General features: G+C 48.1%; 53 protein-coding genes and 3 tRNA genes (1 of these 56 running past the window's edge). 34 read left to right on the top strand and 22 right to left on the bottom strand.

All coding sequences use genetic code 11. The features are described from left to right. A protein-coding gene (locus AC5JLB_RS20505; RefSeq protein WP_495875671.1) for an Npun_R2479 family HD domain-containing metalloprotein crosses the window boundary here: on the bottom strand, positions 1 to 428 show its 5' portion. Its footprint begins 409 nt before the window's first position; only the first 428 of its 837 coding nucleotides appear in the window; the start codon lies at positions 426 to 428; its stop codon lies off the left edge, out of view. Between the two features lie 333 nt (positions 429 to 761). On the opposite strand from AC5JLB_RS20505, the gene AC5JLB_RS20500 reads away from it, so the two are divergent. The 3 genes from AC5JLB_RS20500 (at position 762) to AC5JLB_RS20490 (ending at position 5561) form a co-directional block, all read left to right on the top strand. Continuing rightward, a complete protein-coding gene (locus AC5JLB_RS20500) occupies positions 762 to 2249 on the top strand; it encodes an efflux RND transporter periplasmic adaptor subunit (protein ID WP_495875670.1) in 1488 nt (495 codons plus the stop codon). 73 nt (positions 2250 to 2322) lie between these two features. Continuing rightward, on the top strand, positions 2323 to 5409 hold the full coding sequence (locus AC5JLB_RS20495; protein ID WP_495875669.1) for an efflux RND transporter permease subunit: 3087 nt from the start codon (positions 2323 to 2325) through the stop codon (positions 5407 to 5409). A gap of 81 nt (positions 5410 to 5490) precedes the next feature. Further along, a tRNA-Gly gene (locus AC5JLB_RS20490) sits at positions 5491 to 5561 on the top strand. A 119-nt stretch (positions 5562 to 5680) separates the two neighbouring features. Here AC5JLB_RS20490 and AC5JLB_RS20485 read toward each other — a convergent pair. The 4 genes from AC5JLB_RS20485 to AC5JLB_RS20470 form a co-directional block, all read right to left on the bottom strand. Further along, positions 5681 to 6841 carry a DUF4114 domain-containing protein gene (locus AC5JLB_RS20485; protein WP_495875668.1) on the bottom strand — a complete coding sequence of 387 codons (1161 nt, stop codon included), beginning with the start codon at positions 6839 to 6841 and terminating at the stop codon, positions 5681 to 5683. 726 nt (positions 6842 to 7567) lie between these two features. Then, positions 7568 to 8059 (bottom strand): hypothetical protein, encoded by a 492-nt coding sequence (locus AC5JLB_RS20480; RefSeq protein WP_495875667.1) that lies wholly within the window; start codon positions 8057 to 8059, stop codon positions 7568 to 7570. Between the two features lie 99 nt (positions 8060 to 8158). Beyond that, complete coding sequence (locus tag AC5JLB_RS20475; protein ID WP_495875666.1) at positions 8159 to 8890, bottom strand: glutathione peroxidase; 732 nt, start codon at positions 8888 to 8890, stop codon at positions 8159 to 8161. Between the two features lie 168 nt (positions 8891 to 9058). Further along, entirely contained in the window at positions 9059 to 10003 is a 945-nt protein-coding gene (locus tag AC5JLB_RS20470; RefSeq protein WP_495875665.1) for a ParA family protein, read from the bottom strand. Positions 10004 to 10314: 311 nt separating this feature from the next. Between AC5JLB_RS20470 and AC5JLB_RS20465 the strand changes: the two genes are divergently transcribed. The 4 genes from AC5JLB_RS20465 to AC5JLB_RS20450 all read left to right on the top strand — a co-directional run bounded on the left by AC5JLB_RS20465 (position 10315) and on the right by AC5JLB_RS20450 (position 15249). Next, positions 10315 to 10518, top strand: coding sequence for a type II toxin-antitoxin system HicB family antitoxin (locus tag AC5JLB_RS20465; protein WP_495875664.1), 204 nt, complete (start codon positions 10315 to 10317; stop codon positions 10516 to 10518). A 607-nt stretch (positions 10519 to 11125) separates the two neighbouring features. Then, positions 11126 to 12646 carry an AAA family ATPase gene (locus AC5JLB_RS20460; RefSeq protein ID WP_495875663.1) on the top strand — a complete coding sequence of 507 codons (1521 nt, stop codon included), beginning with the start codon at positions 11126 to 11128 and terminating at the stop codon, positions 12644 to 12646. A gap of 3 nt (positions 12647 to 12649) precedes the next feature. Then, entirely contained in the window at positions 12650 to 13555 is a 906-nt protein-coding gene (locus AC5JLB_RS20455) for an SAP domain-containing protein (protein WP_495875662.1), read from the top strand. 77 nt (positions 13556 to 13632) lie between these two features. Further along, the gene (locus AC5JLB_RS20450; protein WP_495875661.1) at positions 13633 to 15249 is read left to right on the top strand and encodes a B12-binding domain-containing radical SAM protein; all 1617 of its coding nucleotides are present in this window, start codon (positions 13633 to 13635) and stop codon (positions 15247 to 15249) included. Positions 15250 to 15307: 58 nt separating this feature from the next. Here AC5JLB_RS20450 and mreD read toward each other — a convergent pair whose 3' ends face one another. The 3 genes from mreD to AC5JLB_RS20435 form a co-directional block, all read right to left on the bottom strand. Beyond that, on the bottom strand, positions 15308 to 15865 hold the full coding sequence (gene mreD, locus AC5JLB_RS20445) for a rod shape-determining protein MreD (protein WP_495875660.1): 558 nt from the start codon (positions 15863 to 15865) through the stop codon (positions 15308 to 15310). Continuing rightward, the gene (mreC, locus tag AC5JLB_RS20440) at positions 15862 to 16698 is read right to left on the bottom strand and encodes a rod shape-determining protein MreC (RefSeq protein WP_495875659.1); all 837 of its coding nucleotides are present in this window, start codon (positions 16696 to 16698) and stop codon (positions 15862 to 15864) included. Before mreC ends, mreD begins: the two co-directional genes overlap by 4 nt. 116 nt (positions 16699 to 16814) lie before the next feature. Next, a complete protein-coding gene (locus AC5JLB_RS20435; RefSeq protein WP_495875658.1) occupies positions 16815 to 17819 on the bottom strand; it encodes a rod shape-determining protein in 1005 nt (334 codons plus the stop codon). Positions 17820 to 18222: 403 nt separating this feature from the next. Between AC5JLB_RS20435 and AC5JLB_RS20430 the strand changes: the two genes are divergently transcribed. Then, positions 18223 to 18591: a single-stranded DNA-binding protein gene (locus tag AC5JLB_RS20430; RefSeq protein ID WP_495875657.1), complete on the top strand. Its 369-nt coding sequence runs from the start codon at positions 18223 to 18225 to the stop codon at positions 18589 to 18591. 80 nt (positions 18592 to 18671) lie between these two features. Here the strand turns inward: AC5JLB_RS20430 and AC5JLB_RS20425 are convergent, their stop codons facing one another. Then, on the bottom strand, positions 18672 to 19448 hold the full coding sequence (locus AC5JLB_RS20425; protein ID WP_495875656.1) for an SIMPL domain-containing protein: 777 nt from the start codon (positions 19446 to 19448) through the stop codon (positions 18672 to 18674). A 189-nt stretch (positions 19449 to 19637) separates the two neighbouring features. Here AC5JLB_RS20425 and AC5JLB_RS20420 point away from each other — a divergent pair, with 189 nt between their 5' ends. Continuing rightward, positions 19638 to 20303, top strand: coding sequence for an SRPBCC family protein (locus tag AC5JLB_RS20420; protein WP_495875655.1), 666 nt, complete (start codon positions 19638 to 19640; stop codon positions 20301 to 20303). A gap of 8 nt (positions 20304 to 20311) precedes the next feature. Here AC5JLB_RS20420 and AC5JLB_RS20415 read toward each other — a convergent pair whose 3' ends face one another. Further along, on the bottom strand, positions 20312 to 21322 hold the full coding sequence (locus AC5JLB_RS20415) for a hypothetical protein (protein WP_495875654.1): 1011 nt from the start codon (positions 21320 to 21322) through the stop codon (positions 20312 to 20314). Positions 21323 to 21437: 115 nt separating this feature from the next. Between AC5JLB_RS20415 and AC5JLB_RS20410 the strand changes: the two genes are divergently transcribed. From AC5JLB_RS20410 to AC5JLB_RS20380, 7 genes are all read left to right on the top strand, one after another. Then, complete coding sequence (locus AC5JLB_RS20410; RefSeq protein ID WP_495875653.1) at positions 21438 to 21998, top strand: YIP1 family protein; 561 nt, start codon at positions 21438 to 21440, stop codon at positions 21996 to 21998. Between the two features lie 121 nt (positions 21999 to 22119). Then, positions 22120 to 24459 carry a zinc metalloprotease HtpX gene (locus tag AC5JLB_RS20405; RefSeq protein ID WP_495875652.1) on the top strand — a complete coding sequence of 780 codons (2340 nt, stop codon included), beginning with the start codon at positions 22120 to 22122 and terminating at the stop codon, positions 24457 to 24459. Positions 24460 to 25137: 678 nt separating this feature from the next. After that, on the top strand, positions 25138 to 25611 hold the full coding sequence (locus tag AC5JLB_RS20400; protein WP_495875651.1) for an RNA recognition motif domain-containing protein: 474 nt from the start codon (positions 25138 to 25140) through the stop codon (positions 25609 to 25611). A gap of 228 nt (positions 25612 to 25839) precedes the next feature. Next, positions 25840 to 27189, top strand: a complete 1350-nt coding sequence (locus tag AC5JLB_RS20395) for a hypothetical protein (protein WP_495875650.1) — start codon at positions 25840 to 25842, stop codon at positions 27187 to 27189. A gap of 54 nt (positions 27190 to 27243) precedes the next feature. Next, the gene (locus AC5JLB_RS20390) at positions 27244 to 27462 is read left to right on the top strand and encodes an NAD(P)H-quinone oxidoreductase subunit O (RefSeq protein ID WP_495875649.1); all 219 of its coding nucleotides are present in this window, start codon (positions 27244 to 27246) and stop codon (positions 27460 to 27462) included. Between the two features lie 176 nt (positions 27463 to 27638). Then, positions 27639 to 28592: a malate dehydrogenase gene (mdh, locus tag AC5JLB_RS20385; protein ID WP_495875648.1), complete on the top strand. Its 954-nt coding sequence runs from the start codon at positions 27639 to 27641 to the stop codon at positions 28590 to 28592. A gap of 96 nt (positions 28593 to 28688) precedes the next feature. Next, on the top strand, positions 28689 to 29366 hold the full coding sequence (locus tag AC5JLB_RS20380; RefSeq protein WP_495875647.1) for a hypothetical protein: 678 nt from the start codon (positions 28689 to 28691) through the stop codon (positions 29364 to 29366). A 183-nt stretch (positions 29367 to 29549) separates the two neighbouring features. On the opposite strand, the gene AC5JLB_RS20375 is transcribed toward AC5JLB_RS20380, so the two are convergent. Next, positions 29550 to 29633 (bottom strand) — tRNA-Leu (locus AC5JLB_RS20375). 189 nt (positions 29634 to 29822) lie between these two features. Here AC5JLB_RS20375 and murA point away from each other — a divergent pair. The 5 genes from murA to AC5JLB_RS20350 all read left to right on the top strand — a co-directional run bounded on the left by murA (position 29823) and on the right by AC5JLB_RS20350 (position 32987). Beyond that, the gene (gene murA, locus AC5JLB_RS20370; RefSeq protein ID WP_495875646.1) at positions 29823 to 31235 is read left to right on the top strand and encodes a UDP-N-acetylglucosamine 1-carboxyvinyltransferase; all 1413 of its coding nucleotides are present in this window, start codon (positions 29823 to 29825) and stop codon (positions 31233 to 31235) included. Positions 31236 to 31445: 210 nt separating this feature from the next. Then, positions 31446 to 32318, top strand: a complete 873-nt coding sequence (locus AC5JLB_RS20365) for a M48 family metallopeptidase (protein WP_495875645.1) — start codon at positions 31446 to 31448, stop codon at positions 32316 to 32318. Then, a tRNA-Leu gene (locus AC5JLB_RS20360) sits at positions 32297 to 32378 on the top strand. Before AC5JLB_RS20365 ends, AC5JLB_RS20360 begins: the two co-directional genes overlap by 22 nt. Positions 32379 to 32401: 23 nt before the next feature. After that, positions 32402 to 32596: a hypothetical protein gene (locus AC5JLB_RS20355; RefSeq protein WP_495875644.1), complete on the top strand. Its 195-nt coding sequence runs from the start codon at positions 32402 to 32404 to the stop codon at positions 32594 to 32596. 61 nt (positions 32597 to 32657) lie between these two features. Next, the gene (locus tag AC5JLB_RS20350) at positions 32658 to 32987 is read left to right on the top strand and encodes a Dethiobiotin synthetase (RefSeq protein WP_495875643.1); all 330 of its coding nucleotides are present in this window, start codon (positions 32658 to 32660) and stop codon (positions 32985 to 32987) included. A gap of 195 nt (positions 32988 to 33182) precedes the next feature. On the opposite strand, the gene AC5JLB_RS20345 is transcribed toward AC5JLB_RS20350, so the two are convergent. From AC5JLB_RS20345 to AC5JLB_RS20320, 6 genes are all read right to left on the bottom strand, one after another. Beyond that, positions 33183 to 33593: a YggT family protein gene (locus AC5JLB_RS20345; protein ID WP_495875642.1), complete on the bottom strand. Its 411-nt coding sequence runs from the start codon at positions 33591 to 33593 to the stop codon at positions 33183 to 33185. A gap of 309 nt (positions 33594 to 33902) precedes the next feature. Beyond that, the gene (locus AC5JLB_RS20340) at positions 33903 to 34106 is read right to left on the bottom strand and encodes a rod-capping linker protein CpcD domain-containing protein (RefSeq protein WP_495875641.1); all 204 of its coding nucleotides are present in this window, start codon (positions 34104 to 34106) and stop codon (positions 33903 to 33905) included. Positions 34107 to 34471: 365 nt separating this feature from the next. Then, the gene (gene apcB, locus AC5JLB_RS20335; protein WP_495691722.1) at positions 34472 to 34957 is read right to left on the bottom strand and encodes an allophycocyanin subunit beta; all 486 of its coding nucleotides are present in this window, start codon (positions 34955 to 34957) and stop codon (positions 34472 to 34474) included. A 68-nt stretch (positions 34958 to 35025) separates the two neighbouring features. Continuing rightward, the gene (gene apcA, locus AC5JLB_RS20330; RefSeq protein ID WP_162424136.1) at positions 35026 to 35511 is read right to left on the bottom strand and encodes an allophycocyanin subunit alpha; all 486 of its coding nucleotides are present in this window, start codon (positions 35509 to 35511) and stop codon (positions 35026 to 35028) included. Between the two features lie 391 nt (positions 35512 to 35902). Next, positions 35903 to 36985 (bottom strand): glycosyl transferase, encoded by a 1083-nt coding sequence (locus AC5JLB_RS20325; RefSeq protein WP_495875640.1) that lies wholly within the window; start codon positions 36983 to 36985, stop codon positions 35903 to 35905. Positions 36986 to 37094: 109 nt separating this feature from the next. Continuing rightward, the gene (locus AC5JLB_RS20320) at positions 37095 to 38282 is read right to left on the bottom strand and encodes an aminotransferase class V-fold PLP-dependent enzyme (protein ID WP_495875639.1); all 1188 of its coding nucleotides are present in this window, start codon (positions 38280 to 38282) and stop codon (positions 37095 to 37097) included. 123 nt (positions 38283 to 38405) lie between these two features. On the opposite strand from AC5JLB_RS20320, the gene AC5JLB_RS20315 reads away from it, so the two are divergent. Continuing rightward, positions 38406 to 39902 (top strand): TM0106 family RecB-like putative nuclease, encoded by a 1497-nt coding sequence (locus tag AC5JLB_RS20315; RefSeq protein WP_495875638.1) that lies wholly within the window; start codon positions 38406 to 38408, stop codon positions 39900 to 39902. A gap of 13 nt (positions 39903 to 39915) precedes the next feature. Here AC5JLB_RS20315 and AC5JLB_RS20310 read toward each other — a convergent pair whose 3' ends face one another. Both AC5JLB_RS20310 and cutA read right to left on the bottom strand, forming a co-directional pair. Beyond that, positions 39916 to 40404, bottom strand: coding sequence for a GNAT family N-acetyltransferase (locus tag AC5JLB_RS20310; RefSeq protein ID WP_495875637.1), 489 nt, complete (start codon positions 40402 to 40404; stop codon positions 39916 to 39918). Continuing rightward, the gene (gene cutA, locus AC5JLB_RS20305; protein WP_495875636.1) at positions 40401 to 40730 is read right to left on the bottom strand and encodes a divalent-cation tolerance protein CutA; all 330 of its coding nucleotides are present in this window, start codon (positions 40728 to 40730) and stop codon (positions 40401 to 40403) included. The genes AC5JLB_RS20310 and cutA overlap by 4 nt, the downstream gene beginning before the upstream one ends. Before the next feature lie 68 nt (positions 40731 to 40798). Between cutA and AC5JLB_RS20300 the strand changes: the two genes are divergently transcribed. From AC5JLB_RS20300 to AC5JLB_RS20250, 11 genes are all read left to right on the top strand, one after another. Beyond that, positions 40799 to 41476, top strand: coding sequence for a DUF2834 domain-containing protein (locus tag AC5JLB_RS20300; RefSeq protein WP_495875635.1), 678 nt, complete (start codon positions 40799 to 40801; stop codon positions 41474 to 41476). Further along, entirely contained in the window at positions 41477 to 42286 is an 810-nt protein-coding gene (locus AC5JLB_RS20295) for a 4'-phosphopantetheinyl transferase family protein (RefSeq protein WP_495875634.1), read from the top strand. It abuts the gene before it with no gap. Positions 42287 to 42496: 210 nt separating this feature from the next. Continuing rightward, positions 42497 to 44158, top strand: a complete 1662-nt coding sequence (locus tag AC5JLB_RS20290) for an alpha-amylase family glycosyl hydrolase (RefSeq protein WP_495875633.1) — start codon at positions 42497 to 42499, stop codon at positions 44156 to 44158. 22 nt (positions 44159 to 44180) lie between these two features. Continuing rightward, complete coding sequence (locus tag AC5JLB_RS20285) at positions 44181 to 44885, top strand: hypothetical protein (RefSeq protein ID WP_495875632.1); 705 nt, start codon at positions 44181 to 44183, stop codon at positions 44883 to 44885. Positions 44886 to 44939: 54 nt separating this feature from the next. Continuing rightward, a complete protein-coding gene (gene rpsO / locus AC5JLB_RS20280; protein WP_495875631.1) occupies positions 44940 to 45263 on the top strand; it encodes a 30S ribosomal protein S15 in 324 nt (107 codons plus the stop codon). Positions 45264 to 45273: 10 nt separating this feature from the next. Next, entirely contained in the window at positions 45274 to 45798 is a 525-nt protein-coding gene (locus AC5JLB_RS20275; RefSeq protein WP_495875630.1) for a PAM68 family protein, read from the top strand. Between the two features lie 575 nt (positions 45799 to 46373). Beyond that, positions 46374 to 47441, top strand: coding sequence for a glycosyltransferase (locus tag AC5JLB_RS20270; protein WP_495875629.1), 1068 nt, complete (start codon positions 46374 to 46376; stop codon positions 47439 to 47441). A gap of 238 nt (positions 47442 to 47679) precedes the next feature. Then, the gene (gene rfbB / locus AC5JLB_RS20265) at positions 47680 to 48774 is read left to right on the top strand and encodes a dTDP-glucose 4,6-dehydratase (protein WP_495875628.1); all 1095 of its coding nucleotides are present in this window, start codon (positions 47680 to 47682) and stop codon (positions 48772 to 48774) included. Positions 48775 to 48801: 27 nt separating this feature from the next. Further along, the gene (gene rfbA / locus AC5JLB_RS20260) at positions 48802 to 49743 is read left to right on the top strand and encodes a glucose-1-phosphate thymidylyltransferase RfbA (RefSeq protein WP_495875627.1); all 942 of its coding nucleotides are present in this window, start codon (positions 48802 to 48804) and stop codon (positions 49741 to 49743) included. A gap of 6 nt (positions 49744 to 49749) precedes the next feature. Continuing rightward, complete coding sequence (gene rfbC, locus AC5JLB_RS20255) at positions 49750 to 50295, top strand: dTDP-4-dehydrorhamnose 3,5-epimerase (protein ID WP_495875626.1); 546 nt, start codon at positions 49750 to 49752, stop codon at positions 50293 to 50295. A 48-nt stretch (positions 50296 to 50343) separates the two neighbouring features. Continuing rightward, positions 50344 to 51531 carry a hypothetical protein gene (locus tag AC5JLB_RS20250; protein ID WP_495875625.1) on the top strand — a complete coding sequence of 396 codons (1188 nt, stop codon included), beginning with the start codon at positions 50344 to 50346 and terminating at the stop codon, positions 51529 to 51531. A gap of 140 nt (positions 51532 to 51671) precedes the next feature. On the opposite strand, the gene AC5JLB_RS20245 is transcribed toward AC5JLB_RS20250, so the two are convergent. After that, entirely contained in the window at positions 51672 to 52733 is a 1062-nt protein-coding gene (locus tag AC5JLB_RS20245) for a glycosyltransferase (protein WP_495875624.1), read from the bottom strand. A 557-nt stretch (positions 52734 to 53290) separates the two neighbouring features. Here AC5JLB_RS20245 and aroF point away from each other — a divergent pair. Further along, entirely contained in the window at positions 53291 to 54346 is a 1056-nt protein-coding gene (gene aroF, locus AC5JLB_RS20240; RefSeq protein ID WP_495875623.1) for a 3-deoxy-7-phosphoheptulonate synthase, read from the top strand. Here the strand turns inward: aroF and AC5JLB_RS20235 are convergent. Both AC5JLB_RS20235 and prfC read right to left on the bottom strand, forming a co-directional pair. After that, the gene (locus AC5JLB_RS20235) at positions 54343 to 55587 is read right to left on the bottom strand and encodes a hypothetical protein (RefSeq protein ID WP_495875622.1); all 1245 of its coding nucleotides are present in this window, start codon (positions 55585 to 55587) and stop codon (positions 54343 to 54345) included. The two genes, aroF and AC5JLB_RS20235, sit on opposite strands and share 4 nt — an antisense overlap. Before the next feature lie 245 nt (positions 55588 to 55832). Then, positions 55833 to 57461, bottom strand: a complete 1629-nt coding sequence (gene prfC, locus AC5JLB_RS20230; RefSeq protein ID WP_495875621.1) for a peptide chain release factor 3 — start codon at positions 57459 to 57461, stop codon at positions 55833 to 55835. Positions 57462 to 57671: the final 210 nt, after the last annotated feature.

Raw genomic sequence — 57671 nt, 5'->3', positions numbered from 1 at the left:
AACAGCTTGGCGCGATCGACATGGTAGGGCGTCAGAGCAGCGTCCGAAGATCCGGGAGGCAGCGACACCATTTTGCGATCGCGTCCGGTGGCATACATTCCCTTTTGATCGTGCCGACATACTCCTTTGACATAGCCAATGTCATGACAAACCAGCGCAATCACAAAGTGCAGCCAATCTTCACATGACACTCCTCCTTCCCGAATATGTCGTCCTCGAAGGATTTCTTGCCCGACCAGCGTTACTAGGATGGAATGTTCTACGTTGTGATAGAGGGCATCGCTGTTGGCAATATTTTCCATTGCCATCGATCCAACCCAGCCAATAATGTCTTCATAATCAGACTTCCAGCCACCATATGTACGGTGATAGCCTTCTTTGAGTTTGCAGACAAAATCGTCGATTAGGAGCTCGGTTGCGTTAAACATGGGGGCGCTTAAGAGTTGCAATGCAGGCAATTTGACTTATTTTTCCCCAAATTTTCAAAAATTCTTGCTCACACAGATCCTTGCTCAAAATAGGGGAAAGATACAGTGAAGCGTCCGTATTCGTTGCCGAGCCATCTGTAGTGCTTGTGTGAGAGACAATAGATTCCTCTTTTGTTTCCCTCACTGTGTTTGACAAGAATGTTGCACAACAATACTTCGCATACGTCATAATTAGTTAAAGAAATATCAAGAACTCGTGAAGACTAAGTTCACGATTGTGGTTCCAGATTTGTACTTAGAATCGTCATCTAATTCCGATGAGGAAAGAAAAACGTGGCATTCAACACCTTCTCACCGACTGATCCCCCTGAATCGCAACCGTCTCCTCCAGAAATTGAACATTCAGATTCAGATTCAGGCATCGCTCTACCTGAGCGATCTGACGCTCCTGCGCGGGGGTGGCTTTCGGGTGGACGGGGAGTGCTACTAGGGCTGGGATTGGGTATGGCGATCGCAGCAGGCAGCATGGCAGTCGCATCGCGCTCAAATAAACAACCTGCAGCTCCTGCACCTATGCAGGCCACTGTGGCAGGGCAAACGGTGAGCATTGAACCCGCTCAATTGACCTCTGTTTCTCAGACCTTCCCCACTCAGGGAACAGTCCAAGCACGAGATTGGGTGTCTGTGATTCCAAAAGCGGCAGGGGTGCAGATTCAGGAAATTCGCGTCCAGGAAGGACAGCGAGTGGAAGCGGGACAAGTGATCGCCGTTTTAGACAATTCGGTGCAGCAAGAGCGCCTGAATCAGGCAAATGCTCAAGTGTCGTCGGCGCAAGCGCAATATCAATCCGCTGAAACTCAGCTGGAAGGGGCACGGGCGCAGTTGCAAACTGCACAGGCGCAACTGACCTCTGCTAAGGTTGGCGTTGAGCAAAAGCGGGCGCAACTCCGGCAGCAGCAAGCGGCGGTGGCGGAAGCAGAAAGCAATCTCCGTCGCTATCAGAGTCTGGCTAATCAAGGCGTTGTGTCTCGTCAAGAAGCAGAGTCTCGCAGCACGAGTGCGGTGACAGCTCGCGAGAACGTCAATGTAGCGCAAAGCAGCATTAATAGCGCTCAAGCCGATGTGGGACGGGCACAAGCAGAGGTAAGCAAAGCTCAAGCAGGCGTGAGTCAAGCTCAAGCAGGCGTGAGTCAAGCTCAAGCAGGCGTGAAAAATGCGATCGCACAACTTCAAGAGCAGCAGACCCAACTGAATCAAGCCTCGGTCGTTCAAGCCCCAGCCAGCGGCATCATCGCGAAGAAGACGGTAAGCGTGGGCGATCAGACGGGAAAAGATCCCCTGTTTGCGATCATTCAAGACGGAGCAACAGAGCTACAAGCCAAGGTTCCCGAAAATCTGTTGTCGAAAGTCCGGGAGGGCGAGATCGCTCAAGTCACGTCGGATGCCGATCCGCAACTCAAAGTGCAGGGTCAGGTGCGGGAAATTGATCCGACCGTAGATGAAAAAACTCGTCAAGCGACGGTGAAGATTAACTTGCCTCCAAATGCATCCATTAGACCCGGCATCTTTCTCAAAGCAGCGATCGCGTATGACACGGCGGAAGTTCTAACCGTTCCGACAGAAGCGGTGCTGTCGCAGTCCGACGGTCAAAAGACTGTCTACGTGTTAGACGGAGAGGTTGCCCGCGCCCGTCCCGTGCAGGTGGGCGAGCCATCTGAAGGACGCTTGGTTGTGAAAGAAGGACTAAAACCTGGCGAACAGGTGATTACGGCGGGGGCAGGGTTCTTAAAAGATGGCGATCGCGTCACGGTTGTGAAATAAGTGGCGATAGAAATGGCGCACTCGCGCCGACTTGTTGTTCAATCTTCAATTCTGCTTCCTGCTTTAGGAGCTTATGTCATTTAATATTTCTGCTTGGTCTATTCGGAAACCGATTCCGACCCTAGTGCTGTTCATTGTCTTGACGTTGGGAGGAATCGTCTGCTATCCCATGTTGGGGATTGATGAGAACCCCAACGTTGACATTCCCACCGTAACGGTCACCGTGACTCAACCCGGAGCCGACCCAACTGAATTGGAATCTCAAGTGACCAAAAAGGTTGAAGATGCTGTGGCGGGACTGGGCAATATTGACCAGGTTACTTCAACCGTCAATGATGGCATTTCCCGGACTGCCGTTGCGTTTGTTCTAGGCACAAACAGCGATCGCGCCACCAATGATGTCCGCAATGCCGTGGCTCAGGTGCGACAAAACTTGCCGCAAGACATCAACGATCCGATCGTTCAGCGCGTCGATTTTTCGGGCGGGCCGATCGCAACCTATAGCGTCTTTTCTGAAACGCGGTCGGTTGCAGAACTAAGTAACCTCGTCGATCAAACGCTCAGTCGAGCCATTCTAGCGGTTCCTGGTGTTTCTCAAGTGAATCGAATTGGTGGTATTGATCGAGAAATTCGCGTCAACCTTAATCCAGATCGGCTGCAAGCACTGGGCATCACGGCGACTCAAGTCAATGACCAGATGCGTGCCTTTAACGCCAACTTACCCGGCGGACGAGGACAAGTCGGTGGCAGCGAACAATCGATTCGGACGTTGGGTAGTGCACCTGACGTGGAAAGTTTGCGACAGTATCAGATTGCCTTGCCCAAAGGCGGCTTTACGCCCTTGTCGAGTTTGGGAACTGTAACCGATGGCGCAGGCGATGTCCGCAAAATGGCACGGTTGGACAATAAGCCAACGGTGGCATTTAATGTTTTACGCAGTACTGGAACCGTTCTTGTCACTGTGGTAGACGGCGTTGAAGCCGCGATCGCAGACTTTCAGAAGACACTACCTTCAGATATCAAGGTCGAACTGATTAACAGTGCTCGCGCCGACTATACGCGGGAATCGTATTTCGCCTCAATTGAAGCAATCGTGCTGGGTGCAGTTTTGGCGATCGTCACGATCTGGGTTTTCTTACGGGATTGGAGAGCAACGCTGATCACTGCTGTGGCTCTGCCGCTCTCTCTGATTCCGACCTTCATTGTGTTTAAGATGTTGGGCTACACGCTCAACTTCATGACACTGCTGGCGCTAGCGCTGGTTGTGGGAATTTTGGTGGATGATGCGATCGTTGAAATTGAGAACATCGAACGGCACCAAGCGATGGGCAAGTCAGCGTATCATGCGGCGATCGATGCGTCCGACGAAATTGGTCTAGCGGTAGTCGCAACGACTATGAGTATCGTGGCAGTCTTCGCTCCGGTTTCGCTCATGAGCGGCATTAGTGGTCAATTTTTCCGACCCTTTGGGGTGGCGGTGGCAGGTTCAGTTCTCTTCTCGCTGCTAGTCGCCCGGACAGTAACCCCGCTAATGGCAGCGTATCTGTTGAAAGACAAACCTCATCATGAGCAAGACTTGAGTAAAGATCGGCTCTCGTTCCAATATCGTCGCTTGCTAACGTGGTCACTCAAGCATCGGGTGATCACGATTGGGCTATCAGTAGCGTTCTTGATCGGTAGCTTCATGCTGGTTCCATTCATTCCAACGGGTCTATTCACCAATGGTGATGTGGGACTATCAATTATCAACATGCAACTGCCGCCCGGTTCGACGATCGAAACGACCGATCGCGCCACTCAACAGCTAACGGCGATGCTACTGGAAAATCCAAATGTGGCTAGCGTACAAACCGACGAGTCGGTCGCCAAAGCGACGCTCTACGCCAAGCTGAAGCCAAAAGGCGAAGGGCGAAATATTTCACAACAAGAATTTGAGAAGGACTTCCGAGCCAAGTTTAGAGAAATTCCTGGAACCAGACTGAGTTTTGATAGTGGCGGAGTGGGTGGTTCGGCCAAAGACTTGTCGATTGTGCTGAAAAGTGAAGATGCGGCGGCGCTGACCAAAACAGCTCAAGAGCTAGAAAAACAGATGCAGCAGGTTCCAGGACTCGTCGAAATTGCGTCAAGTGCCAGTTTAGTCAAACCTGAAATCTTGATTAAACCTGATCCGGCGCGGGCAGCCGATCAAGGCGTGAGTGTTGCTACAATCGCCCGAACCGCAAGTTTAGGAACAATTGGTGACAACGATTCGAGCTTGGCAAAATTTGATTTATCCGATCGTCAAATTCCAATTCGGGTTCAACTTGATCCAAAGTATCGAGACGACATCAATACAATTCGCAATCTGCAAGTTCAAACTCAGGCAGGAGATTTGGTGCCACTGCAAACGGTGGCAGAAGTTAGCTTTGGCAGTGGGCCGTCTCAAATCGATCGCTACAATCGCTCCCGTAAGATTGCAGTGGAGGCAAATCTCCAAGGTGTAGCTCTAGGAAACGCTCTGACTACGGTGCACGAACTCCCGGCGCTGAAGAATCTGCCGCCGACGGTGCAGGAAGAGCGATTTGGCAATGCCAAAATTCAGAGCGAACTGTTTACCAATGTGGGACTCGCTTTGGGAGCCGCCGCTCTGTTCATCTATGCCGTGCTGGTGCTGCTATTTGGCGATTTTCTCCACCCCCTCACGATTATGGTGGCGTTGCCGTTCTCTTTGGGCGGAGCTTTGCTGGGGCTACTCGTGACTCACAAAGAAATGGGACTATTTGCCCTAATTGGCATTGTGCTGCTGATGGGATTGGTAACAAAGAACTCGATTCTGCTGGTAGACTATGCGCTACTGAATCAAAAAGAAGGCAAGCCGCTCTACAAAGCCGTGCTAGATTCTGGAGTCGCCCGGTTACGTCCGATTTTGATGACTACGATCGCTATGATTACGGGAATGCTACCGATCGCAGCAGGCATCGGGGCAGGATCAGAGCAACGCGCTCCGATGGCGATCGCGGTGATTGGCGGCCTGATGACATCCACCCTGCTAACATTGATCGTCGTGCCAGTGATCTTTACCTATATCGATGCGCTGCAAGGATTCATCTTTGGACGATTATTGAAAGGTGCAACCAAGCGGCGATCGCAAGATCCATTACAACAAGCGGCTAAACACTAAAGAAGAGAGCAGGAAGTTTTATAAGCGGTTGTAAACTCTCTGCTCTGTTCTATCTAAAAGTCGCTATAATGCTTGTCACATGCGGGTATAGTTTAGTGGCAAAATGAGACCTTCCCAAGGTTTAGTTGCGGGTTCGATTCCCGCTACCCGCTTCATCAAATAAGTCTTCTGATAACCAAGCCTCCTGATACTGTCATCAGGAGGCTTCTTGCATATCCGGTAATCGTAGAGAACCTATTCCACAGCGATTACCGACTATAGCTGAACGCTCTTAAACGTTCTCAAAGGTGATGGTTATGACGGCATCATTAAAGTCGAGATCGCCACCAGCATACAGATCCTCAATACTAAAGCTAGTGCTTCCGGCAGCAGTTGTACCTGCTCCAATGAAGTGATCAAACTGATCCGCGTTTGCAGCGACGAAGTTGGAGTAGATATTGGGATTTTTGCCATTGAGAGCGTCATCCACTGTTGCATCCGCAATCAGATAGGTCGCGTAGACTCCACCTCCCGTCAGATCTGCCGCTACATCTCCCGCTCTCGCACTAAAGGTAACGCCGTCTGCCTGCGATCGCCGCACGATCGCCAAGCCATAGCCTGCATCTCCTGGCTTATAGGACGTTCCATTACTTGGATCGATCACTGTTCCAAGCGCGTCTTCAATGCGGTACAAGCCCACCGTATTGTTGTAGTCAGCCGTGATGCTCTGGGTATTGATCAAGCTTCTAACCTGACCCGTGCGATCGCGTAGATCAAGCACTTGATCTTGGGGTGCAGCAGGCAAATCGATGGTTGGAGTCTCAAATGTCGCGGTTAAAATCGCATCGTTAAAGTCGAGATCGCCGCCGCCAAATAGATCTTCCACCACGATTTTGCCATCTTCGGTTGTGCGCCAATGGTCAAACCCACCATCTGAGTTAGCGGCCGTGAAGTTGAAGTAAGTGTTTACGTCACTCCTTTGCAGAACGCTCTCGGCGGTATTGTTGGAAATCAGGTAGGGCGCATAGAGCGCTCCCCCTTGAAGCGCAACCGGGACATCTCCTGATCTTGGATCAAACGTAATGCCATCACCAGCGGTTTGCGATCGCCGTACGGCTGCCTGACTATATCCAGCGTCTCCAGGCGCATAAGACGTCCCACTGCTCGGATCGATAACTGTACCTAGAGTATCCTCCACTCGGTAAATACCAACGGTGTTGTTGTAATCTGCGGTAATGCTCGTGGTATTAAAGAGTCCTCGAACAAGTCCCGTCAAGGAGCGCAGGTCAAACACCTGGTCTTGAGGAGCGGCAGGAAGGCTTGCGCTTGATGCACCGCCGGGAGGCGGCGGGGTAAGGGGCGTGGGAGTTGTATCTAATACGGTAGTCTGATTTTGAAAAATGTCGGTGGTTAGACTCGATGACGAGCTAGAAATGGATTCACCCATAACCATGGTGATAACTCCCTGAGAAATGTACAACAGTCTTTGGCTTCTATGTGCAATATCTAAGATCGGTCGCTCATTGCACTTGCAGTGCGACCGAATTCACCCTTAATAGATAGTAAATCAAACGAAAACTCAAATAGTTTTGTACAACGTCAAAAGTACTGAATTAGGAAGTAAAAATTGCTGCACAACCTGCTTTTTTGATACGTAAAACTTCATCAAAAAAGCGCTAAAAACACTTAAGAATCATAATGAAAATAGGCAATACGCAGCGATGAATTGAATCCAAACACCTTTGTTTCTTTAAGCACAAAAATAATTAATTATAAAAATTTTAACTGAGTTAATGAATACAGATTAATTCTGCATAATATTCACATTTCACTCCAATGAGTGATGTTTACGCTCAAAGCAAAGTTGCAGTCAATATTCAGTTTTTGCCACTTATCGGAACGCTTAGAACCATTGTTTTGGTTCTCTTGAGACACACTACAGTGTTACATGTAGCTATTTAGAAATCTATAATTAATCAATCTAAGACTGTTTAGTGATAAGGCAAATCAAGCAAAAAATACTCACTATCGAACCATTCGGTAAGGGCATAAAGTGTCCTTACGACCTGTCGCACTAATGAATAAAATTGGTATTAAATCAGCGATCGCTTCAAAATGGCAAACGTATCTAAACTTATACGAGAAGTGAAGCCGAGAAAAATAGCGTTACTGCGATCGCTTAGGAATTACCGTTATTTTTCGGTCGATTCAAAACTCTACACTTCTCTTGAGCTGCTTCAAACGCTTCGAGATAAGCTTTACCACCCAACATGACATCGCCATAGTACTCATAAGGCATGGAGCCATAGATCGGGAGCGGATCATCTTCAGGATAATCTTCCTTTGCTTCCTCGATCGCAGCTTTCAACTTCTTGGCAGTTAGCTGCTGTGCCGCAAAATAATAAAGTTCTTCTGGCTTGCGATTTAAGGAAGAAAAACTTGGATCAATAATGCGTGTCGTTTCTGTACCGTCCTGAGACTCGCTAAGTTCTAACCAGCTATGCTCAATGGGTTGATGAGGCGCACCTGAGAACACCAAAAAACCTTGAACATATTGTGCTCCTTCAACGAGCGCAATCGCCTTTGCAGTATTCTCAAAACTGACTTTCGCTTTGCTTTTGAGACGATTTGCAATCTCAATTGATCGCTCAGCATCCAACAACTTGTCCATTACAGAAAATTATTTTTGGCACTATCCTATCCATTGTAGGGATGAATCCGTAATTCGTAATCAGAATTGCCCAATTACGAATTACGAACGAGTGAACCATTACGCGGCAAAGTACGAGGTCACGGCTTCCGATCCACCAATCAATCTGCCATCGATGAACACTTGAGGAACGGTGGTTGCGCCTGTCATCGCTCTTAGCGATCGTAAGGTGATGTTTTGACCCAGCACAATTTCTTCGTAATCTAAACCGTTCTCGCTCAGCGTCTGCTTCGCTTTAGCACAGAACGGACAGCCTACTTTCGTAAACAGCGATACGGTTTTGGGCTTTTCTGCCTGAGCATTGATGTAGTTCAACATCGTGTCTGCATCAGATACTTTGAATGGATCGCCGGGTTCATCCGGTTCGATAAACATCTTTTCAATCGTGCCATCTTTCACCAGCATCGAGTAGCGCCACGATCTCTTACCAAATCCTAGATCTGTCTTGTCAACGAGCATTCCCATGCCTTCGGTAAAGTCGCCATTCCCATCGGGGAGTAGCCGAATGTGATCAGCACGCTGATCTTTTGCCCATTCATTCATCACAAATGTATCATTAACAGAAATGCAAACAATCTCATCAACGCCATTGCCTTTAAACACTTTTGCAAGATCGTTGTATCCAGGAACATGAGTTGAAGAACATGTTGGCGTGAATGCTCCAGGCAATGCGAAAACGACTACAGTTTTACCAGCAAAAATATCGTCAGTGGTGATGTCAACCCACTGGTTATTTTCACGGGCGCGAAAGGTAACGCTAGGAACTTTTTGCCCTTCTCGATTGGCAAGCATAAATGAGTCTCCTGTTAATTGAATCCCTTTAAGCGTACTCGTTCCGAGTACGAGTTGTCAACTAAGAACTTTCCAGCGCTTACAAAGCAACTTCTTGAACATCGTGTGCTAATTGCACAGACTTCAGCACTCTTCATGACATTCTCTGAAATAGTAAACGCTTCTTGATTAATCGTCTAATGCTGCAAACGCATACTTATTCTCAGGTCGCTCAACTTTAGTAGCGGCTGTCAGTTTCTGAAGAAATTCTTCTGCTAACGTTGAAAATGCTTTTGCCCCTGCCGTTCCTGGGTTGCTCAACACAACAGGCGTAAAGGCATCAACTGCCCTTGCAACATTGACATCTACCGGAATGCGCGTCTTGAATAATTTTGCTTCGCTGAAATCTTCATTGAGACGCTTCATCACTTGCCCATGATAGCGGCTTGAGAACATGTTGCCAGAGAGCGTAAACGCAATGCCTAGAAGCTCGATCGCTAAGGGTCCTGCTTCCGTGCGATGAAGCTCTCTTAACTTTGAAATCCGGCGTTCTAAAAGCTGGATTCCGATGAGCGATAGCGGCTCTGGGCGAGCTGGAATAAAATAGAAATCACTGGCTAACAATCCGCTTCGAGTAATGAGGTTATATCCAGGAGCGCAATCTAAAATGATCAGGTCGTAGTCTTTGGAGATCGGTTGCAAGATCTTACGAATTAGATTCTTCTCAAAGTCGTTCCACACTTGCTCAAAGTCGGTGGCTCCTGTCTGAACGGCAGTTCGATGCAACATATCCGAGACGAGAAACTCATCGTACAGTTCAATGTCTCCCGGCAACAAATCTAAGCCTTTGACGTTAGAGATATAGGCACGAATCGCTTCAGGTACAACCGTTGGCAATTCTTTGTCAGATAAAATTGCTCGTTTAACTAAGTTTCTTAAGGTACGTTTGTCGCCACGAACTTTAGCAAAATCAGCCGGCGTCATGAGGCTAAGCGTTGCGCTGATTTGAGTATCTAGATCAACAATGAGAACGCGCTTTTGGTGATGCTTGGCAAGGCAAGTAGCAAGATTGACCGTCAGCGTGGTTTTGCCAACACCGCCTTTCATGTTTGCCGTTGCAATGATGTGAGCCATGCGTTGCGCCTCCTCAGTGGTGATGCCTGTCCGAACGAGACTATATCATCTGGCACATCATAATATGAATTTGCAACCCAAGGTGAGAAAGGCGTTTGAATTAAATAGTGCTTTTTGGAAGATAAACAGTTTGGTTACTGCACTGAGCGATCGCGTATTTTCGCGATCGAATAACTCTTTTGGTTACTAATGGCAGACATTAGAATTACTAAAGTGCCCGCACCCCATTTTGCTTGGTAAATGAACGCAACTGGGCGATCAACTACTCATTCGATACACTAAACAATCCATACCACTCAACTCATCAACCCATGAAACTCAAAGTCATCATTCACGACGCTGAAGAAGGCGGATATTGGGCAGAGGTTCCAGCGATTCTCGGTTGTGCCACTCAAAGCGAAACCTTTGAGGAGCTATTGCAGAATTTATACGAAGAGATCGAAGGGTGTCTCTCGGTTGATATGGCTTCTATTGAAACAACTGCAACCGATCGAATCCTGGAAATTGCCGTATAAAATCGATGTTCGGCAAAGAGTTGGCAAAACGCTTAGAGCGCGAAGGCTAGATATTGCTAAGAATTCAAGGCAGTCACCATATTTACGGCAAACTAGAAAATCTAGTCAGGCTCTCTGTTCAATTCATGGCAACAGATCTATAAAGGCTGGCTTGCTCAGGCATTTGCTCAAGACAACTGGCTTACTAGAATCCGGTCGAGGAGAAGATTTACCCGAAAAATCTTCTGATGCTGAAGATCGAGATACCGAGGAACTATCTGAGTAATCCAGCGCTGATGTGAATAATGCTCAAAGCACCTGCTGAATTTGTTAGCGATGTGCTAAGTCTTGATTATCGCCAAATACGGATCGTACACCCTTAGTTGTAACTACTTAGCGATCGCTACTCGCTTTGTGAGTAAACGATAAAGCTTTCTCTATAGGATTAAAGCTTTTCCGAACAACCAACCCTCTCCTGTAGAACCACTGAACCTTCAACGTCAATCAAACAAGACAATAGCGAAAGTGTTGCGCTTGGTATCGCTCTAAATCATTTCTTTAAAGTGGCATTTTCGCTGATCTCCGCTCTCACGCAATGCGTCTCTAATACACTCCTACTTTGCCCGCTATGCCCGTTTCAGCAAATTCTGCTCGCTTCCAGTTTCTAGAATCTATTACCCTTGATAGCAGCGAGTCAGATGTCGAACACAAAGTCATCATTCCGCTTCTACAAACTCTCGGCTATCACGCTGCGGATTGGAAAACGCAGGTGACGATCGGTAAAGTCAAGCTAGATTTCTTGGTGCTGTCGCAGCATTCAACGCTTCACGCATTGCCGTATTTAGTGATTGAAGCAAAATCTCCTAGAAAAGATCTCTCTCGAAATCTTTGGCAGTTAAAGAGCTATCTGCGAGAAACGGGCGCAGCGTTGGGATTATTAACGAACGGTTATCAGTTTCATTTGCTGTATCACTATGATGGAGAAATTAGCGCGATCGCATCCTATTCTCAAAAAACGCTGATCGAAAATTTTTCACTGCTCTCCAATCTCTGTGGTAAAGAAACCTGCCTGAAATTTGGTGATGCGATTCATCAAAGTCAGCAGCAGGTTCACTCTAATTTTCTAAGTCATATTGCAACTGCCTTTGGGAACCAAGATATGTTTGAACTATTTAAAAGAAGAAATCCTTCTGGCGCAACGATTAGCGCAGATCGCAACTTCAATGAGACCGCGTCTCCAACCTCTTCAGCCACGATAGAGAAAGCATCTCAATCTAAAGATTCTGTAGAGAGAAAGGGTATGGTTATCACCGTCTTCAATAACAAAGGCGGCGTTGGTAAAACAACAATGACGATTAACCTTGCTGCTGCCTTGAGCAAGTTAGGTAAACGTGTTCTCTTGATTGATGTTGACGCGCAAGCAAATTTGACAATGGGGTTAGGAATTGATCCTTTGTCAGACGTTGAGGATCAGGGCAAGAAAGATATTGTCCATCTGTTAACAGAGTCGAGAACGCTTCTGCCTAGTACAGTCATTTCTAAAACATGGGGGGATGTTGAATTAGATATTGTTCCCTCTAATATCCGCCTCATTGATGAAGAAGCTTTTCTAATTCAGGCTGTAGACGGTGAATACGCTTTAAGAAAGAAATTAAGAGATTATCGAAACAACTATGACTATATATTTATTGATCCACCTCCATCTTTCGGTAAATTCAACGAAATTGCTTTGATGGCAGCTTCAGCTATTTTGATCCCTACTCAATTAGCTCCATATCCAATTCGGGCACTGGAATACGTGATTGGAAGAGCGCTAGAAGTGCAACGAGATAATCCTCTACCCATCTTGGGAATTGCCGTTAGTATGTACGATAAAAAAGTGAAAATCTTACATCGGCAGATGGCTGAAAAAATCAAAGAGATTGTAGAGGGATTTCCTACTTATGAAAACATTGATTTGTTTCCTGAAGAAACGTGGATACCTCAACTTAAAATTGTGTCCTCTATACCTGAAAAAGGTTATCCGCTCTGCTATGCAGAGTTTGATTCTTCTTTAACCAGAGCAGATAAAGAAACGGCTCAAGATGCGTTTAATTGCTACTTAAAAATGGCTCAACACTTAGTACTACTAACGGAACAGGGTAATTAGTTTATGGATTTTGCTAGACGACAACAACAGATTATTGATAGGTTACGTCCCAAACCAGTTCATCATGGTCAACTAGAAACCATACTGATTGCTGTTCCAAACTTAAGTCCTGAAGATATTGCACCTGAGCGATCGCAAGTTCTGAGAGATAGTCTTGTTCAAGAAGGTAGCAATCTGGTTCCTCTGATTGTACGTCGTACTGAAGCGTATGCTGATGAAGAGTATGAAGTCATCTATGGAGCAGATTGGTGTCTAGTTGCAAGAGAACTAGACATTCAGAGGCTATGGGTTTGGGTATTTGATCTTAATGATGAGCAGGCTGCTGTTACTAGGTTAGAGATGGAGTTGTTGCTAGGTAATTCGGCAACTTCTACTTCTGCATCGCCGCCCGACGAGATTCAGCAAATCAGTGCTTTGATACAACGATCGGAGCAGTCGCTTGAGAGGAAGATAAGCCAACACTTTAACAGTTTGTTCCAGCACTTAGAGCAGTCCTTACCTCCATTTGATGAAATTCAGCAGATAAGTATTTTGATACGAGAATTAGAGCAGTCGCTTGAGAGGAAGATGAGCCAACAACTTGATGATTTGCTGAAACACTTAGAGCAGTCCTTTGAAACAAAGATTAGTCAGCAGATGAATGTCTTGTTTGAGCGTCTAGAGCAGTCGCTTGAGCAGAAGATTAGTCATCAGATTGCTGAAGCGATGAATAGCGCGATCGTAGAACTCAAGCAATCTACTTCCTCACACCGGAAACCAGCAACATTAAGCGGCAGTCCATACAGCAAGATGAAAGTTGCTGAGCTTAAACAGCTTGCTAGAGAACGTCAGTTAGAAGTACCTTCACGTCCACTTAAGCAAGAACTCATTGACTTACTTATTAAAGCGGATGAACAAACAAGCGGTTGATTGAAATGTTAGGCTGAAGCAAGAATAGATTAAGTCATTGACTCAACTATTTCTGAGTTTATTCTCTTGTGACACAATTGGCGACCTCCCTCCCTCTCTCGGCTGAACGGTTATTGTTTACACCTGCGACTCCTCAAGCAGATGCAATACCGCTCATTTTTGCGTTTCCTAATGAATATATCGTTGGCATCACTAGCTTAGGCTTTCAAGTGGTTTGGGCAACATTAGCATCGCGACCTGATTTAGAAGTCAGTCGCTTATTTACGGATGGTCATGAGCCGTTACCCACACAGCCTGAAATTCTCGGCTTCTCGATGTCGTGGGAACTGGATTATGTCAATATTCTAGGACTGTTAGAGTCATTAGACGTTCCGATTCGGAGCCAGAATCGCACGTCCGATCATCCCCTCGTATTTGGAGGCGGTCCCGTCCTCACAGCCAATCCCGAACCGTATGCAGACTTCTTTGATGTATTTCTGCTCGGCGATGGTGAAATCTTGCTCAATGCTTTCATCACTGCATATCAAGAGGTTCGCCACGCTGATCGCGACACCCAACTCCGACATCTTGCCCAAGTTCCAGGCATCTACGTTCCGAGTTTGTATGAAGTGACGTATGCAAGTTCAGAGGGCGCGATCGCGGCCATTCATCCCATCGACAGCACGATCCCTGCACGAGTCGAAAAGCAAACCTATCGCGGCAATACCTTATCGACCTCTACCGTAGTGACCGAGAAAGCTGCATGGGAAAACATCTTTATGGTGGAAGTTGTCCGCAGTTGCCCTGAAATGTGCCGCTTCTGCCTCGCCAGCTATCTGACGCTGCCATTTCGGATTGCCGATGTAGAAGACTCGCTCATGCCCGCGATCGCACGAGGATTAGAAGTCACCAATCGACTCGGACTCCTCGGAGCTTCGGTGACTCAACATCCCGAATTTGGGACGCTGCTAGACTACCTCAACGCCCCAAAATATGACGATGTACGAATTAGTCTTGCCTCAGTTCGTACCAACACTGTGACAGAGAAATTAGCGAAAACGCTAGTCAAACACGATTCAAAATCGATCACCATTGCGGTGGAAAGCGGCAGCGATCGCTTACGCCAAATCGTCAATAAAAAACTGACCACTGACGAAATTATTCAAGCTGGAATCAATGCAAAGGCAGGCGGTTTAAGCAGCGTCAAACTATATGGAATGGTTGGCATTCCGGGTGAAGAATCTGAAGATCTCGACCACACAGTTAAGATGATGCGAGATTTGAAGAAAGCCGCTCCTGGGCTACGGCTCACGCTTGGATGTAGCACCTTTGTGCCGAAAGCACATACCCCGTTTCAATGGTTTGGCGTCAACCCAAAAGCCGAAAAACGGCTCCAGTTCTTGCAGAAAAACTTGAGATCGCAAGGCATTGATTTTCGCCCTGAAAGCTACAACTGGTCAGTCATTCAGGCATTATTATCTCGCGGCGATCGCCGCCTTTCTCGCTTGCTCGAACTCACTCGACACTATGGAGATTCTTTAGGCAGTTATCGCCGTGCCTTTAAAGAATTGCGGGGCCACCTTCCTGATTTAGAGTTTTATGTCCACCAGAATTGGTCGCTGGATCAAGTCTTGCCTTGGAGCCATCTGCAAGGTGCATTACCTCCAGCCACCCTAGAGAAACATTTACAAGGTGCAATTGCTCTGTTTCCTTAGCCTCCGCAGGAACTAGCCGTGGCGCAGCCCGTTGGGTAGAGCCGTTAGGCCGTTAGATTTAAATAGAGTCAGACTGCCCCATCGATTCCCACCAGCGATTCAGCGGAAAATAAACAACGGGTGCCCACAAACTGCTGAGAATGGCTGAGCTGAGGGCAACAAACTGATGATACGTCCAGATTTCTAGCAGCGATCGCCCGCCCTCAAAACTAAACTGAATCGCGGTTATTGTCTCCGCCACCACCGCCATGCCAAACACAATCAGCGCTACCGAAATAAAGTCTTCCTGTACATAGCGCTGTTTTTGCAGCCGAGCCGTAATCGCACCAACGATCGCTAAACTAATTGCATGAGTGGGAAATGGAGCCGTCATCGCATCTTGTAGCAAACCGAGAACCAGCCCTGCGATCGCGCCCTGCCAGAGCGTACGCTTCACACTCCACGCCACCACCCAAATTAATAGCCAATTCGGACTAATGCCGGCCAATTCCATTCCAGGCAATCGAGCTGGCAAAATCAGCAAACACAGAAACACAGAACCAGCCGTAACTCCCCAATTGATAAATGGGCGAGAAGCAGGATACTGCTCGATAAAGTGATCTAACGCCTGACTCATGGTGCTGTAGGGGAGGGGGTAGAAGACTCTTCTGGGGTAGGAGAAAAGGCAGGCACATCGCTAGGCGCAGGAGCAGGCAATGACTCTGTTTCACCGGGTAACTTCGGATAAACGATCGCCCATTCTAGAGCGCTGATTGGCGCTGACAGTTCGATTACCGCTTCTGGCGCTGGACTTTTTGCCGTATCAACAGATTCAATGCGCCCAACCGGAAGCCCAGACGGAAATCGACCGCTGAGCGAAGAAGTCGTTACTACATCACCGCGACGTACATCCGGATTCTTCTCATAAAATTCGATCACCGCCCGATTTCCCAAATTTCCCCGCATCGATCCCATCGCTCGACTGCGGCTAATCATGACGCCAACACGACTAGTTGGGTCGCTGAGCAACAGCACGCGGCTGGTACGAGCGGTCACACTTGTCACACGGCCCACAACCCCACCTGGACTCCGAACAACGCTTCCCGTCTCAACCCCATCTTGAGCGCCTCGCCCCAAGCTGACCTGCTGCCACCAATGATCTGCACTCCGCCCAATCACTGGAGCCGTAATGCCTTTCGCCTTAGCAGACTGCGCAAATCCGAGAAGCTCCTCTAGACGCTGATTTTTGCTCTCAAGCTCAATTAGTCGCTCCTGGAGTTCTAGCATCTCAGGATTAGAGGATTGGGCAGGAGGAGCAGGTTTTGACAAAAAGGGGCGAGTCAACCACTGATAGGTTTCTAGCACCACCCCTCCGTGGGTTTGCCGAATCAACAATGCCGTTCCTATAGCAACACTTGTCAGAGTGGCTTGGATGCCATACCGATCCCACCAACGGCGCAGTGCAAACATGCGAATTTCTCGTTCTTTGGCTGGTTAACGTTCACAAAAGTATAGCTCTGAATTGTCAGAGCCTTAGCACAATTTCCTCAGTTCCAGCATGGAGATCGGGAAAGTGTAGCAGATTTTTATCGGGGTGGACGAGTGCTGAACACTCGCTCTAGCTGCTTAAAGTTTTCCAAGACGCGACCTGTACCCAAAACGACGCAGCTTAATGGATCAGCCGCGACGTGAACCACGATTCCAGTTTCATGACTGATGAGGGTATCAATGCCTTTGAGCAATGCGCCGCCCCCGGCCAGCATGATACCGCGATCGATGATGTCTGCCGCTAATTCGGGAGGCGTCCGTTCTAGCGTCCGCTTCACCGCATCGATAATCACGGATAGCGGCTCTGACATACTTTCGCGAATCTCAGGACTTTTGATCGTGACGGTTCGAGGTAAGCCAGACAGGAGGTGCAAGCCTCGCACTTCCATTAGAGAATCGTCATCAAACGAACCAGGGTAGGCTGATCCGACTTGAATCTTGATTTCTTCTGCCGTCCGTTCCCCAATAACCAGGTTGTGGACTTTCTTCATGTATTGAACGATCGCATCAGTCAGTTCATCCCCAGCGACGCGAACCGATTCGCTCAGAACCGTGCCTTGCAAACTGAGAACGGCAACTTCAGTCGTGCCGCCACCGATGTCGATAATCATGTTTCCAGTCGGTTCTGCGACTGGAAGCCCTGCCCCGATCGCGGCTGCCACAGGTTCATCAATCAAGTACACCTCGCGAGCACCGGCCTGAGACGCGGCTTCCATGACCGCTCGCCGCTCCACTCCAGTAACACCGCTCGGAATTCCAATCACGATGCGGGGCGATACGAGGGCTTTGCCTTCATTCACTCGCTGGATAAAATGCTTCAGCATTAATTCAGCTGTATCAAAATCTGCGATGACGCCATCCCGCAAAGGGCGCAGAGCGATAACGTTGCCAGGAGTTCGTCCTAGCATTCTTTTTGCGTCTTCTCCAACCGCCAACGGAATTCTGTCATTAGCGTCCATCGCCACTACGGAGGGTTCTTGCAAGACGATGCCTTTACCGGATACGTAGACTAGTGTATTTGCAGTACCGAGATCGATACCCATGTCCCGTGATAGGGAAAAGCGGGAGAAGCCACTGAAAAGACCCACTAGTTTCTTGCCTCTTAAAAATGCTACGGATTTGCTCGGACGAAAGTGCAGCTTTTAGCACTGGCGCTAGTCGATGTGGATTTTATTACAGTTTAGGGGCATAGTCCAGTCAATGGTGAGAATTGTTGAAGCACTCAGTAGAAAAGGCGACGGGAAAGGCTGAGTAGAAGGCAGAAGCATTTTGTGTGCTTTATTACTAATTGGGCATTAAGCGATAGGGCGATCGCAGTTGTTAAGTAGGTTAGTTAAGTACAAATCTCACGGCAGTAGTGTAACCTTAGATGCTTCTCTCCAATTCATCAGGTAGGGATTGATTAAATTAAAATAGAGGCAGTCAGAAAAGTACTAGTGAACTACTATGAGCTTAAACGTCGTGACATTGGTGGGACGGGTTGGCGGCGATCCGGACGTAAAGTATTTTGAGTCGGGCAGTGTCAAATGTCGGCTGACGCTAGCCGTGAACCGTCAGACGCGCAACAGCGACCAGCCCGATTGGTTTAATCTTGAATTGTGGGGCAAGCAGGCAGACGTAGCCGCAAACTATGTTCGTAAGGGCAGTTTGATTGGCGTCAAGGGATCACTGAAGTTTGATTCGTGGGTCGATCGCAATACAGGGGCAAATCGAACCTCTCCGATTGTCGTGGTCGATCGGCTGCAATTGCTTGGATCAAAGCGTGACTCTGAAGGCGGCGGATCGGATGCTCCCTCATACGAAGAGGACTTTTAAGCAAGCGCGATCGCAGCTAAGCTGCGATCGCGCCCCATCGTTCATGAAATTTGAAATCCGTCAAATCCAGAGCCGATCTTTTAGTAGTTGAACTGCAGTGTCACAGAGCCTTCAACTCGCTGTTCACCGCCAACAACGGGGGTAGGCGCATCTGCCGCGCTGAGCTTCGCAAACCGTTCTGCTTGCACCGGAATGGGGGGAGGCGGTGTTGCTGCGTTGATTTGAACGCTGACAATCTCTTTTTTCGTCAAATTAAGAGCACTGAAAACGGCGTCTGCTTGGGATTGGGCATCTTGTGTTGCTTTACGCAGCGCTTGTTTTTGTGCCGCCGCGATCGCATCGTCTGCTGCCACAAAACTTACGCCATCAATGCGGCTCGCGCCCGCTTTCACAGCGTCATCTAGCAAAGTTCCGGCAGTTTCGGTTGGCACTCGGAAACTGACAATATTGGACGCCGAATAGCCTGTCAGCTTTTGCGTATTGTTGGCATAGCTGTAGACTGGGCTGAGATTAATGCCAGTGGTTTCGAGTTTATCGACTCTGCGCGATCGCAGCAGCGTCACCACTGCATTCGAGCGCCGCGCGGCTTCTTGCTGAACCTCATTGGCAGTTTTACCTTGAGCCTCAACTCCTAACCGAACCTGAGCTAGCGTGGTTTGAATATCCTCAAATCCTTTTCCTGTCACGGTTAGGGTTTTCATTGCTTTTTCTTGCGCGATCGCAGGATTGACCAGTGCAGGACTCAGTATTGTGAGTCCCACCACTCCAAGCGCCAACGGTACAGCCTTAAAACGATTCCACCGGGTCGATTCTGTCAAATTTCTCTGTGTCAAATTTCTCTGTGTCAGACTCATCATCTTCCGGACTCCTCACAGGGATTGGATGGATTGGATGATATTACTGTGGCACTGAATCCGTTTGATCGTGTCCTTGGTTACACTTTTCGCAACTTCGGATGTTTGCCGTAATCCAGTCGTCCAAAAATGATTCAGAAGATTTGACAGATACCGTATGATACAAACCTGTTACTCTCAGGGGAGATAATCATGCAACGACTTCGCTCAGGATTTCGCTCTGGATTGCTTGTAAGTTGCCTTAGCGCAATGCTGTGGAGTCTGGCCGAGCCAATCGCGACCTTCACCTCACCGTCTCCCGCCGCTGCACAATTATTCAACAGCCCACTTGATCAACTTCCGCTAGAACAACGAGTTGCGCTCAGGAAGGGTCAACCGTTGGTGACAGGCGAGAAGGGTCGGTACATGGCGAGAGTGCTGATTCCCACCTCATCGGACATTGCTTGGTCAGTTTTAACCGATTACGGAAACCTATCAAAATTCATGCCAAACGTGGCATCGAGCAAAATTTTGTCAGTCAATGGAAATCAGAAAGTTGTAGAGCAGATCGATGCTCGTCAGGTGTTTTTGCTTAGTGTAAAATCTCGAATTCGGTCGGCAATCACCGAGCAAGCAAAGAGTCGAATTGATTTTCGGCAAGTCGATGGCGATCTGCAAAGTCTACAAGGCTACTGGAAAGTTGAGCCGATCGCACCATATGCTGGGGCGAAGCCGACTCAAGTTTTGATCACTCAAGTTATCGAAGCACAACCCAACTCCGCAACGCCAAAAGGCATTTTCTACAATCTCTTTAAGGAGTCTCTAGGCGAATCGATGAGCGCGATCGGGAAAGAAGCAGTGCGAAGAGGTCGCTCATAAATGCTATTTCATAAACGTCTCTGAGGAGTCCCCCAAATCGGTAATTGATTGACCTGCTGTAGCGTTATTTCAACGTAAGTCGTTTGACTATTTGCTACCGGTGCAAGTCCAAAATAGCCTTGATCGCCATCATGCTTCTGAGGGCCAATCGTTCGCACGCTATAGCGTCCTTGCCACTTTGCCTGATTGAAGGGCGATCCCACGGCGATTCCCCAACGCGAGGGAAACAACCAGGCGCTAAGGTCTTCAATCCAATCTTGACTGCCTTGCAAATGATAAATCTGGTCAAGCGATTCAAATCCAACCTTTCCTCCAAAGTCTCCGCCGACCGACACTACAATCAGTTGAGGGTTGAGCCACTGCTTGAGATAAGACGCGGCACCCAACGCAACTTGTGCGCCGCCGCTCGTGCCAACTAGAATGACCTTGAGCGGTTGATCCGGCTTTGGAGGAATGGGATGGGCGGCATTCATTCGATCGATAACCGCGATCGCAATGCCTTGGTTATACACTTGACCATAGCGATCGTCAGCAGAAATCGCAAACCGCCACAAATTACGGATTTTAATCAACACATCCGCATTTTTAAGCCATCCATCTGCTTGTTCGATCGCCGTCCAGACAGGAGCCAAAGTACGTTGTCCTCCTAGACTGGTGTTGCTGGCAGAATAGGGAAACACATCGGGCACAGCGACACAATTAGGGTGTTGCCGCGTCAGTTGGCTCAGAAAAAACTCTTCGCCAGCGGTGAGTTGGTTTGCAGAGTAATCACCCACCCCTGGAAGATAAACGATATAACAATCAATCTTTGCTGTTGATAACGGTTTAAGCGGCGTGCGTCCGTTGGTTTGCCGTTTCGTTTCTCGCAGTGCAAGCGGCTCAGTGCTTTGGCTAAGCCACCAAGTCAACGTTCCAACGGGGGCAAGGACACCCCACACCAGTAGAACTCCTCCTCCCATTAGTAGAAGTCTAAGCGTACCGCCTTGTAACCATTGAAGTGAACGGGTCAGCCACCGCATATTCTATGATCCTTAAAAAGAATCGGTTCTTACGTAAAAGGAAACACAAAGACACTGCGTACCATCATACAATCAGGCTTGCAGACTCAGTTCCATCTTTCAGAAGGCAGCAATCATGAGTCAATTGTCAAAACCCAGTCTATGGACAACATTGCGGCATGCACTAGCGCTCAATGGCAATTTCTACGAGAATGCTCGCAACACGTCTAGAAACCGTCGAATCGCGTTGACGATTGTGTTGATGGCAGCATTCTCTCATCTATTAGGTAGTACAGCAATCTTATTAATCAACCGCGCTACACCTCCTGTGTTGCTGTTAGCGCTATTGCTCGATGGGTTAAGCGTTGTTTGTGGCTATTTTTTTTGGACATTCGCCGTGTGGAAAGTTGGACAATGGCTTAAGCCCATTGATCCTACCTATCGAGAGCTACTGAGTCCGATCGGATTCGCGTATGCCCCGCAAGTCTTAAACTTTCTTACCTTAGTTCCATTGTTAGGACGACCGATTGAGTTAATTCTGTCAATCTGGAGTTTGTTAGCGGTGATTGTGGCGGTGAGACAGGGACTCGACATTGGAACTCGCCGAGCAGCGCTTATTAGTGTGATTGGATGGTTGCCGCTGCAAACAGCAATTGGCTTTGTGCAGATATTGGAGCAGAGACTTGTTCAATCCTAACTTGCTCCCAGGTCGCTACCTAGGTAATCGAATCGACAGATTGAAGGACACTGTTCAAAAAACATACAGCCTATGCGGAGTTTCGCGGGTATCCTGAAAGCGCTGTGTCTAAAAGTACCTTATGCAAGCGTTTCCAGATCCGGCGTCTGATGCCTCTGTTTTGGAGACAGGACTTACGGCAGTTAAACAAGAAAACTATCAGGGCGCGATCGCAGCCCTAGAGCAGTACTTAGCCTCTACGGTTGAAAAAGATACTCCCAGTAGCATCAAAGCTCAGATGGGATTGATCGTGGCCTATTCGCGCCAAGATCGGATCGGGGATGCGATCGTGCTCTGTCAGTCTCTCCACAGTAGCCAAAATCGCAAGGTGCAAGAATGGGCAACTCGGATGCTAACCGAGTTGAGTAACCAAGCCAAACCGATCGAAACAGGATTCACCCTTCTAGAGGCTGTGCCCAAAGCCCCCCGACGCACTGTTGACCTTTCCTCTCACCATTCTCCCCAACGCCCATCTTCCCAACGCAGCCCCAATACGACTGCGGCTCAAACTGAGACTCTTGCTTCAAGCACTCTTTCTTCAAGCAAAGCATCCCCAACCCTCAAAACGCTTCCCTCTTCTAGTCCTCCATCACATTCCACGCCCCAGACTTATCTTTGGCGCAACGCTGGCCGCTCCCAACGCTGGCAACCGTTACCTAAACTAAACCCTGCTCGACTGCAATGGGCAGAAATGGGTACGATCGCGGCCTTACTCTTGCTCATCTGCGCGTTATTTGCTTCGACTAGCGCCGTTCAAGTTCTATGGCTGCGCTTTGCAACGAAACATCTCAAGTGGTCAGCCTTTATTCCTCCAATCTCGACGCCATTTTGGTTCATTGTTCTGGCCTTAGTCGGACTTTTCATTGCGTCGCCGTGGATTCTGGATGCTCTTCTCAAGTATTTGTACGGAATGCGATCGCTCTCGACTGCCTCTCTCGCCAAGTACAGCGCTGAAACTCATCGATTGCTTCCTCGCTTTTCTCAGCAGCACCACATTTCGCTACCCACCTTAGGACTCTTACCAACAGAAGCACCTTTAGCGTTTGCCTATGGTTCTCATCCCAAAACGGCACGAATTGTAGTCAGCCAAGGCTTGCTAGACCAGTTAGAAGACGATGAGATTGCGGCAGTCTACGCGGGCGAGCTTGCCCATATTGCCAACTGGAATTTTGCTCTCATGTCGCTTGTTGCGGTTGTGATCCAGCTTCCATACGTGCTGTACTGGCAAACAGCAAGGCTTAGCGATTGGATGCAGCAGCGTGCCCGCCTTGGGCAGAAAGAAAATAAGTGGATTGCTCTGCTATTAAAGGTTGGAGCGGCGGTCATGGCGATCGTGTCCACAATCAGCTACGGCATTTTTCGTCTGTTGCGTTGGTCAGGGCTATGGCTTGCTAAAGCGCGAATTCGATACAGCGATCGCGCCGCCTGTAATCTCACTGGCAACCCAAATGGACTGGTGCGAGCCGTCTTAAAAATCGCGATCGCAACTACTCAAAACATTCAACAGCACGGGCAAACAGATTATCTACTTGAAGGATTTGAATTACTGTCGCCCATCGGCTACCGCAATGCACTGCACATCGGCAGTGTGGTAGATCAAACCGCATTAAAATCGCGGCTGCTCTGGGATCAAATTAATCCCGATCGACACTGGTTAGCTCTCAATAATTCGCATTCACTCATGGGTGAACGCTGCCAGCAGTTAATGCATTACGCCAACTCCTGGCAGCTAGAACCTGAAGTAGAGCTAGAACCCCCTCCTGAGCCAATGAGAAGCAAAATTTGGCTGCAAGGTGCGCCTCTATGGGGAGTTGGAATTGGCGGTGCGATCGCGCTTTTGCTTTGGTTGATGGCTCATCTTGCGTATCGCTTAGGGCATCAACAGCTCAACTGGTTAGCCACCGACTACACGCTGTTTTTCAGTTTTACGCTCATGGGCTTTGGTATCGGCACACTTCTGCGCTTCAACTCATTTTTTCCAGACCTCCACTCTGTCGAACGATCTGCTCAGGCATCAGAACAACCAGCCCTTTTGCCACTGATCATCCAACCTGACGCGGCTCCGGTCGATAGTCATCCGATTCGGCTAACCGGAACCTTACTGGGACGAACCGGAGTTGGAAATGCGTTAGCACAAGATTTACTCTTGCAAACCTCAGACGGGTTGATTCCGCTACATTATCTGTCTCAACTGGGTGCAATTGGAAACTTGCTTCCACAACCGACTCGTCCTCAAGATTTAATTCAGCGATCGGTTGTGGTTACAGGTTGGTTTCGCCGAGGGGCAACACCTTGGGTTGATGTATCCATGATTAGATCTGATAAATCTGAAAAGGGACGGAGTTGTCGGAGCGGTCATCAAGGTTGGTCTGCCATTCTCGCGGCGATCGCAATCTTGATTGGCGTTCTTCTCATCCTGTAGGGTCATCTTTGTGAAGAATAGTTGCGATCGCGCAGGTAAAAATGTAATCTTTCTTAACAGAAGTCTGATACTCCGGGCATGGCTCAGTAGTGTCCTCAGCGATTGAGTTCGCAGATCCGGTCTTGATCTCAAGACTTCGGTATCAGAATCTCCTCCCAACACAGCAAATTTACCAGTCGCTTTTTCTGCGGCTGGTTTTTATTAACGGAGAACGGCAAGCGATCGCTCAATTTAGGACAACTTTTTGTCACCTATTGAGAGATTTACTCTGAGGAGGAACTCTAAATCCGAATGGTATTCTATGCTCTTGGGCGGAAATCGTTTTCAAATCTGTTTTGCAGTAAGTCAGCGTGATACCTTTAGAAGTGGCATGAATATCCTGGGGACGCGATCTGTATGGGAATACAGAACCGCAATCCTCCAGTAGTGACCAAACACTCAGATAGTCCCGCTTTACATTTACCTATTTCCGGTTTCTAGACGAAGCGACGTGAGATAGTGACTAAGCGGCTTTATTCAAATCGACTATGTGTGCTGTTGCGGTTGGCGAGAGGAGGAAGTTCGTGATTACGAGGTCTACCTAGTCTATCCTCAGCCAACAGCAAGGAAGTGTTATTATCCAACGCGGCTCATTGGGTCGGCGCAGTGTATTAGGATCAAGGTCTGGAGGTGTTGCGTATGTCAGTTCGGTTATATGTGGGCAATTTGCCCGAAGATCTCACCAAACAAGAATTAGAAACGGTATTTGCAGATGCGGGTGAAGGCGTAACAGCAAAAATCATCACGGATCGCAAAACTGGTAAATGTCGCGGGTTTGGGTTTGTCACTGTTAAAAGTGATGAGCAAGCCGATGAAGTCATTGAGAAATACAATGGCACCGCGATCAAGGAGAACGCGATCAAGATTGAAAAGGCGTTGCCCCGTGCCAAAGGTGAAGCTGAAGGCGCTCCTGCTGAAGGCGCAGCGCCTACCAGCAGTACAGCATCTGGCAGTAAGCGCAAAGGCAACAACACAGCTAATGCAAATGCCAACAACAATAAGTCCCGCCGTAGCGGTTCGCCTGAGTCAGACTCCGTACAGCCCGATCCTCGTTGGGCACAAGATCTTGAGAAGCTGAAGCAGCTTTTAGCCGCCCAAACCAGCAATTCTTAACGAGCAATGTCTTACCTTAATGGCTAAGATTTGCTGAATTCATTGCCAGGTTTTAAGCGACTACTTTAAGCGCCTATTTTGAAACACCTACTAACCTTGAGGGTGAATTTTTCATTCCGAGGTTAGTAGGTGTTTATTATATTATTAAAATATTTGCGGAAACTGCTGAAGTATAGAGCCTGCCGAGAGGGGCATTCTAAAGCCTGCTAGTCTATACCAAAGCAGGCAATGAATCGGCTCAGTCAGGAAGCATTTAACATTCTTCAGACCGAAATTCAGACTCATACGGGTCGGGATTTAGCATGGCAAGTTCAGCGAGAAATCGTGCTTCGACGCTTGGAGAAGTTGACGCTTCAAAAGGGCACTCCGCTTGGTCATGCCGACCTTCGAGATGCGATCGTTGATCTACTTCCCGACTTTAAAGAGAAAGCTATTCGATCTGCTGCGATCGCCAACCGCCCGCCTTCGCCACGTTGGACAGGAATAAAGCTTGGCATTCCATTCAAAGTGCGATTAGCGCTGATGGCGTTAGGAACGGCGATCGGTGGAGTTTTAATCGCCAATCTGCCGATTCCAGCTATTCGGTTTCCGGTGGCTGAAGCGGCTCCCTTTTTGCTGACGCCGAGCTATGTCAGTATGGAGCATCACTATCGTCGAGCGATCGCACTGGTAGAGCAAGCCGATCAGTTGGTCAATCAATCCACCACATTTGAAGACTTGGAGTTGGGCAGCACCAAAGTAAAGGACGCTCAACAACATTTAGATGCTTTGCCAGTCTGGTTCTTAGGGCAGTATCCAACGGCATACTGTCAGTGGTCTAACTGTTACTGGCGGTTCACCCAAGATGAATTTCGAGCGGCCCGCCAAGACGTAGCGCGCATGGAGTCAACGCTGTTTCAAGAACACAATGCTCGCACCAAGTTGGTCAAGGCAGAACAGGCATTAGCAGACGCTAAGCAAGCTTCGCAGCAGGCGAAAGGAGCGGAGCAACGTAAAACACTTTCTGAATGGCAAGGGGCGATTGATAGCCTGGAGCAAATTCCATCCCAAACGTTAGCGGGTCGAATGGCTCAAGAAAAGCTGGTCGCCGCGAAGCGTGACTTTGAGCAAACAACCGGAGCACAAGTCGCTCACACTCTTTCGACAAATTTAATTGGAGCGGCAAAGCAATTTGCAACGGCTGCTCAACATCCTGACCAAAAGCCACCTCATGATGTGGGTCAGCTTCGAGCCATCGAAGACTTATGGAAAAAGGCGATCGCGCGCCTTGACAGAATTTCTGAACGTGATGCCGATTATCCTGAAGCTCAAAAATTATTAGTGACGTACACAAAAGTGTTAGCAACCGTCAAAACCCAAATTCAAGCTGAGGAAGACTCTACTCGCGCCTATGCTCAGGCTCAACAGCTAACGCAACAACTGATCACAAGCACAGAGAACCCGTTTACGACCAATCGCACTCAAGTTTCCGGGCGCTTGCAAAGAATTATTCAAGTGCTTGAAAAAGTAAAACCAGGCACAACTACCTACGCCGATGCACAAATACTAATGGAATCCGCCAAAAAACGGCTGAATTAGCGGACAACAACCGCCTAAAATGCTATGTAACGAAATGCTATGCATGAGGTAGCTATGGCAGTTAAGAAAGGCGATATGGTTCGAGTGGTGCGGGAAAAGCTAGAAAACAGTTTAGAAGCGCAAGCGAGCGACCCCCGCTTTCCGTCCTACATCTTTGAGACTCAAGGCGAGGTAATCGAGACCAAAGGCGACTATGCCTTTGTTAAGTTCGGCATCGTTCCGACACCCAATGTTTGGCTCAAACTCGATCAGCTTGAACCGTTTAAAAAATAAGGAGCACTTGCCGCGATCGCGTTCTCCCTACGATCGTCTCTTTCTGAACAATCGTTAAATCACTCCAGTGAAAACGCTCATCCTCTAAATCAGGACGTTAAACTTGCGTTAGATACCCAAATTCGTAGTTTGTGAAGCCTTCACGCTCCCAAACTACGAACTACGCAGTACAACTTATGGCATCTTGTACACAAGTCCGAGTAACCGTGATTGGTGCAGGCAATGTTGGAAGTTCGCTCGCTCAGCGCATTGCCGAAAAAGATTTAGCGGATGTAGTTTTGCTTGATGTGGTGAGCGGGCGTCCTCAAGGACTAGCGCTAGATTTGATCGAAGCGCGAGGCATCGAACGACACAATCGAAAAATCAGTGGAACGATAGATTACGCAGACACTGCAAATTCGAGCGTAGTGGTGATCACCGCTGGACTGCCGCGCAAGCCCGGTCTCAGTCGAGATGACTTGCTGCTCACCAACGCCAAGATTGTGCGAGACACGGTGAGAGGAGCGATCGCGTACTCTCCCGACGCTGTGTTTGTGATCGTCACGAACCCCTTGGACGTGATGACCTATCTTGCGTGGAAAACCAGCGGTCTTCCCGCTCATCAAGTCATGGGCATGGCAGGCGTCCTCGATTCTGCTCGATTTCAAACCTTTATCGCTATGGAGCTGAATGTGTCTGCCGCTGATGTCCACGCAACGGTTTTGGGTGGACATGGCGATCTGATGGTTCCTTTACCTCGCTATTCCACCGTTGGCGGCATCCCCATCACAGAACTGATGGATCAAGCAACGCTCGATCGTTTAATTGATCGCACCCGGAATGGTGGGGCAGAAATCGTTGAGTTGATGCAGACCGGAAGCGCCTTTTTTGCACCTGCATCCTCTGCGGCTCTGATGGTAGAAGCCATTCTCCACAATCAATCCCGTCTGCTGCCCGTCGCGGCTTACCTGCAAGGAGAATACGGTCTAAACGATGTCTTTATCGGCGTTCCTTGTCGAATTGGCTGTCAGGGCATCGAGAACATTCTGGAGATGCCGCTTACAGAGTCAGAACGAGAGGCACTGCATCGCTCGGCTCAATCCGTACGGCAGAACGTCGATCGGGCACTGGAATTGTTAAGAAACGCCTAAAAACTTTTCTCAGGTCTTCTCCTAAGAAGGAGTTGCGATCAGGCGCAACAAGGCACACTAAAGCTGATTAAGCTATTTTCAACAGTACACCCAACCATGAGAAGACAGTGGATCGGTTGTCTGATTGGTTTATTGAGCATTACAACGGTAAGCTACACCTACTCGCTGGTTGCTGCCACTCCAGAAGAAATGCTGCGTCGCCCCTTTGCCTGTCCTGACCAGCCCAGTGTTGCCGCAAAAAACTTTCAAGTCCTCAGCGTCAGAAAGTGGGAAAAAGGAATCGTTGCGCTTTACCGTGGAGCCTGTCCAACTCAGGAAAAAAGATTTGCCAATGAGCCGGGAACTGACAAATCAGTTCTCAGTTACCGTGTGGTGAAACGCGCGCGGGCAGAATGGCAAGCGATCGGAAGCGGCAATCATTGGAGTGATGAGTCTCGATCGGCTTCTGAGTTGATTGATTACGGTGTTGGCAAAACCTCGGAGAATGCGAATCAACCTTCAGAACGTCGTGCCGCAAATCAGTACGCTGTCTTCTTTGGACAGGTGCTTTCGCCAACGGTCTCTGCGATCGAGGTGACGTTTAACAATGGCAAGATTCTAAGAGATAGCACTACTGATGGTTTATTTCTACTCGTGTCATCAGGCGCAACCCAAGTCTGCGATGTGCGCGTTTTAGGGGCTGATAATCAGATTTTGCAGCGAGATGAAATTGACTTTCCAAACTCTGAAGCAGCTCAAAGTGACACTTGTCAACCAATTTCGGGGCGCTTGTAAGCTCATGCCAGCCCCCTATTTACTAGAAGAAATACGCAGCTTAAGTTATCTACTTAAACTTTTCACTACCTATCAATGATTAAACTTTTGATACAAAAAGGCAGCTCCCCATAAGTAGAACCTCAACAGTTCTTAAGGAAGCCGCTCTATCCTTAACTAGTCAGTCAGAGATTTACTCTTTGATGCGGAACCCGGGACTTGAACCCGGAAGTCCTTGCGAACACTAGAACCTGAATCTAGCGCGTCTACCAATTCCGCCAGTCCCGCTTGAACACTCTACGTATCACAATCTCTTATTGTGTTTTATGTCAGCCAGTTTGTCAAGGGTTACTCCAGTCAAGTTCTAAAGCAAGCACCTTCTACCTTAGAAAGGGTGTTTAATTGCTGTCAACTGATAGTCTGGACATCTGCCAAGTTTCCGGTAGAATCAAAACCAAATTTAAAGTTGTTGTAAGAATGTTGACCCAGGAGGACGGACCCATTACTTCGGCGATTAGCTTATCTCATTCTCATTCTTCATCTGAAGAAGATAGTCCTGTACTTCAAATTTGGGGTAAAACGCCTCTGAAAGGGCAAGTCACCATCAGTGGCGCGAAGAACTCGGCACTCGTGCTACTAGCAGGGTCTCTGCTTTGCTCTGAAACCTGCCGCTTGCGAAATGTCCCTTCTCTTGTAGACGTTTCGCGCATTTGTGAGATTTTGGTAGCGTTGGGTGTGAAAGTCACTCGCCAAGATGATGCCCTTGTTCTTAATGCGGCTGATTTAACTAGCTCCAAAGCTCCTTATGAGTTAGTGAGTCAGTTGCGGGCAAGTTTCTTTGTAACAGGCCCACTGTTGGCGCGTCTAGGGGTGGCACGAGTACCGTTACCCGGCGGCTGCTCAATTGGCGATCGCCCTGTCGATCTTCACGTTAAGGGTCTGCAAGCCCTGGGCGCGGAAGTTCAAATTGAGCATGGCATGGTGAATGCTTATGTTCGCGGCGGACGTAAGCGGCTGACAGGCGCACGCATCTATCTCGACTTCCCCAGCGTTGGGGCAACCGAAAATATCATGATGGCGGCGACCCTTGCTGAGGGTGAAACCATCATCGAGAATGCAGCACAGGAGCCGGAAGTTGTTGATTTAGCAAACTTCTGTCGAGCGATGGGCGCACGCATTCGCGGCGATGGCACAAACCGGATTGTGATCGACGGCGTTCCGACGCTCCACGAAGCCGACTACATGGTGGTTCCTGATCGCATCGAAGCAGGCACATTTCTGATTGCTGGAGCGATCACACGATCGGAGATTATGCTCTCACCCGTTGTTCCCGATCATCTGATGGCAGTGATTGCCAAACTGAAGGAAATTGGCATCAGCGTAGTGTCAGACGCTCCAAATCAACTGCGAGTTATCCCCTCTGCGTCCCATACTGGAACCGATATTGAAACGCTTCCCTTCCCTGGGTTTCCCACTGATATGCAAGCCCCATTTATGTCCTTGCTAACCTTGGCAGAGGGAAATTCAATGGTATCAGAGACACTGTTTGAGAATCGTCTTCAGCATGTGGCAGAACTGAACCGCATGGGAGCCGATATCAAGATGAAGGGCAACATTGCGGTCGTTCGGGGGGTCGCAAAACTCTCTGGTGCGCCTGTCTTAGCAACTGATTTGCGGGCCTCGGCAGCGCTCGTTGTGGCAGGCTTAGCCGCAGAAGGCATGACGACGATTCAAGGGTTACACCACCTAGATCGCGGCTATGAACATCTTGAAGACAAGTTGCGCGGCTTAGGAGCCAAACTACAGCGGGTTCAGGATACTTCCGCTCCAGTCCTTGAGAGTTTAGCAGCGCCGATCGCACCTTCCGATCCGATTCAATCCGCAACCTAGTCCTTTGTCACACTAGGCATGAGGGATCAAGTAGATCCTGACTTCTCATCCTTCATCCCTCATCCCTCGCTTCAAGACTGACAAATTAATAGACCCAAACTGGTAGATCCAAACTGGGAGTGTTGCGTCTGCTTACTCGCGCGAGTCGTAACTCTCCCTTTCTGGTTTCCTTCTCGCTATACTGAGCGGTAAGGTTGTCTAGGGTTGAGTATGTCTTTCCCAAAGTCTCTTTTGATTGGTTTAAAGGCGGATCAGTTTCGTCACCCCTTAGATTTAGAGGCAACAAACTCGCTCAAACAGTTGCCTGGATTAGATCTGATTATCCGAAATCTGTTGGGACCTGTAGCAGAACAGTTTTTTTATCTAGAAAATATTGCTTCAAGCATTTTAGTCGGAGAACACCAGCTTCCTTGGCTGCACAAGCTATTGATCGAAGCCTGTCGAGTGCTGGACTTAGAGCCGCCTCAACTGTACGTTCGTCAACATCCGGTTCCCAATGCCTACACGTTTGCAATGCGGGGTAAGCAACCCTTCATTGTGATGCACACCTCCTTGATCGAACTGCTGACTCCTGAAGAAATTCAAGCGGTAGTTGCGCATGAACTAGGACATTTGAAATGTGATCACGGCGTTTATCTGACTCTGGCAAACATTCTCGTCTTGGCGGCAGGTCAGTTGCCGGGCGGAACGCTGATCACCCAAGGATTGCAAACTCAGATCATGACGTGGGTAAGATGTGCAGAATTTACCTGCGATCGCGCCGCGCTGCTCGCCACCCAAGACCCAAAAATCATGATGTCGGTGCTGATGAAACTTACAGGCGGTTCGCCGTCGCTTGTGGGCCAACTTAACCTAGACGCTTTTATTAATCAAGCTCGCGCCTACGACGAGGTCAGCAAAACCGAAATTGGAGACATGCTGAAGCAACTGCAAACCGCGCAACTGAGCCATCCGGTTCCGGTGCTGCGGGCAAGGGAAATTGATGATTGGGCGCGATCGCAAAACTATCAGAGCTTGCTTCAAACTCGCTCTATGGGTTATGATAGTAAAGCGCAATCCAAGGGCGGATGGCGAAACTGGTAGACGCACCACACTCAAAATGTGGCACCGAAAGGTATGGGAGTTCGATTCTCCCTCCGCCCATTTCAGCTAGAGGAGAGTTAAATATGGCTCGACAGCTAAAGCGATGGGAATCTCCCCGTCACGAAGGGCGAAACGATAAAGGTCGTGGCGGTTCTGCTAGGCAACGCCAACTGAAGAAACGCACTCAGGCACTCCGCCGAAAACTTCAAAACGGCCCAACGCCGAATCATCAGGGGAAAGAGAATTTAACTCTTTCCCCTAATTTTTTGGCGGCATGAGAAAAGTATTGTCAGATTCACGTTACAGTGATTCAGTTAACATTCCCAAGATTGTTTGATCGTGGATTATGAAACCGCGTGTCGCTTACTGACCAATCAAAGCGACGATAATCTAAACGCTGATACGTTTCTGGCTCGGTTGCGTCAGGACAAGCCCCCCGTTCCTGGTCAGGTGACTTCGATACTGCTGGCGTTAAAGGTGGTGGCTGAGGGATTGAAGGGACAAACCCATATCGATCGCAACCTTGCGAATGCCTTGTTTCTCCTCTCTAATGAAGGTAGACGCTTATTTGATGCTGGACTGCGCAGAAGTTTAGACTGTCCGCCATTGTTAAATGAAGATCTCGAACGAATTGCGATCGCCGTTAAAGCGATTTTCTCTGGAGTTTAATGCCACGAGCCAAGACCACATTCCAAGTTGAAGTGAGAGAATCGCTCTGATCGCAACTTTAAGCGATCGCGATCAGAGCGGTCTTCTAAATGAAGCCATTAGCCTGCACTTAAATCTGCATTAATGGCAGGTACAAGAAATTCAATAGATAGAGAAGTGCAAGCTGTTTTAGCTAGAGTATCGCTACACCTCTCATCATCGGCCCTGCACAAATCGAATTAGCGCCACTACAATCCAACCCAAGATTGCATACACCACCATTGCAATCAAGACGTTGACATCAAAAATATTAGCGGCATCGCCGGATGTTGGGCTAACAAACAAGGTCGAGAATGGCGCAACAAACGGAGCAGAAAGATCATAGATTACCTGGGCAAAGGAGTTTCCGCTATTTGCCCCAGTCACGCGCAGCAAAAAGCGCAGTCCAAGCAGAATCTCTAGCAGTCCGACTAGTAAACAAACGCCGTTGATAATCCAAATTAAGGAGGAGTTTCGTCGAGCCAATTCTAACCGACGCTCTTCCTGCCGCAGCCGAAACGCTTCTTCTTCACGCTGAAGCCCTCGCTGACGAGCAAGGTTGTCTGGGTCATAGGGGTCGCGGCTCATAGATCGTTCTCCACTTTAATAATTTAGATAGAAAGCATCTCTGTATTTAATGCAGGGATGAGACTTTTTAATACATGTTCTACGGATATCCGAAAAAGGATTGCTTTGCCAATTGACCCACAGAGGGAGGAAAAGATATGCTGCTCTGTCGAAAGGTAGAGCGATCGCTAAAGGGAGAATACTTTGAAGATTACTTCGTAGTACCTAAACGCAAAAAATTCTAAACGCAAAAAAGGAGGTCAATCACGACCTCCCGCCAATGCTCAGAGTTAGCAAAATTAAATGGCTTGATTAGCCTATCTTCACAAGCTATGCAAGACCTGTATTTGCTCCAGGTCTACCCGTTGCTAATTCAACCTTGACGATCTTGCCGCCCATTTTCTGAATTCGCTGCTGCTCTCTAAACCAGTTTTCGTAAGGAACCAATTTGGTGAAAAACGTATTCTGCAATTCCCGCTGGGTGCGGATGCGGGTCTGGCTAGGAACGCAGGCAGTAACCTTGAACATTCTCATGGATCTTCTTCTCTCCTGAAGTAGGCTAAAACGGGGATGAGGGGTGCTTTACGGCAACACTTTGAAGGGAAGGTTGAGGGATGAACACCACTCAACTACCCAATAGATGAAAATTAGAAAATTCTGAAAAATAATTGCCGAGATCACACTGCTGAGAGTGACTTAACAAATCTCAAAACAATTACACAATTGTTTGTTTGGTTAAACCAAATTCTTGTTTAAAAGGTTGGAAGTCGAGAGTCAACTTTAAATCGCTAAAACTAAAAATCTTACAACTTAGGTCAATCAGCCTTTGACGATTTAACATTCACTCCGGACTTCCAAACCCTTAGAGAACGCTAATTGCTAACTGCAAATAGCCTTCATTAGCTCAAGCCTGAGCAGATATAGTCGAAGTAAACGCCCATTTCCTTACCAGCGTCAGCACCAACCAAGCCAGAAGTCACTTCTTTCATTGCTTGGATCGACTGAACAGTAGCTGCAATGGGTACACCCAAGGAGTTGTAGGTTTCCTTCAAGCCGTTGAGAACGCGCTCATCGAGAATGGAAGGATCGCCCGCCAACATTGCATAGGTGGAGTAGCGGAGGTAGTAGTCGAGGTCGCGGATGCAAGCTGCATAGCGACGGGTGGTGTACATGTTGCCACCGGGACGAGTGATGTCCGAGTACAACAAGGACTTCGCAACTGCTTCTTTGACGATCGCAGCAGCATTAGCGCTAATGCTGGTAGCTGCACGAACGCGCAGTTCGCCAGTTGCAAAGTAGCCCTTGAGCTTTTCGAGAGCGGAAGAATCCAGGTACTTACCCTGAACGTCAGAAGTGTTGATTACAGAAGTAATTGCGTCTTGCATGTCTAAATTCCCGTAAGTCGCGTAATAGTGATCAAAAGAATCCGGTTAACAGCAGTGGCACAGGCCAATTACTGCATTGCACCGATTACATAGTCAAAGTAAGCACCAGCTTCAGACGCGTCTTCACCAGACAAGAGAGAAGCGGCAACGTTCTTCATTGCGCGAACGCCTTCTGCAACAGCAGGAATCGGGGTTCCCAAGGAGTTGTACATTTCCTTGACGCCTACGATACCGATTTCTTCGATCGGGGTTACATCGCCGGAAACAACTCCGTAGGTGACCAGACGCAGGTAGTAGTCGAGGTCACGCAAGCAGGTTGCGGTCATTTCTTCGCCATAAGCGTTACCACCAGGGGAAACCACATCGGGGCGCTTTTGGAACAGTTGGTCGCCAGCTTGCTTAACGATGCGCTCGCGAGAGTCGGTCAATGTCTGAGCGATGCGTAGGCGTCTTTCACCAGTGGTGACAAAGCCTTTGATCCGATCCAATTCACCGGGGCTGAGATAGCGAGCCTCAGCGTCAGCGTTCACGATTGACTTCGTGACAATACTCATTGATGGATTCCTCCGAAAGAATGTAACCGACTGTGTTTAAACGGGAGTTCCCCAAATGGCTGGTTAAGTCTATTTACTGAGAGCCACCCCTATTTCCTGAGAATCCAGTCAACAGGTTTTGGTCCGGAAATACTTAACATATTGCCTGACACCCCTTCCTGGTGATCTTGGCTATGTAAGCGTTTCAACTTAACTACCTTCCGCAATCATTCTGCGGCATTTTGTTCACCTTCCTGGTCGTTTCGCAACATTTTTTAATGATTTTCCTCAGCATTGGGGTAGAGGGGTATCTTTCTTTGTAGAGAGGTTGTTGCAGAGCTGAATTCGATATGGTTTTGGGCTGGTTGAGCTTATAAAGCAATTCAATAGCCAGCCGGTCTTAAAACCTGCTCTAGATTTCAAAATAATCTACTACTGCTTGAGCGATCGTAGAGTTTCCATCCTTGGCAAGCGGCGCTGATTGACGAGGCGGGTTCATCGGTCGAGTTAGAAAATTCCAATTTCCTTTGAAGAAGTCATCGGGCGTGATGATTTGGTGAGCAGCGAAATTTTGGATGCCTTCTAGCAAAATTGGGGCTTCGGCAAATCCTTCACGAGTAAGGCTGATGATTGGTACATCAAAGCGGCAGGCTTCCGAGAAGGTGCTGTAGCCAGGCTTGGAGATGAGCCGACCCGACAAGGGCATGAAATCGATCGGACGGTAAAAGCGATCGTCGATTTTGATTAAATTGGCAAAGTCTGGAGCCGACAAATCGAAACAGATAAACGTCCAATCAGGAAAGTGCTGAACATTTTCGTAGGGAATGCGATCGAGTCCTAATCCGCCAAACGTCATCAGCACAATGTTTTCTTTCGGCGTGTCTTCTAACCCAAATTTGAATTTTAGTTCAGCTGCATCCACGCGCGGATTCACCCCGGTTAAACCAACGTCTTCAACACAGGGAAAAGCGCTCATCGCTTCGTGGAAGGGCATTCTGAACAAGCGATCGCACTGACTAAAACACTCGCCAATCCAATCTGACATTTCAACAAATTCGCCGCCCCAATCGCGGTAGATGAAGTCCCAGCCAAAGTTGCCCATCATCCATCCTGGGACGCCTGCTGTTTTGGCTATCGGAGCTGCTAAGGGCGGAATGTCGCCTAGTACAAGACCAACGCGGTTTTGTTTAAGAAACGTGACCTCAGACGCAATCAGCGATCGCTGTTGGTCTCGAATTTGTTTTAACCGGGTCAGCGTAGCGGCTTTGTCCATCGTGAGACTATCGCTTTGCACCACGCCAACATCAAACCCGCGAGGACGATGAATGAAGTCGCCGGGAAGGTAGGCTTCGAGAACCGAGCGAGGGGCAGTGGTTGCCAGAATGAGGACAATTTCCGGGGCCAGTCGTTGGATTTCAGCGGCGATCGCGGCGGCACGAGTTGCATGACCGAAACCGTGGTTTGTGATGGCGAGATAGAGAATGGGTTGGGGCATGGAAAGGGATGAGGGATGAGGGATGAGATTAGTTTGAGGCGGTTGATAGAGGGTGCGAAATCGTGAAGAGACGTTTCGCCGAAACGTCTGTACGGTATTCTTGTTGCATTTAATGATTGATTTGGGATGAAATGAGGTTAGCTAGGGTATCCATTTCAGATTCGGTCGTGAAATAGTGAACGCAGGCGCGAATGCAGTTTGGATTGAGAATTGTGCGAACAAAGCAATCTTTTTCTTCTAAAAATTGCACGAAAGATTGGTGTTTTCCACTATCAATTTGAAAGGAGATTAGACCTGCTTCAGGAGGAGAGGTTTTGAGGCAAGTGACGTTGGGAAGATCGGTTAGCCGCTGCCAAAGATAGGCGCTACGATCGCAGAGCAATCGATACCGTTCTTCAGCAGTGGCAAATTGGGAATGTAGCGAGATCGCGCTACGTAGCCCGGCATACAAGGGAACCGCAGAGGTGGCAATTTCATAGCGACGCCCGTCAGGTTGATACGATACTGGATCGCCTGTTGCATTGGTAATCACGCTGCGCCAACCGATGAATGTCGGATTCAGTTGCACTTCGGGACGCACATACAACCCACCGACTCCTGGCGGGCCGCACCACCACTTATGCCCAGTGAACGCATAAAAATCTGCTTCTAATTGAGTTAAATTTAACGGCAAAACGCCGACCGATTGAGCCGCATCGACTAACACTCGAATCGGCTGATCGGCAGAAAATTCATGACACACCTTGACGATGTCAGCCAAGGGTAGAACTTGTCCCGTATTCCATAGGATGTGGCTGAGAACGACTAACCGAGTTTTGGGCGTTAAATGCTGTTGAATGGTTGAGACCGAATTGTCTGAATTCAACGTGTTTAGCAACGGACAAATTGAAACGTCTAGCTCAAATCGGCGCTGAAGTTCGCGAACAGCGGCAATGATGCCTTGATGCTCGCAATCGGTCATCAAAATCTGATCGCCTGGTTGCCAGTCGATGCCCCACAGCGCAATATTGCACCCGACAGATACATCTTCTGTCAACGTAATGGTGTCTGGAGTGGTGCCCAGTTCTTGCGCGATCGCGCTTCTCGTTTGACTCGCCTCTTGGCTCAACCAGCCGTTCACTGCCCCTGAAAACGGCCCTGCCTTTTGAATATAATCTTGAGCGTCGATGGTGGCTGCGATCGCGCTTCTTGGCATCGGGCCTTGACCGCCGTAGTTAAAATACGCCTTTTCTCCTAAATAGGGAAAGCGCGATCGCAGGAGTTCTATCTCAGTTGTTGCTGAAGAAACACTTGTCATTCGAGGTTGTGCTTTAAACTAAACAAATCAATACTAAGTTGTTAGCGATTAATAATTAATCGTCTTCACGCATCTCGCTTCAATTCTTCGTCTGTTTTAGCTAATTTCTGTTAGTTTATAGGCATGTTCTTAACTGCTGACCTCCTACTGAACTATCAACGATGCAGCCGTCGAGCGTTCCTCGATACGTTTGGAGATGCTCAGCACAAAGACCCTCCAAATGATTATCTAGCAAAATTAATTCAAGACAGTACCGCGCATCGACGCCAAGTGCTAGAGAGCCAAGCTTATCGGCGACCGAGGTATGCGAGCGGAGATTGGATGGCCGGAGCGCAAGCAACGCTGAAGTTGATGCAAGAAGGGGTTGAGTGCATTTCGCAAGGCGTTCTTACAACAGAAAATGAAGGAATTACACTCGTTAGCATTCCTGACTTGCTGATCAAACAGCCAGGATATTCCGTGTTTGGCGATTGGCTCTATGTGCCAACGGATGTGAAGCTGAGCAAACGACCGAAGCAGGAATATCAAATTATTGCGGCGTATCATGTGATGGTGTTGGCCGCCGTTCAGCAAGAGTGGTGTGAAACGGCATGGCTGCAACTGCGAGGACGAGGACTGTTTGAGGTCGATCTGTGGGAAGCAGTTCCCCGAATGCAGGAAATTGTGGATGGCTGTCTTGCCGCTCTGAGGCAAGCGCAAGAGCCAGAAGTATTCATCTCTCGCAGCCGCTGTAGTTTATGTCATTGGTATAGTCATTGTTATGCGATCGCTAAGTCCAATCATCATCTCTCATTGCTGCCAGGGGTGACTCAAACCCGCTACGCGCAACTCCAAGCGCTGAATCTGACCACTGTTGAAGCCTTAGCTCACACATCACCCACGCTGTTAGAACCCCTGGCAGGATTTGGGCGCGAAACGGCTCATAACCTGGTGAGGCAAGCCCGATCGACGCTCTACAATTCAGCGCTGCTGGACGAAAGTTTAGCCTATGGTTCTGGTCACTTTTACGCTCAATCGATCCCAACGGCTCCAATAGAACTTTACTTTGACATTGAAGCTGAGCCAGGACTAAATCTCGCTTACCTCCACGGCATATTAGTGGTTGACCGAATAAAACAAACTCAAACGTTTCATCCCCTGCTTGCCGAAGCTCCAGACCAAGAACCGATAGTGTGGCAACAATTTTTAGATTTAGTGTGGGCGTATCCTGATGCGCCCATTTTTCATTTTTGCCCCTACGAGACGCAGACGGTTGAGCGGCTTGGCAAACTGTATGAGACACCAGATGAATTGATTCGACCGTTGCTGAGCCGATTTGTGGATTTGCACGATCGCGTGACTCAAACGGTGACGCTTCCAGTCGAGAGCTATGCGCTCAAGCATATTGCTCGTTGGATTGGGTTTGATTGGCGCGATTCGACGGCCAATGGAGCGCAATCGATCTATTGGTATGCTCAGTGGTTGGAAACGCGCGATCGCAAGTATTTAGATTCGATTCTGACGTACAACGAAGATGACTGCCGCGCAACATATGTCGTTAAAGAATGGCTGACGGCCTTTCTAGAAAGTGCGATGGGAGCCTCGACGCTTCAAAGAATAGCGGAAGAAGGCGCAGCGTGAGTCGATTCGTTCGCTAAAGTGTTTTGCCGAGAATCACTAAATTTCGTTTCTCCTCATCAAACCGAGCGACAGTGGGCAAGTAACCCCATTGCTGAAAGCCAAACTGCTTGAACAGCATTACACTCGGCACATTTTCAGCAAAGATAAAGCCGAGTAGTGTTGTGATCTGTAGAGTTGGACTGAGTGCGATCGCATGCTCCAATAAAGCTTTGCCAATGCCCTGACGCCGATAGCAATCGGCAACGTAAACGCTCAATTCCACTGTTTCTGCATAGGCGGGTCTGCCATAAAACGAGCCAACGCTGAGCCAACCTGCAATCTGCTCATCCATTTGCATCACCCACAAGGGACGCTGACACGACCGATTGTGCAGCCACGCGAGGCGACTTTCAACGGTGATCGGCTCGACATCGGCGGTGACGATGCGGCTAGGAATAGTGCTGTTGTAAATCGAGACGATCGCAGGTAAATCGGCTTCGGTAGCATCTCGAATGGTTCTCATGGGCTGACCTGTTGAGAAATCCACGTTAGATAGGGTTGCGAGCCAGCCACAATTGGCACTGCAATAATCTCTGGCACTTCATAGGGATGAATTTGCCTAATTTTGGTTTCTAGTTCCTCGAAGCGACTCAATTCCGATTTAATCAGTAGCTGCCACTCTTGATCGTTGTGGACTTCTCCTTGCCATGTGTAAACCGACTGAACAGGAAGAATCGTTGCACATGCGGCAAGTTTTGCTCCAATTAGGGTTTCAGCAATCATCTCTGCTTCTTGCTGAGACGGAGCCGTTACCAAAATTACTCCATAGTGTCCGGTTTGGTCTGACATGGGCAATTACAATAAAACCTAACGTTCTTCTGTAGTGTACAAAGCTGAGCGCGACGAATGCGATCGTTATGATGACTAGAAAAATTGTCCTGACTTTAGTGTGGGTTGGATTTGTGGGCTATGCGTTCTTCCTGGCACCACCGAATCAGCCCGATACGTTCGATCTGATCAAAAATATGTCTACCGGGAAGATTGAGGGCATTAATCCATTGATTGTGGCGTTGTTCAATATCATGGGTGTGCTGCCAATGGCTTACAGTTGCCTGACGTTTCTGGACGGACGAGGACAAAAGATTCCGGCATGGCTGTTCACGAGCGTTTCATTTGGTGTTGGAGCCTTTGCACTGCTCCCTTATTTGATTTTTCGCCAACCGAATCCGACGTTTCAGGGTGAAAAGAACTGGTTTCTGAGAATTTTAGATTCACGCATTACTGGAGCATTTGTTGCGATCGCGGCGATCGGGCTGCTCTTCTACGGCATTAGTCAAGGCAACTGGACTGATTTTGCGGCGCAGTGGCGCACGAGTCGGTTTATCAATGTTATGAGTCTAGACTTCTGTACCTTGGTTCTGTTGTTTCCAGTGCTGCTAAAAGATGACATGGCCCGACGGGGAATTAAAAATCCGAAGATCTTTTGGGCGGTGACATTGGTTCCGCTGCTCGGCACTCTCATTTATTTAACGCTGCGCCCTCCTACGATCGAGCAGCCTCGCGCTCAGTCACTTGAGACAAAGGTTGTCGCGTGAATGGACTGGCAAGCACCCCCGGATGGACTCACGCTAGAGCCAAATGACGTTCACATTTGGCAAGCCCGATTAGACGTTCCGCCCGCTCAGGTAAAGGTATTCGCACAAACGCTTTCAGCCGATGAACGACAGAGGGCAAGGCGATTCAAATTTGAGGTGCATCGCGATCGCTTCATTGTGGGGCGGGGCATTCTGCGATCGCTCCTGTCCCGTTACCTTAGTTGTTCGCCGGAGGCGTTAACGTTCGGCTACGCACTACATGGCAAACCAATGCTATTGAGTGTTCAGCGATCGCAACTCGACTTGCAGCCATCACAACTCGATTGTCAGTCGATCCAACTCGATTGTCAGTCGATCCAATTTAATGTGGCGCACTCGCAGGACTTCGCACTGTATGCATTTAGCCGCGATCGCATTGTCGGAATCGATGTTGAACAAATTCGACCCGTTGACAGCCTAGAATCTCTCACTCGTCGCTTCTTCTTACCGAGCGAACATGCCGCAATTTGCAGTGCAGATCCTGACGCTCAAGCCCGATTGTTTTTCCGCTATTGGACGTGCAAGGAATCTTACTTGAAAGCAACAGGCGATGGACTTGGAAAACTTGGCGAATTAGAAATTGCCTTGCCAATGGCTCAAGCGGCTCAACTCAAACGATTGCCAGCCAACCAACAGATTCAGGATTGGCATCTTCAGGAATTGGACTTCGGAGAGTTTGTAGGCGCAATTAGCGCAAAGCGCAATTTAGAGAAAACCACTGCTACGTTACCAGGACAATCTTTGAACCTTCAACAGTTTAGCTTCAGTTAGAGATATTAACTCGGCAGCGCAACTCAACCCCAAAATCATCTGCTACATCTGTTACATCCGCTATCCAATCCGCTGCCACTTCGTTCTAGCCTCCCCCTGACGATTGAATCCGATAGACAGATTCATGAGAGCAATCCTTCATCAGTGTGATGCTGATCCTTAAACCACCATCGAATACTAAAGTATCTACATTATTAAGTTTCCATATACATGGCAGTCGAATTTAAATTGTTTGCACCTCGAAATCAGAAGGTTGCATTAGTTGGTTCATTCTCCGATTGGCAAGAGATTGCAATGCAGAAAGGAGAGGATGGATATTTCCGAATCAACATTGACCTAGAAGACGGCAAGTACCAGTATAAATTTCGAGTGCAATCTAACAGCCCAAATCTAAAAGATCAGTGGGTTGAATTGAATGATCCCTATATGACCGAAATGGATCTGCAAACTGAAACGGGTATTGTTCGCATCAAAGAAGGGAACCGAATATTAGACACATTTGTTTGGCAACATGACAATGCATCACTTCCTTCTAATGAAGAACTGATCATTTATGAAATGCATATCACCGATTTTTGCGGCGAAGGAGTCGATTTAGAAACGCCAAACAAATTTAAGCAAGCAGTTAAAAAACTAGACTATTTGAGCGACTTAGGTATCAATGCGATCGCGCTCATGCCGCTCACAGAATACGCTGGAAACTATCGATGGGGCTACTCCGTTCGCTACTTCTTCGCCTTGGAAAGTAGCTACGGCAAACCCGAAGACCTGAAGCACTTCGTAGACGAATGCCACGCCCGCAACATCCGCGTTTTCCTGGACGGAATCTACAACCACACCGACGATCACAGCCCGCTCCTAAAAATTGATCGCGACTACTGGTACTACCACGATCGCCACTACCCCGATGACGATGCCAACTATTGGGGGCCTGAATTCAACTACGACAATTACGACGAAACGCGCAACATACGTCCGACTTGGGAATTTATTCGAGATGTTGTTCAGTTCTGGATTCATGAATATCACATCGATGGCATTCGCTACGACGCCATTCGACAATTAAACAACTACGACTTCTTTAAATGGCTATTTCATCAAATAGAATCGACCGTCAGTCACAAACCGTTCTATCAAATTGCCGAACACATTCCTGACACAGCCGATATTTGTAAACCCAAGGGCGTGTTTGATGGCTGCTGGCACGAGAGCTTCCGCTACTTTCTTAAAGATGCACTGCTCGGGGAATCTGTTGATCAAGACGAATTTAAGGACGCGATCGCGGCTCAACCACAAGGCTACGCATATATCACCAGCGTGATTAATTATCTTGCCTCCCACGATCGCGAACACATGATCGTTGAATTAGGCGATCAAGGAATTTTTGATCAGGCAGCGAGCGATCGCGTCAAACTTGCTGCAATTTTACAATTCACCTCTCCTGGCATTCCCATGCTATGGATGGGCGATGAATTCGCTCAACCGACCCACAAAGCCGAGCAGACGACCGAACCCAATCCGCTTGATTGGTCACTCCTCGACCACAAGTTCAATCAAAATCTATTAACGTTCTACAAACAGCTAATTGCACTTCGCAAAGAGAAATCGTCTCTTCGCACCGAAAACATCGAGTTTTTCCATCAACACCCAGATCACCCAATCTTGGCTTACGTGCGCTGGAATGATGCTGGTGAACGAGTCGTCGTCGTTGCCAACTTCTCCGACCAATCATTTAATCACTACGAACTGCCTGATTTTCCAGCAAACGGAACTTGGCAGAAGTGGCTCAGCGATGAGCAAATCACCGCAAAAGATAAAAAGGTTGTCATTACGCTTCCCAATCACACGGCATTGATTCTATTGCAAACGTAACACCCTATAAAACACTCCTCCCATGCCCCAATCAACCTTCTCGACTCAAACTCAATCCTCCCGCTCCCTCGACATTCCACGCAATCCATGGCTGCGCCGAATCGGATTGTGGATTTTGTGGGCCAGCTTTATTGTCTACATGATCCAGTTCGCGCCCCCGATTCAACCAGACACCTTTCAACCCCTGCAAACGCTCCTTTCAGGGCAAATTCCCTTCATTAACCCAGTCCACATCTCCCTGTTCAGCATGATTGGCATTTGGCTGCTCATCTATAGTTGTCTGATCTTTGCAGACGGCAGAATGCAACGAATTCGAGCCTGGATTTTTATGCTGCTTTCTATCGGCAGTGGCGTTATCGGGTTAATTCCCTACTTAGCCTTGCGAGAACCAAACTCCAATTTTTCGGGTCAAAAAGATAGTTGGTTGCGCTTCTGTGATGCCCGATCGACAGGCGTTCAACTCAGCATCAGCGCGATCGCACTCTTCCTCTTCGCACTGCTCTTTGGCGATTGGAGCGCATTTCTTTACGAATGGCAAACCAACAAATTCATCCACGGCATGAGTTTAGCGTTTTGTCTCTTTGCACTCTTATTTCCCACATTACTTGGAGATGATATGGAACGTCGGGGCTTGAGCGATGCTCGTCTATTTTGGGCGGTGGCTTTAGTGCCGATCGCGGGTCCCCTCGTTTACCTTTGCATCCGTCCTTCCCTTCCCGATCGCTAAGCATTTTCCCCATTCCCTCTCTTTTCAATTCCCCTGCTCATTCCCCAAACCCCTGTGATACCATTAGAAACTGGCGTATTCATTACTACGATAGGACAACTCATCCCAATGGCACTGCTGCAAGAGCGCAAACAAGAAATCATCTCCGACTACCAAGTCCACGAGACCGACACAGGTTCTGCCGATGTCCAGGTTGCAATGCTAACCGAGCGCATCAACAAACTCAGCCTGCACCTCAGAACCAATAAGAAAGATCACTCCTCCCGCGCCGGATTGCTGAAGCTAATCGGTCGTCGGAAGCGCCTATTGGCATACGTTCAGAAAGAAGACCCTTCAAAGTATCGCGCTCTCATCGGTCGCCTCGGTATTCGCGGTTAGGCTATTTTTTATGTCCTCTAAACCCAAAGAATCTGCAAACAGCGACGGGCAAAGTCAGGCTCCAAAGGCTCCCTTGCCCTTCGAGCCAACTCGCAAAAAGGATGCTAAGCCCGCTAAAGCTCCTGCAATTAGAGCACGCAACCCCGCAAGAACTGCTTCATCAGCAAAGGCAAAGAAAGTAGAACGCTCCGCCCGTCAACGCAAAGAAATGCAAATTCCTGATGTGGTCAGCCGTAGAATGGCAGGGCGCATGGCGTTCTTTTGCGGCGTTCCAACCAGTCTTGGAATGCTCACCTTTGTTGTGAGCTATTTTGTTGTAACGAAGGGATTATTCAAGCTGCCAAATTCAGCCGTTTTGCTGATTAGCCTAGGATTCTTTGGGTTAGGAGTCATCGGTCTATCTTACGGACTTCTTTCCGCCTCTTGGGATGAAGAGCATCCCGGAAGCTTACTAGGGTTTGAAGAATTTTCAACCAATTTCGGGCGGTTAACAGACGCTTGGAAGTCGGCAAGGAAGCAGAAGACTCAAGATTGAATAGGTCAGCCCTGCGAGCTAGGGAGTAGATAGTTAAATTTAAAAAGCAGCACTGGGGCAGGATTACCTCATCAAAATCCTGCCCCAATTGTTTTTACAAAATTGCTTTGACTTGGGTAATCTCTGATCGCTTGCCGCACCCGCTTATTCGGATCAGGTTCTATTGCTCATAACAACATACAACCTTCCATACTTGAGTTTTTTACATTGCTTCCACGATTAGCGCTCCGCGCAACTCCGAAGGAATCGCAAACGACAATTTTCACAGAAACCAACTCAAATAAATATTTTTGTGTAACAAGTAATACTAAGTTCAATGGACTATAGAGCGACGAGACTAGCAATTTCTACTATGAATGTCCGCCATTAATTTGTTAGCAGAATTCACCACTTTCAGCTTACTGAACTCTTCTCGGAGTCGCAAAAGGGGAAAGATTGACTTTGCTATCTCTTTACAATCATCAAGCTTTTCAGTAGTTGAAGGTTTTAGCTTGTCAATTAAATTTGCGTAATGTGATAGTCTCTGTAACCGCTGAATACTCCACCCGGTTCTCCAGAAATTATTTCAGGGATTCATGGTCACAGAATATACCATTTCAGTGTTCACAAGCTTACACGGCTCAGATTGGCGTTGGATCGAGCCAGAAACCCAAAATCAGGTTCGATGGCTGTTTCAGTATGCGATACCCCAATCACTCTTGGAACGTATTGTAACCAAACCGAACTTATCCCGAATTACAGGTGTTTTTCGATGTGTCAAACAAGCGGTTCGAGAAGGGTCTGACCTTGTGGTAGCCCAATGTCAGCGTGACGCATTTTGGGCTGCGATCGCAATGCGCCTACACGGGGCGAAGATGCCACTAATCGCTTACGCTTTTCACTTTGACGGATTACCAACAGGTTTGCGTCTTCGAGTTCTGAAATGGGCATATTCGAGAGTGCAGCGTTTTGTGGTCTATTCGGACTATGAGCGGCAGAAGTATGCTGACTACTTCGGCATTCCGATTGATCGGTTCGAGTTTGTCCGATGGTCAATCAAGGCTTCAGAAACCGAGATGGAAAATGATCCCCCTCATAACCCTGGAAAGTATATCTGTGCGATTGGCAAAGATGGTCGAGACTATCCTACCTTGGTTCAAGCGATCGCTCAGATGCCAGAGCTTAATTTCATCACCGTTTCCTATCCTTACAATTTTGCAGGCGTTGAGCTTCCTCCTAACCTCAAAGCGCTGTATCAAATTCCAATGACAGACGCAATGAATATTGTGAAGCATTGCCAGTTTATGGTGATGCCTCTAGAAGCTGAAGATACATCGTGTGGATTGATGACCCTGTTTTGGGCAATGCTCTGCCGCAAAGCTTGCATTCCAACCCGCTCGATCGCCGTTGAAGAATATTTACCCGCAGAGTACGATGCGCCCCGCGTTGAAGCGGGTGATGTGCAAGGCTGGGTCGAGGCCATTAGAACCATGATTAGAGATGATGCTCGTCGCCAGCACTGCGAAGAAGTCGGCGTGAAGTTTGTCACTGAAGAGTGTTCTCATGAAGTGGCCCTTAAAGGCTGCCTTGAGATGTTCCGCAAAGAAGGAATTAACGTCCACTATGATGCGGTTTTACGCCAGGCGGAAAGCAGTGTTGTGTAGTTTTCTTAGGACAAGCAACATTCCCATTCATAAATCATTTTTTGACACGGCAGACATGTTTGGCTCATTGCAGTTGAAACAGTTACGACTGGTACATTAGGCAACCTTAGCTATTCGACAACTGATCCAGCATGTCGCGATGCAAACCATCAAAGTTCTAATCACCGTAATTATTTCACCATTTATAGCGCCGAAGTTAAGGGAATCACGTCATGAATGTCAAGGTTAGGTAGTTCTCATGCAAACGTATCTGGTCACAGGCGGCACAGGATTTATTGGCTCTAACTTTATTCTCAGTGCGAGACGAGAAGGTTGGGCAACCATCATCAATTTAGACAAACTTACCTATGCAAGTCATCCTCAAACGTTAGCCGCGTTGTCTGACGATCCTGGCTATCAATTTGTGCAGGGAGATATTGGAGATAGTGACTTAGTTCGCACACTGCTCGACACTCATCAGCCCACCGCCATTCTCAATTTTGCGGCTGAAAGTCATGTCGATCGCTCGATCGTCAGTCCTCACGATTTCATCCAAACGAATGTGGTTGGAACATTCAATCTGTTAGAAACGAGCAGAGTGTATTGGGAGCAACTTGCCGCAAACCAGAAAGAACAGTTTCGCTTTCTGCATGTTTCGACGGATGAAGTGTACGGGTCGCTCAATCCGACTGATCCAGCCTTCCGAGAAGATACGCCCTACGCACCCAACAGTCCTTATGCTGCATCGAAAGCGGGATCAGATCATTTAGTGAGGGCATATCACCACACCTATGGCTTGCCGACGCTTACCACTAATTGCTCAAACAATTATGGACCTCGGCAATTTCCCGAAAAACTCATTCCTCTGATTATTCTTAATGCGCTAGAAGGAAAACCATTACCGATTTATGGAGATGGGCAGAATGTGCGGGATTGGCTGTATGTGGAAGATCATTGCAATGCGATTCATCGTGTCTTGCAACACAGTTGTGTAGGTGAGACTTACAACATTGGTGGACGCAATGAGTTGACGAATCTAACCGTAGTGGAACAGATTTGCTCGATTTTAGATGAACTCGCTCCGAAACCTAACTTCAAGCATTCATCGCTCATCACCTTTATCAAAGATCGTCCGGGTCACGATCGCCGCTATGCAATCGATTGCAGCAAAATTCAGCGCGATTTAGGCTGGCAACCCAATGAAAGTTTTGAAAGTGGATTGCTCAAAACGGTGCAATGGTATCTCGACAACTCTAACTGGGTTGAGCAAGCTCGTTCGGGAGCTTATCAAACTTGGATGAAGCAGAACTACAGCGATCGTTCGGTTGAGTCACCGGTTGAGTCACGACATTAAATTACCCAATTAAGTGAGGAGCGAACGATGAAAGGAATTATTCTGGCAGGCGGTTCTGGCACTCGTCTCTACCCCCTGACTCAAGTGACGAGCAAACAACTGATGCTTGTCTATGACAAGCCGATGATTTACTACCCATTGTCAACTTTAATGTTGGCGGGCATTCGAGAGATTTTAATCATCTCAACCCCAGCTCATCGTCCCTTGTTTGAACAGCTTTTAGGGGATGGTAGCCAGTGGGGATTAGAGTTCAGCTATATCGAACAACCTAAGCCAGAAGGGTTAGCGCAAGCATTTATTTTGGGTCAAGACTTCATTGGTCATGAGCCGGTCTGTCTGGTGCTGGGCGATAATCTGTTTTACGGTCATGGCTTTGTTGACGTTTTGACTCGTGCGGCTCAACTTCAAGACGGAGCGTTAGTGTTTGGGTACCGAGTCGCAGAACCGCAGCACTATGGTGTCGTCGAGTTCAATGCCGCGGGTCAAGCCATCAGTCTAGAAGAAAAGCCGGTGCATCCTAAGTCAAATTACGCGGTTCCAGGCATTTATTTTTATGATGCTCAGGCGGCGGCGATCGCAGCGACGCTTACCCCTTCACCTCGCGGTGAACTAGAAATTACAGACTTAAACCGCGTGTATTTAAACCGGGGTCAGCTTAACGTTGAATTGTTGGGTCGAGGGTATGCTTGGCTCGATACAGGAACCTACGAAGATTTACACCAAGCCTCAAGCTTCATCCAAATGCTGGAACATCGGCAAGGACTCAAGGTGGCGTGCGTGGAAGAAATTGCTTACCTTCAAGGCTACATCGATGCAGACCAGCTGTATCGGCTCGCTCAACCCTTGGCGAAAAGTACCTATGGCAAATATTTGATGAATGTACTCTCCATGGAAAACGATCCGGCAAATCGCTTGAGATCAGATAGCGTGATGATGAATCGCCTCGTTCCCCAATTAGCTAACAGTTGAGGACATATGAACGTTATTCCAACAGAAATTCCAGACGTACTGATTCTTGAACCGCAAGTCTTTGGCGATGAGCGAGGGTTTTTCTACGAAAGCTACAACGAACGATCGTTTCTAGAGAAAGCGGGAATCATCGACCGTTTTGTGCAGGACAATCATTCCCGCTCGGCAAAGAGTGTGCTGCGCGGGCTACACTATCAAATTCAACAACCCCAAGGCAAGCTCGTGAGAGCGGTGGTCGGTGAAATTTTTGATGTCGCAGTTGATTTGAGGAAACAATCTCGATTTTTTGGTCAATGGGTTGGGGTGAAATTGAGCGCTCAGACTAAGCAGCAGCTTTGGGTTCCAGCAGGGTTTGCACATGGATTTGTTGTCGTTTCCGATTATGCGGAAGTGCTGTATAAAACTACAGATTTCTATGCTCCCGCTCACGAGCGCAGTCTGCGATGGGACGATCCGGACCTAGCGATCGCATGGCCACTGAAGGGTGAACCCGTACTATCTGCTAAGGATCAGGCCGGCAAATGGCTCAAAGAAGCGGAGGTGTTTGACTGATATCCTCCTTGGCGTATTCGTCCGCAACTATTTAAGGGAAAAGAGAAGATGCAACCTATCTGTAATGTTGGAATCATTGGTACAGGTTTTATTGGCAAAGGAATCATGCTAGCCCTTGAGACGCAACCCGATCTCCAGGTCACTAAAGTGCTAACCCGAAGGAATCTGAATGATTGTCATGACTTTCCTAGAAAGAACTTGCTCACTGATTCTGTTGCTGACTTAATTGCTCATTGTGATTTAGTTGTCGAATGTTCTGGCGATGCTATTTATGCTACGGATGTTCTAGCTCAAGTTCTGGATGCTCATCTTCCTGTAGTAACGATGGACTCTGAACTACACGTGACAACAGGATCGTACCTAGCTAGAAAAGGAAAAATTACCGAGGCAGAAGGAGATCAGCCGGGATGCCTAGCAGCACTTAGAGAAAATGCAGTGCAAATGGGATTCAAGCCGCTTGTCTATGGCAACATCAAAGGCTTTCTCAATCTGATGCCAACGCTTGAGGACATGCAATATTGGTCGCAAAAACAAGGAATTAGTCTTGACCAAGTTGCCTCCTTTACTGATGGAACTAAAGTTCAAATTGAGCAAGCGTTTGTTGCCAATGGATTGGGCGCTGGTATATGCCAACCTGGTTTGTTGGGAACCGTTGCTGAAGATATCCGTTCGGGTGGCAGTGTTTTGGCAGATGCGGCAAAGCGTTTAGGTCAACCCATCAGTGACTACATTCTTTCTCCTAAGTCACCCGCCGGGGTATTTATTGTTGCAGAACACGAGGAGTCCCAAAAAGACTATTTGAGATACCTAAAAATGGGAGAAGGTCCCTACTATACGTTGGTGCAGAATTTCCATCTTTGTCACCTAGAGGTTGCAAAAACAATTAGGAGAATTGTGAATGGGGGTGACGTTCTTCTAAATAACACGACCAATCCTCAAGCCGGAGTTGTGGCTGTCGCAAAACGATCGTTGGCTCCGGGAGATTTGATTAAGCGAGGCATCGGTAGTTTTGAAGTGAGAGGCATTGCAGTAAAGCTAGAAGATCATTGGAATAATGTTCCTATTGGTTTATTGAGCAATGCTGTAATCACTAAGCCAGTAGAACCAGGGCAAATTCTTAGCTTTGATGATGTAGAGCTTCAAGACAGTCTTGCATTAAACGCTTGGTTCAAAATCAGGGAGAGCTGTTCTGCGAGAAATGTAGAAGAGAAACAGCCTTCTTTAATAGCTTCATAGCAGCGTTCATCTAATTGCAGTAGGGAGGAGATCTTCCCTACTGCAATCAAGTAAGTAGATGGACAAAATAATGTCTACAGCGTCCCAGAGTGGGTTAGGAGCTGTAGACATTATTTTTGTGTATAATTTCGTACAACTCCTTAGATGAACACAGAGGAAGATTTACAGGTTGTTTGAGCATCTTCAATGCTATCTAACACTCGTCCAAGTGCTGCTCCTGCTGCCTCGTCAGAGAAATTCATATCAGCATATCGCTTTGCATTTGCACCAATACGATGCCTTAGCGCTTCATCGTTCCAGAGCTTGTCGATCGCTTGCAGCATACTTTCTCTGGAAAAGGGTTCTACAAGCAGTCCGGTTTCACCATCAATGATGTAGTCTTCTACACCATTGCAGCGCGTAGCAATTAAAGCGCATCCCATCCGCATGGCTTCTACAATCGTGACTTGTCCTGCAGCTGTAACTTTCTTATCTGGAGTCAACGGCACTACGTTAATCCGGGCTTGCTGCGCTAGCTTGAAGCATTCAGTTGCTGATATTCCAGAACGTGGTTCTACCTGCGATGGAATCGTTAAGCCTTCTAATGCACGTTTGCCAGCAACAACGACAGTAGGTAAGTTAAGCTTTTCAATTGCCCCAAAAAATGTCGGAAAATCCCTGTGAGCGGAGCCAAGCGCCGTAATAAAAGGCTGCTGGGTCTCTTCTTTGTAGGTCACGGGAATATTAGGAACTTGGTAGGGCACAAACTCAAACCGTTCGAGGGGTAGATCAAGCCATTCACTGTAAATGTGACGCTCGCGTTGCGTATGAACAATAAAGCGATCGACATGCTGCAGGCTAACTCTGCTAATCTGTTGGCGTAGCCCTTTGTGACAAGTGCCCACATTAAACAACCAGGCAACTACAGGAATGCGGCGGCGAAAACAAAGCTGCTGCTGCATTCCAACCACCGCTGCCAATTGAGGAAAAACTGTAATCACTCCGCCCTGAGTGGTTTGAACGGCGTCCCAACCTTGCTGCCAGTGATTCATCCACTCACCAATGCCCGTGAACTTGGATTTGCGAGTGTGCCAGTTCTCTTGTGGTTTCTCACGGGGAATCGGTGTGAATTGGTGCCGCGAACCAGGCACATAAGGCTCTAACCAGTTTCCAGACCCAAAATTTTGCCGCTCGATAAAAGGTGCAGCAATAGTCCAATGCATCAATCTACTCCACAATTTGTTAAAGAATTGAAGTAACCGTTGTCCGTAACTAAAAACCCTTGTGCAACCAGAGCAAGGTAGAATGCTGTATCTCAAAACACAATTGACTGCACTTAAACCAGAGGGACGCAGAGAGTTGATTGATAAACAGCATTTAAGCTACCGATTACAGCTTGAAATACAAACCACTTTAGGCACTATATATCCAGGTTATATATCAGTTCTTTAGAGGATGTTACGAGAACTGCTACAGTTCACGTTGTCTTAACAAAGCGTTTACCTGAAAAATAATCAATAGCGATTCAGTAGACGTGAGCAAGCACTTGCTCTGCTCAGCCTGAATTCTTGCAAATTGGGCTGTTTCGCTGGCATTCTTACTCATAAAGCTCAAGGTTCTCATGGAGCAACCAATCTTTTACAAGGTTGCCCTACAAGATTAGACGATTCAAAAGCCGTTTCTAAATATCTGTTTTAGGATGAGTGGACGCCCTCTACGCAGATTCTCTTCACCTCTGCCTAGACGGATGCCCATTTTATAACCCAACAGGAACTCCACCATGATCGTCGTAATGAAAGTTGGCTCCCCAGAAGCTGAGATCTCGCGGCTTACTGAAGAATTTGTAAGCTGGGGGCTGACACCCGAAAAAATTGTCGGTCAGCACAAAGTTGTGATTGGTTTAGTTGGTGAGACAGTTTCGCTCGATCCGTTGCAAATTCAGGAAGTTAGCTCGTGGATTGAGCAAGTATTGCGCGTTGAGCAACCTTTTAAGCGAGTCAGTCGAACGTACCGACATGGAGAAGCGAGCGAGGTCGCTGTTTTGACTCCTGATAAAACGGTTTACTTTGGTGAGCATCATCCGATCGTGGTTGTGGCAGGTCCTTGCTCAGTTGAAAACGAAGACATGATCATCGAAACTGCAGAGCGAGTTAAAGCCGCTGGAGCGCAGTTTCTACGTGGCGGTGCATTCAAGCCTCGCACCTCTCCCTATGCGTTTCAAGGACATGGCGAGAGTGCGTTAGGACTGCTGGCAGCGGCTCGCAGTGCGACAGGATTAGGCATCATTACTGAAGTGATGGACGCTGCGGATTTAGACGCGATCGCAGACGTTGCCGATGTGCTCCAAATTGGGGCGCGCAATATGCAAAATTTCTCGCTGCTCAAAAAAGTTGGCGCTCAAGATAAACCAGTGTTGCTGAAACGTGGAATGGCAGCGACGATCGAAGACTGGCTGATGGCAGCCGAATACATTTTGGCAGCTGGAAACTCTAATGTGATTCTGTGTGAGCGTGGCATTCGGACCTTTGACCGACAGTTTGCTCGCAACACTTTAGATTTGTCTGCCATTCCGGTGCTCCGATCGCTCACGCATCTGCCGATCATGGTCGATCCAAGCCATGGCACAGGACGAGCAGAATATGTTCCGTCGATGGCAATGGCTGCGATCGCGGCAGGAACCGATTCGCTGATGATTGAAGTTCATCCGGACCCGAAAAAAGCTTTGTCTGATGGACCTCAATCTCTAACACCCGATCGGTTTGATCAACTCATGCAGGAACTTGCCGTTATTGGAACACCCTTGGGACGCTGGACAAAGCAACCTGCGATCGTTTAAGCCTCCTGATCTAGGTCTTGTAGATTGACAAGTTGCTGTTCGACGATCTGTAAGACCTGACCCAAGGTAGGCATTACGGTTGAAGAGTCGACGGAGAGAGGTTGGCTGGCTTGAGTGCGGCGATCGCGGATCTCTCCCAATTTTCTCTGCAATTCCTTAGCGATACCCAACGCATCTCGGCTCAGATTGGTTAACTGCTGCTTCTGATAAAACTTTAGCGCTGCCCCTCGTAAAATCTGTAAGGTCGCTTCCTCTCCATGAATATTAGGCATCATTCGGAGCCGCAGCAGCACTCTATTATTTTGGCAGAGCCGCTCAATCTCAACCTGTTGTGCAGTTTGAAGGGGACTCAGCGGTAGGTGAGTCAAGCGCTTCAATTCGTTTAGCAAACCTTGAAACACAGGCAAAGGAAGCTCGTTGATCACAGATTGCAAAACACCATTCTGGCTCCACAACACTCGGCCACTAGCCGCTTGACGCTCCAAGTAGAGCCGACCAATTCCATCCATGAAAATGCGTCCGAGGAGTTCTTGCAGTAGCTGATTTGGGGGCAGTTGCGTCAAAGTCTCATCGGAGCTATTTAGATGGTTAGTACTGACTTCTAAAACGGGAAGTGCGCTTCCAGGCATTGAAAGTTGATCGCGTTGAGAAATCGGCTCAGACGATGAAGTGTAATGTTCTTCTTCGGGCTCCAATTCATCTGGACTTTCTAAGATATAAGTGTCTTTGGAATGAAAAGTGTCTTTGGAATAAAAATCGAGAGCTGCTTTTTCAGCGACCGTTTCGTCAACTGTGATTTGAGAGCCTGTTGGAATAGACGAAGGTTCAGCAGGTGCTTTTCTTTGAGCTTGACTGTAGTTTAAATAAGCTGATAGAGCAGCATAATGGGCTTCTGATGAGATACGTTGAGGAGCCAACGTATAGTTCATAAAGCCTACAAGCCGACGGACGTAATCCAATGCGATCGCGTCTTCTAAAGTGACCATTCCCAGATACAAGCATCCTGCTTCTAGAGACAGCGGCAATATCTGGTGATAGAGACACGCCTCAAAAGGGAGGATGCGATCGACAAGTTGAAATGCCTTTTCGGTATCTACTTCTGCCATACCTTCTGGAGCAACACTGAGTGCCTTATTTAAGTGATGAGTTAAACAACCATTTGAAACGCGATTAGCGCCTAGCGCAATTTCGGAGAAAATGGCGTTGTCTAGTTCAAAAGGGTTGCTCGGTGAGGACAACATAGAAGTTCCGTAAGCAGATATATTTCGTGTATAATTCACTACTTTAAGTAAAGCTTCCGGAAGAACCTAGAGTTTCCCTACAATTGCTCCCCTTTCGCTATAGAAAGGATTGATGATGTAGTATTCACCAATTTTTCGCCTTGCCAAACATGTTCCTGGCATTAAACCTAAAAGCCCTTGAGATCTCATGACGCGAGATCCCAAGGGCTAAATTTTTCGCTCCTAAAGCATCTGAATCTTGACGATCAAATTGCCATTGGTTCTCTTCCAGAAACCACAGGCGCGGTCTTATTGAGCTTTAATTCTGGATGATCGCCTTCAAGCTGTTGACAATTCCACTCGTTGCGGAAAAGCAATACAGGACGCTCCCAGCTATCTTTCACCACCAGCGTATTGAACACCCGCCCAACTTTGTGCAGCGCATCCCAACCGCCATCGACCCAGCGTGCCACAGTGTACGGCAGATGGTCTAACAGCGTTTCGACGCCGTACTCATTTTGTAAACGGAACTGCACAACCTCAAACTGGAGTTGCCCCACGGCTGCCAAAATGGGATCACGTTTCGCTTCGTCCGCAGAGTACATAATCTGCACTGCCCCTTCTTCTCGCAGTTCAGAAACGCCTTTTCGGAACTGCTTAAACTTAGACGGGTTAGGATTTCGGAGAAACGCAAACATTTCTGGCGAGAAACAGGGAATACCTTCATACTCTAATTTCTGACCGCTATAAATGGTGTCTCCGATCGCAAACACACCAGGATTATTTAGACCAATCACATCACCGGGATACGCTTCTTCGATCACTTCACGGTCTTGAGCAAAGAGCTTTTGAGGACGAGACAACCGAACGGTTTTTCCACTGCGAGCGTGGCTCACGGTCATATCTTTCTCAAACTTGCCAGAACAGACGCGGACAAAGGCGACGCGATCGCGGTGCTTCGGATCCATGTTTGCCTGAAGCTTAAACACAAATCCTGAGAATTCTGGATAGGTCGGCGAGATTTCGCCTTGCGTACTTTCGTGAACTCCAGGCTTGAGCGCGTGTTCCAGAAATGAATTGAGAAATAGCTCGACCCCAAAATTCGTCATCGCACTACCAAAGAAGATCGGCGTCATCTCTCCAGCATGAACGGCTTCTAAATCAAGTTCTGAGCCTAACTCTTCGATCATCTCCAATTCATCTTTGAACTGATAGTACAAATCTTGCTCCAACAAATTCTCGATATTTGGATCGCCCAAATCAATCACTGTGTTCACCGCTTCTCGCCTTCCGTGTTCGCTGCGCTCGAATAGGTGAATCTTGCGGGTCACTCGATCGAATACCCCTTTAAAGCGATCGCCCATACCAATGGGATAATTCACAGCATAGGTCTGCATTCCCAGCTCTTTCTCAATCTCATCCATCAACTCTAGCGGACTGCGACCCGGACGATCGAGCTTGTTGACAAAGGTGAAGATGGGCAGCGATCGCATCCGACACACTTCAAACAACTTCCGAGTCTGTGGCTCTAATCCTTTCGCGGCATCGATCAGCATCACCGCGTTGTCGGCTGCCGCCAGGGTTCGATAGGTATCTTCACTAAAATCTTGGTGACCTGGCGTATCGAGTAAGTTAATTTGGCAGGCACGGTAAACGAATTGCAGCACGGTGGATGTGATAGAAATACCGCGCTGTTGCTCCATTGCCATCCAGTCTGAGGTCGCGTGCCTCTGAGCGCGTCTAGCTTTCACCGACCCTGCTTCATGGATTGCACCTCCATACAGCAACAGTTTTTCGGTCAGCGTTGTTTTTCCGGCGTCAGGGTGAGAGATAATCGCAAAGTTGCGTCGCTGCTCTACCGCCGTCTGCAATTCAGCCTGAAGTTCACTAGACATGCTTGGACTCCGATGGATAAATTCGGGGAACGGAAAGACTTGACAATACTTTAAGAATAGCGAGAAACACCGCTTGGGAGAAGAAAATAGGAGTAGAGATGTCCGTCCTCTGTAGTCTCAGAGGTTGTTTTAAAAGTCCGATAGTCAGTAAAAAACTCTCCCGGTATACGCTGTGAATAGATAGATCCAGCACCTTGAGAGCCATGAGTA

The organism is Myxacorys chilensis (assembly GCF_059505265.1).
This window is presented reverse-complemented; position numbering and strand designations above follow the sequence as displayed.

What these genes read in the sequence shown, in the direction of transcription:
- AC5JLB_RS20495 (WP_495875669.1), top strand. Translation starts at nt 2,323, where the DNA reads ATGTCATTTAATATTTCTGCTTGGTCTATTCGGAAACCGATTCCGACC.
- AC5JLB_RS20485 (WP_495875668.1), bottom strand. Translation starts at nt 6,841, where the DNA reads ATGGTTATGGGTGAATCCATTTCTAGCTCGTCATCGAGTCTAACCACC.
- AC5JLB_RS20480 (WP_495875667.1), bottom strand. Translation starts at nt 8,059, where the DNA reads ATGGACAAGTTGTTGGATGCTGAGCGATCAATTGAGATTGCAAATCGT.
- AC5JLB_RS20475 (WP_495875666.1), bottom strand. Translation starts at nt 8,890, where the DNA reads ATGCTTGCCAATCGAGAAGGGCAAAAAGTTCCTAGCGTTACCTTTCGC.
- AC5JLB_RS20470 (WP_495875665.1), bottom strand. Translation starts at nt 10,003, where the DNA reads ATGGCTCACATCATTGCAACGGCAAACATGAAAGGCGGTGTTGGCAAA.
- AC5JLB_RS20465 (WP_495875664.1), top strand. Translation starts at nt 10,315, where the DNA reads ATGAAACTCAAAGTCATCATTCACGACGCTGAAGAAGGCGGATATTGG.
- AC5JLB_RS20460 (WP_495875663.1), top strand. Translation starts at nt 11,126, where the DNA reads ATGCCCGTTTCAGCAAATTCTGCTCGCTTCCAGTTTCTAGAATCTATT.
- AC5JLB_RS20455 (WP_495875662.1), top strand. Translation starts at nt 12,650, where the DNA reads ATGGATTTTGCTAGACGACAACAACAGATTATTGATAGGTTACGTCCC.
- mreD (WP_495875660.1), bottom strand. Translation starts at nt 15,865, where the DNA reads ATGAGTCAGGCGTTAGATCACTTTATCGAGCAGTATCCTGCTTCTCGC.
- mreC (WP_495875659.1), bottom strand. Translation starts at nt 16,698, where the DNA reads ATGTTTGCACTGCGCCGTTGGTGGGATCGGTATGGCATCCAAGCCACT.
- AC5JLB_RS20435 (WP_495875658.1), bottom strand. Translation starts at nt 17,819, where the DNA reads ATGGGTATCGATCTCGGTACTGCAAATACACTAGTCTACGTATCCGGT.
- AC5JLB_RS20430 (WP_495875657.1), top strand. Translation starts at nt 18,223, where the DNA reads ATGAGCTTAAACGTCGTGACATTGGTGGGACGGGTTGGCGGCGATCCG.
- AC5JLB_RS20425 (WP_495875656.1), bottom strand. Translation starts at nt 19,448, where the DNA reads ATGATGAGTCTGACACAGAGAAATTTGACACAGAGAAATTTGACAGAA.
- AC5JLB_RS20420 (WP_495875655.1), top strand. Translation starts at nt 19,638, where the DNA reads ATGCAACGACTTCGCTCAGGATTTCGCTCTGGATTGCTTGTAAGTTGC.
- AC5JLB_RS20415 (WP_495875654.1), bottom strand. Translation starts at nt 21,322, where the DNA reads ATGCGGTGGCTGACCCGTTCACTTCAATGGTTACAAGGCGGTACGCTT.
- AC5JLB_RS20410 (WP_495875653.1), top strand. Translation starts at nt 21,438, where the DNA reads ATGAGTCAATTGTCAAAACCCAGTCTATGGACAACATTGCGGCATGCA.
- AC5JLB_RS20405 (WP_495875652.1), top strand. Translation starts at nt 22,120, where the DNA reads ATGCAAGCGTTTCCAGATCCGGCGTCTGATGCCTCTGTTTTGGAGACA.
- AC5JLB_RS20400 (WP_495875651.1), top strand. Translation starts at nt 25,138, where the DNA reads ATGTCAGTTCGGTTATATGTGGGCAATTTGCCCGAAGATCTCACCAAA.
- AC5JLB_RS20395 (WP_495875650.1), top strand. Translation starts at nt 25,840, where the DNA reads ATGAATCGGCTCAGTCAGGAAGCATTTAACATTCTTCAGACCGAAATT.
- AC5JLB_RS20390 (WP_495875649.1), top strand. Translation starts at nt 27,244, where the DNA reads ATGGCAGTTAAGAAAGGCGATATGGTTCGAGTGGTGCGGGAAAAGCTA.
- mdh (WP_495875648.1), top strand. Translation starts at nt 27,639, where the DNA reads ATGGCATCTTGTACACAAGTCCGAGTAACCGTGATTGGTGCAGGCAAT.
- AC5JLB_RS20380 (WP_495875647.1), top strand. Translation starts at nt 28,689, where the DNA reads ATGAGAAGACAGTGGATCGGTTGTCTGATTGGTTTATTGAGCATTACA.
- murA (WP_495875646.1), top strand. Translation starts at nt 29,823, where the DNA reads ATGTTGACCCAGGAGGACGGACCCATTACTTCGGCGATTAGCTTATCT.
- AC5JLB_RS20365 (WP_495875645.1), top strand. Translation starts at nt 31,446, where the DNA reads ATGTCTTTCCCAAAGTCTCTTTTGATTGGTTTAAAGGCGGATCAGTTT.
- AC5JLB_RS20355 (WP_495875644.1), top strand. Translation starts at nt 32,402, where the DNA reads ATGGCTCGACAGCTAAAGCGATGGGAATCTCCCCGTCACGAAGGGCGA.
- AC5JLB_RS20345 (WP_495875642.1), bottom strand. Translation starts at nt 33,593, where the DNA reads ATGAGCCGCGACCCCTATGACCCAGACAACCTTGCTCGTCAGCGAGGG.
- AC5JLB_RS20340 (WP_495875641.1), bottom strand. Translation starts at nt 34,106, where the DNA reads ATGAGAATGTTCAAGGTTACTGCCTGCGTTCCTAGCCAGACCCGCATC.
- apcB (WP_495691722.1), bottom strand. Translation starts at nt 34,957, where the DNA reads ATGCAAGACGCAATTACTTCTGTAATCAACACTTCTGACGTTCAGGGT.
- apcA (WP_162424136.1), bottom strand. Translation starts at nt 35,511, where the DNA reads ATGAGTATTGTCACGAAGTCAATCGTGAACGCTGACGCTGAGGCTCGC.
- AC5JLB_RS20325 (WP_495875640.1), bottom strand. Translation starts at nt 36,985, where the DNA reads ATGCCCCAACCCATTCTCTATCTCGCCATCACAAACCACGGTTTCGGT.
- AC5JLB_RS20320 (WP_495875639.1), bottom strand. Translation starts at nt 38,282, where the DNA reads ATGACAAGTGTTTCTTCAGCAACAACTGAGATAGAACTCCTGCGATCG.
- AC5JLB_RS20315 (WP_495875638.1), top strand. Translation starts at nt 38,406, where the DNA reads ATGTTCTTAACTGCTGACCTCCTACTGAACTATCAACGATGCAGCCGT.
- AC5JLB_RS20310 (WP_495875637.1), bottom strand. Translation starts at nt 40,404, where the DNA reads ATGAGAACCATTCGAGATGCTACCGAAGCCGATTTACCTGCGATCGTC.
- cutA (WP_495875636.1), bottom strand. Translation starts at nt 40,730, where the DNA reads ATGTCAGACCAAACCGGACACTATGGAGTAATTTTGGTAACGGCTCCG.
- AC5JLB_RS20300 (WP_495875635.1), top strand. Translation starts at nt 40,799, where the DNA reads ATGATGACTAGAAAAATTGTCCTGACTTTAGTGTGGGTTGGATTTGTG.
- AC5JLB_RS20295 (WP_495875634.1), top strand. Translation starts at nt 41,477, where the DNA reads ATGGACTGGCAAGCACCCCCGGATGGACTCACGCTAGAGCCAAATGAC.
- AC5JLB_RS20290 (WP_495875633.1), top strand. Translation starts at nt 42,497, where the DNA reads ATGGCAGTCGAATTTAAATTGTTTGCACCTCGAAATCAGAAGGTTGCA.
- AC5JLB_RS20285 (WP_495875632.1), top strand. Translation starts at nt 44,181, where the DNA reads ATGCCCCAATCAACCTTCTCGACTCAAACTCAATCCTCCCGCTCCCTC.
- AC5JLB_RS20275 (WP_495875630.1), top strand. Translation starts at nt 45,274, where the DNA reads ATGTCCTCTAAACCCAAAGAATCTGCAAACAGCGACGGGCAAAGTCAG.
- AC5JLB_RS20270 (WP_495875629.1), top strand. Translation starts at nt 46,374, where the DNA reads ATGGTCACAGAATATACCATTTCAGTGTTCACAAGCTTACACGGCTCA.
- rfbB (WP_495875628.1), top strand. Translation starts at nt 47,680, where the DNA reads ATGCAAACGTATCTGGTCACAGGCGGCACAGGATTTATTGGCTCTAAC.
- rfbA (WP_495875627.1), top strand. Translation starts at nt 48,802, where the DNA reads ATGAAAGGAATTATTCTGGCAGGCGGTTCTGGCACTCGTCTCTACCCC.
- rfbC (WP_495875626.1), top strand. Translation starts at nt 49,750, where the DNA reads ATGAACGTTATTCCAACAGAAATTCCAGACGTACTGATTCTTGAACCG.
- AC5JLB_RS20250 (WP_495875625.1), top strand. Translation starts at nt 50,344, where the DNA reads ATGCAACCTATCTGTAATGTTGGAATCATTGGTACAGGTTTTATTGGC.
- AC5JLB_RS20245 (WP_495875624.1), bottom strand. Translation starts at nt 52,733, where the DNA reads ATGCATTGGACTATTGCTGCACCTTTTATCGAGCGGCAAAATTTTGGG.
- aroF (WP_495875623.1), top strand. Translation starts at nt 53,291, where the DNA reads ATGATCGTCGTAATGAAAGTTGGCTCCCCAGAAGCTGAGATCTCGCGG.
- AC5JLB_RS20235 (WP_495875622.1), bottom strand. Translation starts at nt 55,587, where the DNA reads ATGTTGTCCTCACCGAGCAACCCTTTTGAACTAGACAACGCCATTTTC.
- prfC (WP_495875621.1), bottom strand. Translation starts at nt 57,461, where the DNA reads ATGTCTAGTGAACTTCAGGCTGAATTGCAGACGGCGGTAGAGCAGCGA.